The sequence below is a fragment of the Paraburkholderia sp. genome (assembly GCF_024281035.1).
In the GTDB taxonomy this organism is placed as follows: domain Bacteria; phylum Pseudomonadota; class Gammaproteobacteria; order Burkholderiales; family Burkholderiaceae; genus Paraburkholderia.
Window position 1 is genome coordinate 115,343 of record NZ_JAMXLH010000025.1, and the last position, 55,502, is coordinate 170,844.

Annotated in this window: 58 protein-coding genes, 3 pseudogenes and 1 riboswitch (2 of these 62 running past the window's edge); of the genes and pseudogenes, 33 read left to right on the plus strand and 28 right to left on the minus strand. The window is 61.2% G+C overall.

The genetic code is table 11. The features are described from left to right. Window positions 1–420 carry the final stretch of a response regulator gene (locus Q0L30_RS08145; RefSeq protein ID WP_296653623.1) on the plus strand. 594 nt of this gene lie to the left of the window's left edge, so only the last 420 of its 1,014 coding nucleotides appear in the window; its start codon lies off the left edge, out of view; its stop codon occupies window positions 418–420. A 34-nt stretch (window positions 421–454) separates the two neighbouring features. Here Q0L30_RS08145 and cqsA read toward each other — a convergent pair whose 3' ends face one another. From cqsA to Q0L30_RS08175, 6 genes are all read right to left on the minus strand, one after another. Further along, window positions 455–1,747, minus strand: coding sequence for an alpha-hydroxyketone-type quorum-sensing autoinducer synthase (gene cqsA, locus Q0L30_RS08150; RefSeq protein ID WP_296653625.1), 1,293 nt, complete (start codon window positions 1,745–1,747; stop codon window positions 455–457). Between the two features lie 762 nt (window positions 1,748–2,509). Then, entirely contained in the window at window positions 2,510–2,983 is a 474-nt protein-coding gene (locus Q0L30_RS08155; protein ID WP_296653628.1) for a DoxX family protein, read from the minus strand. A 1-nt stretch (window position 2,984) separates the two neighbouring features. Beyond that, entirely contained in the window at window positions 2,985–3,803 is an 819-nt protein-coding gene (locus Q0L30_RS08160) for a DNA-binding domain-containing protein (RefSeq protein WP_296653630.1), read from the minus strand. After that, complete coding sequence (locus tag Q0L30_RS08165) at window positions 3,800–4,642, minus strand: DUF692 domain-containing protein (protein ID WP_296653633.1); 843 nt, start codon at window positions 4,640–4,642, stop codon at window positions 3,800–3,802. The genes Q0L30_RS08160 and Q0L30_RS08165 overlap by 4 nt, the downstream gene beginning before the upstream one ends. 22 nt (window positions 4,643–4,664) lie before the next feature. Next, window positions 4,665–4,937, minus strand: a complete 273-nt coding sequence (locus tag Q0L30_RS08170) for a DUF2282 domain-containing protein (RefSeq protein WP_296653635.1) — start codon at window positions 4,935–4,937, stop codon at window positions 4,665–4,667. Beyond that, the gene (locus tag Q0L30_RS08175; protein ID WP_296653639.1) at window positions 4,934–5,212 is read right to left on the minus strand and encodes a hypothetical protein; all 279 of its coding nucleotides are present in this window, start codon (window positions 5,210–5,212) and stop codon (window positions 4,934–4,936) included. The genes Q0L30_RS08170 and Q0L30_RS08175 overlap by 4 nt, the downstream gene beginning before the upstream one ends. Before the next feature lie 49 nt (window positions 5,213–5,261). Here Q0L30_RS08175 and Q0L30_RS08180 point away from each other — a divergent pair, with 49 nt between their 5' ends. From Q0L30_RS08180 to Q0L30_RS08195, 4 genes are all read left to right on the plus strand, one after another. After that, window positions 5,262–5,564 carry an antibiotic biosynthesis monooxygenase gene (locus Q0L30_RS08180; protein WP_296653642.1) on the plus strand — a complete coding sequence of 101 codons (303 nt, stop codon included), beginning with the start codon at window positions 5,262–5,264 and terminating at the stop codon, window positions 5,562–5,564. A 62-nt stretch (window positions 5,565–5,626) separates the two neighbouring features. Continuing rightward, entirely contained in the window at window positions 5,627–6,199 is a 573-nt protein-coding gene (locus Q0L30_RS08185; protein WP_296653644.1) for a sigma-70 family RNA polymerase sigma factor, read from the plus strand. Further along, a complete protein-coding gene (locus tag Q0L30_RS08190; RefSeq protein WP_296653648.1) occupies window positions 6,196–6,837 on the plus strand; it encodes a DUF1109 domain-containing protein in 642 nt (213 codons plus the stop codon). Before Q0L30_RS08185 ends, Q0L30_RS08190 begins: the two co-directional genes overlap by 4 nt. Before the next feature lie 247 nt (window positions 6,838–7,084). After that, on the plus strand, window positions 7,085–7,435 hold the full coding sequence (locus tag Q0L30_RS08195; protein ID WP_296653650.1) for a response regulator: 351 nt from the start codon (window positions 7,085–7,087) through the stop codon (window positions 7,433–7,435). A 77-nt stretch (window positions 7,436–7,512) separates the two neighbouring features. Here Q0L30_RS08195 and Q0L30_RS08200 read toward each other — a convergent pair whose 3' ends face one another. Continuing rightward, window positions 7,513–8,364: an alpha/beta hydrolase family protein gene (locus tag Q0L30_RS08200; RefSeq protein WP_296653653.1), complete on the minus strand. Its 852-nt coding sequence runs from the start codon at window positions 8,362–8,364 to the stop codon at window positions 7,513–7,515. Between the two features lie 261 nt (window positions 8,365–8,625). Between Q0L30_RS08200 and Q0L30_RS08205 the strand changes: the two genes are divergently transcribed. Further along, a complete protein-coding gene (locus tag Q0L30_RS08205; RefSeq protein ID WP_296653656.1) occupies window positions 8,626–9,543 on the plus strand; it encodes a DUF72 domain-containing protein in 918 nt (305 codons plus the stop codon). A 306-nt stretch (window positions 9,544–9,849) separates the two neighbouring features. Next, the gene (locus Q0L30_RS08210) at window positions 9,850–10,899 is read left to right on the plus strand and encodes an NAD(P)/FAD-dependent oxidoreductase (protein ID WP_296653659.1); all 1,050 of its coding nucleotides are present in this window, start codon (window positions 9,850–9,852) and stop codon (window positions 10,897–10,899) included. Between the two features lie 65 nt (window positions 10,900–10,964). Here Q0L30_RS08210 and Q0L30_RS08215 read toward each other — a convergent pair whose 3' ends face one another. Next, entirely contained in the window at window positions 10,965–11,162 is a 198-nt protein-coding gene (locus tag Q0L30_RS08215; RefSeq protein WP_296653663.1) for a hypothetical protein, read from the minus strand. A gap of 390 nt (window positions 11,163–11,552) precedes the next feature. On the opposite strand from Q0L30_RS08215, the gene Q0L30_RS08220 reads away from it, so the two are divergent. Further along, window positions 11,553–12,710, plus strand: coding sequence for a DUF2827 domain-containing protein (locus Q0L30_RS08220; protein WP_296653665.1), 1,158 nt, complete (start codon window positions 11,553–11,555; stop codon window positions 12,708–12,710). Window positions 12,711–12,800: 90 nt separating this feature from the next. Here Q0L30_RS08220 and Q0L30_RS08225 read toward each other — a convergent pair whose 3' ends face one another. Continuing rightward, window positions 12,801–13,601, minus strand: a complete 801-nt coding sequence (locus Q0L30_RS08225; protein ID WP_296653668.1) for a hypothetical protein — start codon at window positions 13,599–13,601, stop codon at window positions 12,801–12,803. 487 nt (window positions 13,602–14,088) lie between these two features. Then, window positions 14,089–14,287: riboswitch (cobalamin riboswitch) on the plus strand. Window positions 14,288–14,665: 378 nt separating this feature from the next. On the opposite strand from Q0L30_RS08225, the gene Q0L30_RS08230 reads away from it, so the two are divergent. The 3 genes and pseudogenes from Q0L30_RS08230 to Q0L30_RS08240 all read left to right on the plus strand — a co-directional run. Then, complete coding sequence (locus Q0L30_RS08230; protein WP_296653671.1) at window positions 14,666–16,606, plus strand: TonB-dependent receptor; 1,941 nt, start codon at window positions 14,666–14,668, stop codon at window positions 16,604–16,606. A 440-nt stretch (window positions 16,607–17,046) separates the two neighbouring features. Beyond that, the gene (locus tag Q0L30_RS08235; RefSeq protein ID WP_296653674.1) at window positions 17,047–17,832 is read left to right on the plus strand and encodes a hypothetical protein; all 786 of its coding nucleotides are present in this window, start codon (window positions 17,047–17,049) and stop codon (window positions 17,830–17,832) included. Between the two features lie 62 nt (window positions 17,833–17,894). Next, window positions 17,895–18,038: pseudogene (locus Q0L30_RS08240) on the plus strand (SDR family oxidoreductase); the annotation flags it as partial. A gap of 83 nt (window positions 18,039–18,121) precedes the next feature. Here the strand turns inward: Q0L30_RS08240 and Q0L30_RS08245 are convergent. From Q0L30_RS08245 to Q0L30_RS08255, 3 genes and pseudogenes are all read right to left on the minus strand, one after another. After that, a complete protein-coding gene (locus Q0L30_RS08245; protein WP_367277791.1) occupies window positions 18,122–18,709 on the minus strand; it encodes a cupin domain-containing protein in 588 nt (195 codons plus the stop codon). A 60-nt stretch (window positions 18,710–18,769) separates the two neighbouring features. Next, window positions 18,770–19,082, minus strand: a pseudogene (locus Q0L30_RS08250) (alpha/beta fold hydrolase); the annotation flags it as partial. 280 nt (window positions 19,083–19,362) lie between these two features. After that, a complete protein-coding gene (locus Q0L30_RS08255) occupies window positions 19,363–19,653 on the minus strand; it encodes a cupin domain-containing protein (protein ID WP_296653678.1) in 291 nt (96 codons plus the stop codon). Between the two features lie 416 nt (window positions 19,654–20,069). Here Q0L30_RS08255 and Q0L30_RS08260 point away from each other — a divergent pair, with 416 nt between their 5' ends. The 6 genes from Q0L30_RS08260 to Q0L30_RS08285 all read left to right on the plus strand — a co-directional run bounded on the left by Q0L30_RS08260 (window position 20,070) and on the right by Q0L30_RS08285 (window position 23,722). After that, complete coding sequence (locus Q0L30_RS08260; RefSeq protein ID WP_296653681.1) at window positions 20,070–20,444, plus strand: hypothetical protein; 375 nt, start codon at window positions 20,070–20,072, stop codon at window positions 20,442–20,444. Window positions 20,445–20,448: 4 nt separating this feature from the next. Further along, window positions 20,449–20,778 (plus strand): hypothetical protein, encoded by a 330-nt coding sequence (locus Q0L30_RS08265; RefSeq protein ID WP_296653684.1) that lies wholly within the window; start codon window positions 20,449–20,451, stop codon window positions 20,776–20,778. Window positions 20,779–20,801: 23 nt separating this feature from the next. Beyond that, window positions 20,802–21,293, plus strand: coding sequence for a lytic transglycosylase domain-containing protein (locus Q0L30_RS08270; RefSeq protein WP_296653688.1), 492 nt, complete (start codon window positions 20,802–20,804; stop codon window positions 21,291–21,293). Window positions 21,294–21,393: 100 nt separating this feature from the next. Then, window positions 21,394–21,609 (plus strand): DUF3820 family protein, encoded by a 216-nt coding sequence (locus tag Q0L30_RS08275; protein ID WP_296653690.1) that lies wholly within the window; start codon window positions 21,394–21,396, stop codon window positions 21,607–21,609. Between the two features lie 170 nt (window positions 21,610–21,779). Further along, the gene (locus tag Q0L30_RS08280; protein ID WP_296653693.1) at window positions 21,780–22,244 is read left to right on the plus strand and encodes a DUF305 domain-containing protein; all 465 of its coding nucleotides are present in this window, start codon (window positions 21,780–21,782) and stop codon (window positions 22,242–22,244) included. Continuing rightward, window positions 22,244–23,722, plus strand: a complete 1,479-nt coding sequence (locus Q0L30_RS08285) for a YncE family protein (RefSeq protein ID WP_296653697.1) — start codon at window positions 22,244–22,246, stop codon at window positions 23,720–23,722. Before Q0L30_RS08280 ends, Q0L30_RS08285 begins: the two co-directional genes overlap by 1 nt. A 42-nt stretch (window positions 23,723–23,764) precedes the next feature. On the opposite strand, the gene Q0L30_RS08290 is transcribed toward Q0L30_RS08285, so the two are convergent. Both Q0L30_RS08290 and Q0L30_RS08295 read right to left on the minus strand, forming a co-directional pair. After that, complete coding sequence (locus Q0L30_RS08290) at window positions 23,765–24,913, minus strand: porin (protein ID WP_296653700.1); 1,149 nt, start codon at window positions 24,911–24,913, stop codon at window positions 23,765–23,767. Window positions 24,914–25,198: 285 nt separating this feature from the next. Beyond that, window positions 25,199–25,648, minus strand: coding sequence for a hypothetical protein (locus Q0L30_RS08295; RefSeq protein WP_296653703.1), 450 nt, complete (start codon window positions 25,646–25,648; stop codon window positions 25,199–25,201). Between the two features lie 189 nt (window positions 25,649–25,837). Here Q0L30_RS08295 and Q0L30_RS08300 point away from each other — a divergent pair, with 189 nt between their 5' ends. Together Q0L30_RS08300 and Q0L30_RS08310 are read left to right on the plus strand one after the other, a co-directional pair. Beyond that, entirely contained in the window at window positions 25,838–26,020 is a 183-nt protein-coding gene (locus Q0L30_RS08300) for a hypothetical protein (protein WP_296653706.1), read from the plus strand. Window positions 26,021–26,411: 391 nt separating this feature from the next. Next, window positions 26,412–27,395: a hypothetical protein gene (locus tag Q0L30_RS08310; RefSeq protein ID WP_296653709.1), complete on the plus strand. Its 984-nt coding sequence runs from the start codon at window positions 26,412–26,414 to the stop codon at window positions 27,393–27,395. A 145-nt stretch (window positions 27,396–27,540) separates the two neighbouring features. On the opposite strand, the gene Q0L30_RS08315 is transcribed toward Q0L30_RS08310, so the two are convergent. After that, window positions 27,541–27,801, minus strand: a complete 261-nt coding sequence (locus tag Q0L30_RS08315; RefSeq protein ID WP_296653712.1) for a hypothetical protein — start codon at window positions 27,799–27,801, stop codon at window positions 27,541–27,543. A 220-nt stretch (window positions 27,802–28,021) separates the two neighbouring features. On the opposite strand from Q0L30_RS08315, the gene Q0L30_RS08320 reads away from it, so the two are divergent. From Q0L30_RS08320 to Q0L30_RS08330, 3 genes are all read left to right on the plus strand, one after another. After that, window positions 28,022–28,372 carry a hypothetical protein gene (locus Q0L30_RS08320; RefSeq protein WP_296653715.1) on the plus strand — a complete coding sequence of 117 codons (351 nt, stop codon included), beginning with the start codon at window positions 28,022–28,024 and terminating at the stop codon, window positions 28,370–28,372. An 81-nt stretch (window positions 28,373–28,453) separates the two neighbouring features. Next, entirely contained in the window at window positions 28,454–28,891 is a 438-nt protein-coding gene (locus tag Q0L30_RS08325; RefSeq protein WP_296653718.1) for a DUF411 domain-containing protein, read from the plus strand. A 101-nt stretch (window positions 28,892–28,992) separates the two neighbouring features. After that, window positions 28,993–29,508 carry a hypothetical protein gene (locus Q0L30_RS08330; protein ID WP_296653720.1) on the plus strand — a complete coding sequence of 172 codons (516 nt, stop codon included), beginning with the start codon at window positions 28,993–28,995 and terminating at the stop codon, window positions 29,506–29,508. 106 nt (window positions 29,509–29,614) lie between these two features. Here the strand turns inward: Q0L30_RS08330 and Q0L30_RS08335 are convergent, their stop codons facing one another. Further along, complete coding sequence (locus Q0L30_RS08335) at window positions 29,615–31,405, minus strand: acyl-CoA dehydrogenase (RefSeq protein ID WP_296653723.1); 1,791 nt, start codon at window positions 31,403–31,405, stop codon at window positions 29,615–29,617. A 189-nt stretch (window positions 31,406–31,594) separates the two neighbouring features. Continuing rightward, window positions 31,595–32,599: an AraC family transcriptional regulator gene (locus Q0L30_RS08340; protein WP_296653725.1), complete on the minus strand. Its 1,005-nt coding sequence runs from the start codon at window positions 32,597–32,599 to the stop codon at window positions 31,595–31,597. A 304-nt stretch (window positions 32,600–32,903) separates the two neighbouring features. Here Q0L30_RS08340 and yedF point away from each other — a divergent pair. Beyond that, window positions 32,904–33,083, plus strand: a pseudogene (gene yedF / locus Q0L30_RS08345) (sulfurtransferase-like selenium metabolism protein YedF); the annotation flags it as partial. A 72-nt stretch (window positions 33,084–33,155) separates the two neighbouring features. Here yedF and Q0L30_RS08350 read toward each other — a convergent pair. The 6 genes from Q0L30_RS08350 to Q0L30_RS08375 form a co-directional block, all read right to left on the minus strand. Further along, entirely contained in the window at window positions 33,156–35,048 is a 1,893-nt protein-coding gene (locus Q0L30_RS08350; protein WP_296653726.1) for an SAM-dependent methyltransferase, read from the minus strand. 135 nt (window positions 35,049–35,183) lie between these two features. Next, a complete protein-coding gene (locus Q0L30_RS08355) occupies window positions 35,184–38,237 on the minus strand; it encodes an efflux RND transporter permease subunit (protein WP_296653729.1) in 3,054 nt (1,017 codons plus the stop codon). Between the two features lie 11 nt (window positions 38,238–38,248). Further along, window positions 38,249–39,400 carry an efflux RND transporter periplasmic adaptor subunit gene (locus Q0L30_RS08360; RefSeq protein WP_296653732.1) on the minus strand — a complete coding sequence of 384 codons (1,152 nt, stop codon included), beginning with the start codon at window positions 39,398–39,400 and terminating at the stop codon, window positions 38,249–38,251. Window positions 39,401–39,443: 43 nt separating this feature from the next. Beyond that, window positions 39,444–41,021, minus strand: a complete 1,578-nt coding sequence (locus tag Q0L30_RS08365; protein WP_296653734.1) for an efflux transporter outer membrane subunit — start codon at window positions 41,019–41,021, stop codon at window positions 39,444–39,446. A gap of 308 nt (window positions 41,022–41,329) precedes the next feature. Beyond that, window positions 41,330–41,863, minus strand: coding sequence for a hypothetical protein (locus tag Q0L30_RS08370; protein ID WP_296653736.1), 534 nt, complete (start codon window positions 41,861–41,863; stop codon window positions 41,330–41,332). A 285-nt stretch (window positions 41,864–42,148) separates the two neighbouring features. Beyond that, window positions 42,149–42,334: a hypothetical protein gene (locus Q0L30_RS08375; RefSeq protein ID WP_296653737.1), complete on the minus strand. Its 186-nt coding sequence runs from the start codon at window positions 42,332–42,334 to the stop codon at window positions 42,149–42,151. Between Q0L30_RS08375 and Q0L30_RS08380 the strand changes: the two genes are divergently transcribed. After that, window positions 42,333–42,902 (plus strand): cysteine dioxygenase family protein, encoded by a 570-nt coding sequence (locus Q0L30_RS08380; protein WP_296653741.1) that lies wholly within the window; start codon window positions 42,333–42,335, stop codon window positions 42,900–42,902. The two genes, Q0L30_RS08375 and Q0L30_RS08380, sit on opposite strands and share 2 nt — an antisense overlap. 132 nt (window positions 42,903–43,034) lie before the next feature. Here Q0L30_RS08380 and Q0L30_RS08385 read toward each other — a convergent pair whose 3' ends face one another. Beyond that, window positions 43,035–43,487 (minus strand): universal stress protein, encoded by a 453-nt coding sequence (locus tag Q0L30_RS08385; RefSeq protein ID WP_296653743.1) that lies wholly within the window; start codon window positions 43,485–43,487, stop codon window positions 43,035–43,037. Between the two features lie 181 nt (window positions 43,488–43,668). Continuing rightward, entirely contained in the window at window positions 43,669–43,854 is a 186-nt protein-coding gene (locus tag Q0L30_RS08390; protein WP_296653746.1) for a hypothetical protein, read from the minus strand. Between the two features lie 556 nt (window positions 43,855–44,410). Between Q0L30_RS08390 and Q0L30_RS08395 the strand changes: the two genes are divergently transcribed. Beyond that, window positions 44,411–45,580: a GGDEF domain-containing protein gene (locus Q0L30_RS08395; RefSeq protein WP_296653747.1), complete on the plus strand. Its 1,170-nt coding sequence runs from the start codon at window positions 44,411–44,413 to the stop codon at window positions 45,578–45,580. A gap of 55 nt (window positions 45,581–45,635) precedes the next feature. Here the strand turns inward: Q0L30_RS08395 and Q0L30_RS08400 are convergent, their stop codons facing one another. Continuing rightward, on the minus strand, window positions 45,636–46,667 hold the full coding sequence (locus tag Q0L30_RS08400; RefSeq protein WP_296653750.1) for an AraC family transcriptional regulator: 1,032 nt from the start codon (window positions 46,665–46,667) through the stop codon (window positions 45,636–45,638). A gap of 179 nt (window positions 46,668–46,846) precedes the next feature. Between Q0L30_RS08400 and fabF the strand changes: the two genes are divergently transcribed. From fabF to Q0L30_RS08430, 6 genes are all read left to right on the plus strand, one after another. Continuing rightward, complete coding sequence (fabF, locus tag Q0L30_RS08405; RefSeq protein ID WP_296653753.1) at window positions 46,847–48,115, plus strand: beta-ketoacyl-ACP synthase II; 1,269 nt, start codon at window positions 46,847–46,849, stop codon at window positions 48,113–48,115. Between the two features lie 84 nt (window positions 48,116–48,199). Beyond that, entirely contained in the window at window positions 48,200–50,017 is a 1,818-nt protein-coding gene (locus tag Q0L30_RS08410) for a tetratricopeptide repeat protein (RefSeq protein ID WP_296653754.1), read from the plus strand. 80 nt (window positions 50,018–50,097) lie between these two features. Beyond that, window positions 50,098–50,769, plus strand: a complete 672-nt coding sequence (locus tag Q0L30_RS08415; protein WP_296653757.1) for a 2OG-Fe(II) oxygenase family protein — start codon at window positions 50,098–50,100, stop codon at window positions 50,767–50,769. Between the two features lie 176 nt (window positions 50,770–50,945). Continuing rightward, window positions 50,946–51,335, plus strand: a complete 390-nt coding sequence (locus Q0L30_RS08420; protein ID WP_296653760.1) for a VOC family protein — start codon at window positions 50,946–50,948, stop codon at window positions 51,333–51,335. Window positions 51,336–51,390: 55 nt separating this feature from the next. Further along, complete coding sequence (locus Q0L30_RS08425; protein WP_296653763.1) at window positions 51,391–51,534, plus strand: hypothetical protein; 144 nt, start codon at window positions 51,391–51,393, stop codon at window positions 51,532–51,534. Further along, window positions 51,531–52,505: an alpha/beta fold hydrolase gene (locus tag Q0L30_RS08430; RefSeq protein WP_296653765.1), complete on the plus strand. Its 975-nt coding sequence runs from the start codon at window positions 51,531–51,533 to the stop codon at window positions 52,503–52,505. The genes Q0L30_RS08425 and Q0L30_RS08430 overlap by 4 nt, the downstream gene beginning before the upstream one ends. A 175-nt stretch (window positions 52,506–52,680) precedes the next feature. Here the strand turns inward: Q0L30_RS08430 and Q0L30_RS08435 are convergent, their stop codons facing one another. Together Q0L30_RS08435 and Q0L30_RS08440 are read right to left on the minus strand one after the other, a co-directional pair. Then, window positions 52,681–53,373 (minus strand): CBS domain-containing protein, encoded by a 693-nt coding sequence (locus tag Q0L30_RS08435; RefSeq protein ID WP_296653770.1) that lies wholly within the window; start codon window positions 53,371–53,373, stop codon window positions 52,681–52,683. A gap of 122 nt (window positions 53,374–53,495) precedes the next feature. Then, window positions 53,496–53,999: a hypothetical protein gene (locus Q0L30_RS08440; protein WP_296653772.1), complete on the minus strand. Its 504-nt coding sequence runs from the start codon at window positions 53,997–53,999 to the stop codon at window positions 53,496–53,498. A gap of 175 nt (window positions 54,000–54,174) precedes the next feature. Here Q0L30_RS08440 and Q0L30_RS08445 point away from each other — a divergent pair, with 175 nt between their 5' ends. Both Q0L30_RS08445 and Q0L30_RS08450 read left to right on the plus strand, forming a co-directional pair. After that, window positions 54,175–54,930, plus strand: a complete 756-nt coding sequence (locus Q0L30_RS08445) for a helix-turn-helix transcriptional regulator (RefSeq protein WP_296653775.1) — start codon at window positions 54,175–54,177, stop codon at window positions 54,928–54,930. Window positions 54,931–55,204: 274 nt separating this feature from the next. Beyond that, window positions 55,205–55,502, plus strand: partial view of an ATP-binding cassette domain-containing protein gene (locus tag Q0L30_RS08450; RefSeq protein ID WP_296653777.1) — the 5' end (the start) only. Its footprint extends 611 nt past the window's final position; only the first 298 of its 909 coding nucleotides appear in the window; its start codon is at window positions 55,205–55,207; its stop codon lies off the right edge, out of view.

Consider the following 55,502-nt stretch of genomic DNA (forward strand, 5'->3'; position numbering starts at 1 on the left):
GCACTCGCGGCGCATGTCAGCGGCCTCTTTCAAAGCCTCGGCATCGTCGAGCACTATCTTTCGTATCAGCCCCACGGGCTCTTGATGTTCGACGAAACGGGCACGGCGTACCTGCTGGTGATCCACACGGACGAGACGCTGCGCGGCGTGCGCGAGATCGCCGTCGAGCAAGGCGCGCCGTCGAGCTTCTTCGCGGAGCTCGACAGCCACCGCAAGCTGCCGTATTTCTGGCAAACCGAGGGCCACTACCCGTCTCAATGCGACGAGTGGCAGCCCTTCATGCACCCGGCTTCGGTTTTCCAGGGCGAGCGCCGCTATATCTACACGGTCATCAAGCAGCCGGCCGGGCTGGCGCTCGATGCGATCCTCCCCTACGAAACGTATCTGCGCGAGCTGGACGGCGAAGTCCCCACGGCGTGAGACGCGCATCGCGCGGCCTCACGCCGCGCCTTCATCAAGCCGTCGCCCGCTCTGCCACGGGTTGCGCCTGACGCACCCGGGCGCGGGCCGCGCCGCGCCCAGCCGCGCGCCGCGTGGACGGCCAGTTCCACATGTCCACTTCATCGCGCATCTCGTCGCACGCATCGACGAAGCGCTCCAGTTCCTGATCGGTCAGCGCCGCGTTCACCGAGATCCGCACAAGCGAGCGGTTCTGCGCCGTCGCCGGTGCGCAAAACACCGAGCCGAAGATGCCGCGTGCTTCGAGCGCGTCGCGCAGCACGATGGTCTGCTGCTCAGGGCCCGCTTCCAGCGCGATGATCTGCGCCTCGCTGCCGTTGAGGTTGTAGCCGAGTTCGGTGAGCCGCACGCGCAGGTAGCGTGCGTTCGCGGCAAGCCGCATGCGGCGCCAGTCTTCCCGTTCGATCACGTCGAGTGTGGCCGCGAGCCCGGCCACTTCGTGCGGCAACAGCGTCGAGCTAAAAATCGCGGGCAACGCTTCGAATTTGAAGTACTCCTGAAAGCGACGCGAACAACTAATGAAACCCGCGCGGCCTGCAAACGCCTTCGCGAGGCTCGCTGTACGGAAATGGACGCGATCGGTGAGGCCCAGCTCGACAACGAGCCCGGCGCCGTGCGGTCCGTGCGTGCCGAGCGAATGCGATTCGTCGACCACGAACACGCAATCGTGTTCCGCGCAAACATCGGCAATGGCGGCGAGCGGCGCCACGCTGCCATTCGTGCTGTACACCGAATCGACAATCACGACGCCCGGGCCATTGCGCTCGATGCGTTGTTCGAGGTGATCGACGTCGTTATGCAGGAAACTGATTGCGCGCGCACCCGCACTGCGAATTCCCTCCCAAAGCGACATGTGCGCCATCATGTCGACGTAGACCGGCGTCTGTGCGTCGGCAATCGACTGGATCAGCCCCGTGTTGGCCGCGAATCCCGACTGGCACAGCACGCCCGCTTCCGCACCCATATAAGCGGCGAACCGGTCTTCCAGTTGAAGCTGCGGACACGCGTCGCCGTGCAGGAAAATGCCGGACATCAGCAGACCATTGCCCTCGGCGCGGATATTCGCGCATACCGCGTCGAGAATCTCGGGATGACGCGCGATTGAAAGATAGTCGTTGCTCGACAGATGTAATGCATCGTTTCCCGGCTCGCGCCCCATCATGATGTGCCCGCCTGCCCAGTGCGCCTGCACCCGCTCCCGGTAATAGCGGTCGACACGCGCTGCGAGAATGGCCGGCAATGCCGCGTCGTTGTTTTGGGCGCTGCGCCAGTTGTTGCGAAGTTTCATTTGATGCTCCTCGTGGTTAAAGGCCGCCGTCCGGGTAATTCGCCCCGTTAGCTATACCTGGGAATGGCCGGCCGGAAAAATGCCCGTGCGACTGCGACATGCGCGATCGGCATGATGCTGACGTCATGATCACGGGCAGATAAAAACGGATGAAGCGATGACCGACGAACACGGTCATCAGAATGCACAGCAGACGGGGGCAATGTGTGCGGGAGCAACGCGCAGGTGTGCGCAAGACCGCACAGCCGATTCATAAGGCCTTCCCGGCCACGCGCAAACGGCGCTGATCTGGTTTGCGGCCGTTGGCCACCATCAATGGACGCCCCGATACCCGCACGACTTCCGCCTCGCGTGATCGCCAGTATTGATGAAGGAAAGGGCGCCCGGTCGATACGACGGGCGCGCGGAAATGGCTGCGCCGGTTATCCGCGAGGTGAGACGTTCCGCGTAGAACGCTGTCCGACGCGCGAGACGCAAGTGGGATGATTATCGGGCAAAAAATCGCGCCAGTACGGGCCTGGCGGCGTTAACTATGCTTCCTGCATCTGGAAATAACGTGATGCGGCGCACACACCATGAGTTCGGGCACCGAACGATACACTGCGCATAATATGAAGTGCCGAACGACCGGGTTTGAAGCGACGTGCGCGAAACGCGTCCTTCCTGAAACAGACAAAAATTAATGTTTGCTTTCCAGGAGATTAATTAGCATTGCATGTCGATATTTGTTCCAGCCACGGCTCCCTGCAATTCAACGCGTCCCTATTTGATACCGAGCACCCGATCCAACGACAGCCTGCCACCACCGCGCGCGATCATATAGAGCAGCAAACCGGCCCACGAGAGATGCGTTGGCCATGCATCCGGATAGACGAACACTTCGATTACGGTGGTCATGCCGAGCAACGCTAGCGCCGCACCGCGTGTAAAAAGTCCGAGCACGAGCAACAGCGGAAAGAAGTGCTCCGAGTACGCTGCCATATGTGCGGCCAGTTCCGGCGCGATGAGCGGAATCCTGTATTCGTTTCGAAAGAGTTCGTAGGTGCCCTGCGTGATCGTCAGCAAGCCGCTCACTTTCGTGCGGCCCGACATGAAAAAGATCGCTGCGATCGAAAAGCGGCAAATCAACGCCAGTAGCGAGTGACCGATGATGCGGCTGGCCAGATCGGCGGCAGCATTCCAGCCTGCACGCAGATGCGAGAGCGGCGAAGCCGCAGCGACGCGGGTCGTGTCCATTTCAGTCTCCGTGTATTTCGTGAAACCCGATGTCCGGGCCGGTAACGGCTGCACTTATCGCGCCGTCGGCAAACAACGTGGCTGTGAAGCTGACAAGATCGAGATCCGGCTCGGCTGCGAGTGCGCGTTCCATTGCATCGCCGAACGTGACGCCAGCGGCGCAGGCATCGAGCAGCGCGCAGGCTCCCTTGCCCACCTGGCGCCATGTCACGCGGCCGCCTGAGCGCAGCAGCAATGCACCCTCGCCGCGCCAGTCGAGTGGATCGGGAAAAGCCGCTGCTTCCCGGGTCGCGCGCCAGATCGTGTAGACCGGTTGCGCGTCGAACCATGCCCAGCGCGCACTCGCGTTTGGAGGCAGGACGGTCCGCAATAATTCGTCAGGAGAAAGACGCGTGATTTCCGCGGCGCGCCGCGATGCGTTTTCGGACGCAACTTCGGACCCGAAATCGGGCGCGACATGCGACTCGATCCACAGGCGGTCGAGACGCGCCACGCCGGCCAGATAAGTCAGTTTTCTCGCGGGCTCGAACGCTTCGAGAAACGCCGGAAAGGTCGCGCCGTATAGCAAGAGTCGCGCGTCGTCGGGCGGCGTGGCACGCGCATAGACAAGCGCCGCTGCGCGAAACCAGTCCACGCCGACGAGTCGCTGCACGGACGGAAAATTCGCCTGCAAGGCATCCACGCAGCCCTTGAACACGGTATTGCGATACACGGCAAAACCCGGTTGAGCGGCCACCGCCGCCACACGCGGATCGTTTTCCGCCGCGTCGTACAGCGCGCGAATGAAACGATCCTGGAACGCAGCGAGCGAGGTATTCATACCGTCACCTCCGCATCATCCAGGATCGCCTGGGCGCACGCGCGCTCGGCAAGCAGTTCGACGAATCCAGGGATATGATCGTCGCGCTCGATCAGCGTGGGCCGCGCACCGAAACGCGCAATCACATGCCGGTAGAGCGCCCATACGGCGTCATCGACGGGTGCGTCATGCGAGTCGATCAGGAGTGGCGGCTGTGTCTGCGTATCGACGCTATGTCCCGCAAGGTGGATTTCGATGACGGATTCGCCCGGGAATGCATCGAGCCATTCCTTCGCATCGAAACCCATGTTGCGCGCGCTCACATAAACGTTGTTCACGTCGAGCAGCAACGCGCAGCCTGTGCGCCGCACCAGTTCGGCGAAAAAGGCCTGCTCGCTCCACTCATGACCTTCGACGCGCAGATAGTGCGACGGATTTTCAATGGCAATGCGCTGCCCCAGCGTGTCCTGCACGCACGCGATGTTCGCGGCGATGCGCGAGAGCGCCGCACCGTTACGCGGGAACGGCAGCAGATCCGGATGGTAGTGGCCGCCCCACGCCGACCACGCCAGATGCTCGGACACCCACGCGGGCTGCACACGCCGCGCAAGCTCACGCAAGCGATGCAGATTCGCCGCGTCCGGCGCGCGGTCGGCGGCAAGCGACATCGACACGCTATGCAGCGACAACGGGTGCCGCTCGCGCACCGCCTCGAGCCACGCAAGACGGGGGCCGCCCGCAACCATGTAGTTCTCCGGGTGGACCTCGAACCACAAGCCACGCGCATCGCAGTTGAGCGCATCGTCGTAGTGCTGCGGCTTGAGGCCGAGTCCGGCGCCGCTTTCGATTGGCGTATTCATGATTGTCGGGCGGCGGTGCGCGTCAGGATTGAAGCGGCGTAAGCGAACCGTGGCCCTTCGGCGTCTGGATCGTCGTGCAGGTTCCCGTCGGCACGTTCTTCCAGTGAATGCCGTCGTAGTCCATCTTTTGCGAGCCGGCGCAGGTCGTTCCCGCCCCCGCCTTGCAGTCGTTGTGGCCGGCCATCGCAACGCCGTAACACTTTTCCACGCTGCCTCCCTGAGCCTGAGCAGCGCTCGCGCCGCTTGCAAGCGTGGCAAGAATTATTGCTGCGGCGGACAATTTAAGAGTACTCATGATATAGCCTCGATTGATTTAAAAAGAACAGTATTCAGATCGTTATCGCCTTCTTTAACGATGCGCGAGCGATCTGCCTGTAAATACGAGGCGGCCCACCCAGCGGTTACAGCGCGATGCGCTTTTTCGACGCAATATTTTTTTGCCGTCGGCTGTAACCGAAAACGCCTGCCGGACGAATAGACGTACGGACGCGCACCACGCCGCACACCGCGCAATTGCCGAAAGCCATCGGAAAGAAAACCGCGCAACCCGTGCTTGACGAACGACGCCAAGGGCCGCGACTATAAACAGGGATCTTTTCCCAGCCACCGGAGCATCGTCATGACCCGCTACGCGTTATACGTCGAGCTGAAAGCCCGTCCCGGCAAAGAGGACGCGCTGGCCGCCTTCCTCGCCGGCGCAAAGCCGCTGGTCGATGCCGAACCCGCCACGCGCGCATGGTTCGGCGCGCGCTTCGACGTCCAGACGTTCGCAATCTTCGACGCCTTCGACGACGAATCCGGCCGCGACGCCCATCTGAGCGGCAAGGTCGCCGCCGCCCTGATGGCGCACGCCGCAGAGCTGCTCGCCGAAGCGCCGCAGATCCGCCGCGCCGATGTCCTCGCAGACAAGCTGCCTGGCTGATGCGCGCAGCGTTGCGCACGCGCGCGCATAGTCTTTCGTCTGCGCTGTAACCGGAGTTCGCGATGAATCGAACTACGGGTAGCGAGCCTGCGCGCGGCACAGAGGAACGGCTGCGGGCGCTGTTCGTGCGCGGCCTCGACGGCGATACAGCCGCTTATCAGGCATTTCTCGCCGAGCTGAGCGCGCATCTGCGCGGCTTCCTGCGCAAGCGTCTTTTCGCGCTGCAGGACGATGTGGAGGATCTGGTGCAAGAAATCCTGCTGGCCGTACACAACGGAAGAGCCACGTATCGGCCCGACCAGCCGCTTACGGCGTGGGTGCACGCCATTGCGCGCTACAAGCTGACCGACTTTTTTCGCGCGCGCGCCCGGCGTGAGGCGCTGCAAATACCGCTCGACGAGGAGCTGGAGATTTTCGCCACTTCCGATACCGAAGCCGCCGATGCCAGCCGCGATCTGAGCAAGTTGCTCGAGCAATTACCGGACCGGCAGCGTCTGCCGATCCTGCACGTGAAGCTTCAGGGGCTTTCGGTGACGGAAACGGCGAAATTGACCGGTCTTTCCGAGTCGGCCGTGAAAGTAGGCGTACACCGCGGCCTCAAAGCGCTCGCGATGATGTTTCAAAACGCGTCATGAAAACAGAGGATCTCATTTCGTTACTCGCCACGGGTGCTGCGCCGGTCGACCGCCACGTGGTCGCCCGCCGCTTCTGCCGGGCGCTGCTCGCGGGCGGCGCCGGCTCGACGCTGCTGCTGTCGCTTGTCTTTGGCGTGCGCCCCGATCTTGCGACAGTGGCCGCCACACCCGTGTTCTGGTTCAAGCTCGCGCTGCCGTTCTTCATCGCGCTCGGCGCACTTTTCGCCACCACGCGGCTGGCGCGGCCCGCCGGCGCGCCTGGCATTGCCTGGGCTGCCGTGGCGTGGCCCGTGGTCGCGGTGTGGATCGGCGCGGGTGCGCTCCTCTGGTTCGCCGCACCGGACGCGCGCCTGCCGCTCGTCATGGGACAGACGTGGCGCGCGTGTCCGCTCAATATCACGCTGCTTTCGGTCCCCTCTTTCATCGCCGTTTTCTGGGCGCTGCGCGGCCTCGCCCCCACGCGCCTGCGCACCGCCGGTTTCGCGGGCGGGCTGCTTGCGAGCGCCACGGCGACGCTCGCTTACTGCCTGCATTGCCCCGAAATGAGTGCGCCATTCTGGGCTGTCTGGTACCTGCTTGGGATGGCAATTCCAGCGGCGCTCGGCGCGTGGCTCGGCCCGAAGCTGCTGCGCTGGTAACCGCGCTGGTAACCGCACTGTTATCCGCTCTAGCCCGCGCACAACGGCATCCGCGCCGTATCTTCGATCGAACCCCGAGCGCATCGCATTCCGACCCGGGCCGACCCGGGCCGACCCGGACCGGGAACGGCACTTGCGAATGTTCTGATGAACGCCGGGTCCCGCCCGCATTAACGCGAGCAAGCACCGGCAGCAGAGATGCGAAAACAAGGACGCTGTCTGGTCCGCGTCACTCGGGTAAAGGACTATGGCTACCGTATTGCTCGTCGATGACGACGTCAACGCGCTCGATGCGCTAAAGGAATTGATCGGTCAGGAAGGCTACAGGGTCATGACGGCCGCGGACGGCACGCACGCACTGCGCAGCGCGCTCGCCGAGCCGCCCGACATCGTGATATCGGACTGCATGATGCCCGATATGGACGGCCTGACCCTGATGCGCGAATTGCGCCGCAACCGCGAATTGGCCAATGTGCCGCTCGTGCTGATGTCGGCGGTGGTCACGCCGCCTCCGGGCGCCGATGTGGTCGGCTTCCTGCGCAAACCGTTTGCCGGTTCGCAATTGATCGACATGCTGCGTCGCGTGCAGTTGCCGTAAGCGTTCAAAGGGATTTGCGATTTAATTCGCAATAGCAGTTAATGCGCGATGTTGCGGGTGCACGCAACGCGCAACCGTCAAGCCTGCGCGGACTGCCGATGCCAGCCGTTGTGCCGGAACGAGGTGGCGAAGAACATCACCTGATAGCGAATGGCATTGGACCAGTAGGACCACGTGTGTCCGCCAGGACGCTCGGCGTAGTCGTGCGGAACGCCCAGTTCGACGAGCCGCTGGTGCAGCGCGCGATTCGATGTGACGAAGCCGTCGCTCACGCCGCAATCGATGGTCAGGTCGATATGGTCGCGCTCGAACTCGCGCGCGCTCGCAACGATCGCATTGCTGTTCCAGAACTCGGCGTGCCGTGCGGGATTGCCGAATACGCGGTCGATGCCGGGTTCGTCTTCGCACTTGCGCGGATCGACCGCGCCGCTAATGCTGCCTGCCGCACCGAATGTCCCCGGCCGGTCGAGCGCGATACGCAGCGCACCGAAGCCGCCCATGCTCAGGCCCGTGATCGCGCGGCCCTGTCTGGCGGCGATGGTGCGAAAGCGTGCGTCGATCCAGTTCACCACTTCGGTGCCGACGTAAGTTTCGTACTGGCTGCGCGGGTCGAACGGACTGTCGATATACCAGCTTTCATGGCCGCCGTCGGGCATCACGAGAATCACGTGATACCGGTCCGCGAGCCGGCCAATCGGCGCGTTCGAAGTCCAGTCGGTATAGTCGCCGCCCGAGCCGTGCAATACGTAGATCACCGGATAACGTTGCGTGTGGTCGCCGCGCGCGTAGTCGTCGGGCAACACGATCGTCGCGTCGAACGCACGCCGCATGGCGACGCTCGGGATGGACACGACACCGGTCTGGAATGCCCAGACGGGCGTGGTAAAGAACAGCGTCAAAAGGAGCCAGAATGCGCGGGCCTGATTCATGAGTGTTCGCTCTTGTCTTATCCGCCTCTGCACCCGAGCGCATTCGAGCGCCGGGCGGCCATACGCCTTGGAGGACTCTAACAACGGGTACTTTCAGCCAAATTTCAGGCAAGCCTACGGTTTGTCAGGAAGGCAGGAATCGCGAGGCCCGGCTCGCCGCTGTCACACAGAATCGCGTGCACAATAACGATTCCCGCGACGAATCCCGCGACGGCGAACACTGCGCGCCGCCATGCCGCCCCGTTCGCCAGGAGACGCGTCATGTCCATTCTGGTAGGCACCGCATCCTGGACCGATCCCACGCTCATCAAGAGCAAGCGGTTTTACCCGTCCGGCTGCACCAGCGCGGAGGCGCGCTTGCGCTTCTACGCGAGCCAGTTTCCGATCGTCGAGGCGGATTCGAGTTACTACGCGATGCCGAGCGGCTCGAACGCCGCGCTCTGGGTCGAGCGCACACCGCCGCACTTCGTCTTCAACATCAAGGCATTCCGCCTTTTCACCGGCCATCAGACACCGCGCGACAAATTCCCGGGCGACATCCAGGCCGCGTTGCCACAGAACGGCAAAGCGAATCTCTACTACAAGGACATGCCCGACGCGATTCGCGACGAGCTGTGGCGACGCTTTCGCGAAGCCATCGCGCCTTTGAACGACGCGGGCAAACTGGGTGCGGTGCATTTCCAGTTTGCACCGTGGGTCACGTCGGGACCGGACGGCCTCGCACACGTCGCGCATTGCGCGGAGCAGATACCGCCCGGCTATCGCATGGCTGTCGAATTTCGAAACCGTTCGTGGTTCGACGACGCGCACGCCGCTTCGACGCTCGCGTTCGAGCGCGAGCGCGCGCTCGTTCATGTCGTGGCCGACGAACCACAGGGGCCTGCGAACACGATTCCATTGGTGTGGGAGGTCACGAACGACACGCTTGCGCTGGTTCGCCTGCATGGGCGCAATCAGGCAACATGGAATATCAAAGGTGCGACGGCATCGAGCGAACGCTTCAATTACGACTACAACGATGACGAGCTGGCCGACCTCGCTGAAGAAATTCGCAAGATCGCCGCCTATGTCGCGCAAACGCATGTGCTTTTCAACAATAATTACGAAGATCAGGGACAGCGCAATGCGCGCACACTCATGGCAATGTTGGGGAATCCGCTTGTCGCGCGAGGTGAATAGCGCAACGCGTCGCGCAATTAACTTGCATTCGCATGGATTAGAGTTTTCCCTCTTCTCCTTTCAAGGATAGCCGCGTTGTTCCCGGTTTCTGGCGAGAAGTCATGCGGCTCGTGTGGTTACTTCGTCAATCGCCTTTATTCGCTTTCCCCATCGAGAAACCATGTTCGCAGCCTGGTATTCCTCGTTGTATTCGCGCGTTCTTGCCCCCACCTCCAGTATTGGATTCATTGCCAGCGCGTATGTGCAACTGTATCGTAGAACTGTGCATCGCCAATCGATGCATTCTGTCTTGCACCAGGAGCACCTATGACCTATCCGACAAACACCGCACCGATCATCACCGATGTACTGATCATCGGCGCTGGACCTGTCGGCCTGTTCGCAGCATTCGAGGCGGGCGTGATCGGCCTCTCGTGTCAAATCGTGGATGGCATCGAGCGGGCGGGCGGCCAATGCATCGAGCTTTATCCCGACAAACCGATTTACGATATTCCGGCGATTCCGATGTGCACCGCACGCGAACTCGTCGACCGCCTTGTTGAGCAATGCAAACCATTTTCTCCGCCCATGCATCTCGGCCATCGCATAGAAACGGTCGAGCGCCGCGACGACGGAAAATGGCGTGCCCGCACCGATAAAGGCCTCACGTTCGAAGCAGCGGCAATCCTGATCTCCGCAGGCAATGGTTCGTTTGTCCCGCAGCGGTTGCAACTGCCGGAAGCCGCGCTGCTCGAAGGGCACGCGCTGCACTATAGCGTCCCGAGGCTCGCCGATTTCGCCGGGAAGAAAGTCGTGGTCGCGGGCGGAGGCGACTCCGCACTCGACTGGGCACTGGAACTTCGCTCGGTCGCGCAGCATGTCACGCTCGTTCATCGTCGAAACGGTTTTAGCGCAGCGGATTCGAGCGTCGAAAAAGTGCGTCGCGCAATCGAGGCACGTGAAATGGATTTTGTCCTGGGGATGATTGCGGGACTGAACGCGCAGGGCAGCGCGCTCGAATCGATCGAGATTCGTCAGATCGACGGTTCGGTGAATCTCGCCGCCGATCAACTGCTCGTGCTGTACGGCCTCGTTTCCGATCTCGGTCCGATCGCAGGCTGGGGAATCGACATGCTGGGCGGGCGAATCGCGGTCGACACTTCGAACTATGAAAGCTCGGTGCCCGGCCTCTTTGCGGCAGGCGATATTGCCACCTATCCGAACAAACAGAAGCTGATTCTTTCCGGTTTCCACGAAGCATCGCTTGCCCTGCGCAAGGCGTACCACTACGCCTACCCGGACAAGAAACGCGTGCACATCCATTCGAGTTACGACGCGAAACTGGCTGAGCGCGTAGTCGCCAGCCATGAAGCGTGAAAACCGGGGATTGCATCACTGCATGACAGCGCCGCGCCGTTTTCGCACGCGCGGCGCCGATATCCTCATCTCGATCGGCCAAGCCACTTCTTGAACGCGCAATACGCCAGGATGAACTCGCGGCGATATTGATGTCCGTTCGCGTAGTGGCCCTTTGTCAGCACCGCCTGGCGATAGATGATCATCGTTCGCCGCACCCATTCCGTTGCAGCGCTCATGCCGTCTCGTGCCACGAGAAAGGCGATGCGATTGTCTTCATTCATGCGTATTCCCTGAGTTTAACTAGCACGGCCGGCAAGCATGCGAGCCGGGTAGCTGTTTTTTAGTGCACGATAGGGTTTTTGGCAAGGCGCTTCAGGCCGCGTAGTTTATCGGCGGCTCAATGGCGCCAGCACACGTTGCCAAACGCCTGGCGCTTATTCCGCACAGGCAGATTTTGTGCACTGCAAGCCAGCACGCAAAGTCGCGGCATTGCCGAAGACGACATCGCGATGTTCGAGAGCCGCTATGTCGCGCACGCCGTAACGGCCGCATATGGAGATGTGACAGGTCGCGTACGTGGCAGAATGCGCAACATTATCTGCACGACGAACTATATGACGCCATCTGCGCGCGCTATCGCGCCCCGTCCCGACATACTTGATTTGACGCCCATGCCCTTGCCCACGATGAACCGCCCTACCCAGATTAACGGCCTTCGAATCGGCATCACAATCGGCCTGCGCGCGCCCGACGAAAGCCTGTGGATCAACGGCATCAAGCAGAACGCGCTCTTTCTCGCGAAGCTGCTGATGGCATCGCCGCGCGGCTATCAAATCACGCTCGTGAACACCACCGATGTCCCGCTGACCGATGCGTTGCCGTGGGATCGCACGGCGTACGACACCCGTACGTTTGGCGAGGTGAAAGATGCGCTCGACGTGCTCATCGAACTCGGCGGACAGATCAACGCCGAACAGACCGCCTACCTGAAGGCGCGTGGCGCAAAGCTCGTCAGCTATTGCTGCGGCGTCGAATACATCAACGTGATGGAATCCATGCTGTTTGGCCGACGCCTGTGGAATGCGCTCTTCATCAATCACGGTTTCGACGAAGTCTGGGCCATTCCGCAGATCGCGACGTCTTCACTGCCGTACCTGCAGTCGCTGCGGCGCTGCCCGGGGCGCGTCGTGCCGTTCGTCTGGGATCCGATGTTCCTCACGGAACGCGCGCGACGTTTGCACCATCATGGCGAATATCGGCCGAGCGGCGCGCACGCGAAGCGTGTGACGGTGATGGAGCCGAATCACGACGTGGTGAAGTTTTGCGTCTATCCGATGCTGATCATCGACGAGGTTTTCCGTCGCGCGCCCGATGCCATCTCGTTCGCGCATGCGACCAACGCCGAACATCTGGCGAAATCAAGCCCGGAATTCGTGATGTTGATGAACTATCTCGAGATCGTGCGCGCGGGCAAGGCAAGCTTCGTCGGGCGCTTCGACACACCGGATTTCCTCGCCGAACTGACCGATGTCGTCGTTTCGCATCAGTGGGAAAACCCGCTCAACTACTTTTATCTGGAAGTGTGCTGGCAGGGCTACCCGCTCATCCATAACGCGAGCCTGGCGCCGGATCTCGGTTACCACTACCCGGATAATGACGTGCAACAAGGGGCGGATTTGCTGCTGCGCGCGTTGCGCGAGCATGACGCCGACTGGCAGGGGTACACGCAGCGTCAGCGCGACATCCTGCGGCGTTATACGCCCGAAAATCCCGCGCTCGTGGCCGAGTACGACAGCTTGCTCGCACGCTTGATCGGCGCTGCGGGTTAAAAACAGGCTAACTACGGGTAAAGCTCCTACCAGGTTCCGCGCCGGGTGTGTAGTTCACGCCCGGCGCGAACAATCCTTTGCACCATCCGCTCAACGTTCTCGCACGGCCACCGGCACACGACGCGCGGCGCGCTGCGGGATCAGCAGAATGCAACCCAGGATGACGGCAAGCAGGATACCCGATGCATAGAACCGGCTGAACTGCATGCCGCCTTGCGTGAGGGGCTTGTCGAGCAGATCGCCGAGCGTCGCGCCCAGCGGACGCGTAAGCACGAACGCCGCCCAGAACAGCGCTGTACGCGACACGCGCGGCCACAGCCAGAGCAGCCCGACGACGACAAGTCCGGCACCGAAAATAACCGCGCTGACTTCGTAGCCGAGACCGAGGCCGCCGCGGTCGTCTCCGGCAACCCAGTCGCCGAGCGCGGTGCCGAGCGTCTGCGAAAACAGAATCGTGGCCCAGTAAAACCACTCCACGCGCGCAGTCACGACACTTTCAACCGAAACGGTGCCCTCCACGCGGTACCAGATCGCGAGGCTTGCGACCAGCAATGCGAGGATGATCGAGACGCCGCCGGGATAACCCAAACCAAGCGAGCGATCGCAGAAATCGGCCAGCGTCGTGCCGAGTGTCGTCGTGGCGACGATGGTTGCCCAGTAGAGAAACGGGTAAAATTTGCGCGCACGGATCTGTGCTGAAACCAGCACGACGAATGCGACGAAGAAAATAAGCGTGCCGATCAGATAGCCAAGATTAAGCGACATCGTCACCCAATCGCCACCGGTTTCACCGAGCGTGGTGCATGCGATCTTGATGATCCAGAAGCCGAGCGTCACCGCGGGCACTTTACTGACGACGTGTTCGACCAGACTTCGGGTGCTGGTTTGCATTGCAAGACTCCTTGTGTCGCGCATACACGAAACGAAAGAGTCTGTGATTATAGACACGCATAATTAACAACAGCTTAACGACCTCCGGCCCCCTTTTCCGCTGCCTGATCCGGCGGAACGCTTCAGGCTGGCGCACCGGATTTGTGGCGCAGTTCGAAATCGAATTGCAGCATATTAACGACGGGATCGCCAGCGAGTCCGCCGATTGCCTGACGCCCGGTGCGTTCACGCCGAAATATTATTTAACGGAAATAATCCAGGCTGTTCTTCCAGGCCGTTCTAGCGGATTGAAACGGTCCAGATAAATCACGCAGGTCATTAAGCGCGGCGATTACTTTTAAGTCGGGGCAAGTACACGGGGCCACGCGGATTGCATGACCCGCGCGCCGCTTCCTGCCCGACGACCCTGAAGCAGTGCGGCCAAAGTGTCGCGGGCAAACTTACAACAGCTGTCAGCCAAAAACTTGACGGCGGCGAGCGGGAATCTGTACCCTCTCGCGTCGATGGTTCCCGCCATAGGGATCAAATGGGAACGCAGTAGAAGCACCCACGCTTCGAATCTGCGGCTGCCCCCGCAACTGTAAGCGGCGAGTCCGTGCCAGGCGCGACCACTGGGATACCCGGGAAGGTCGGCACCGGACAACGACCCGCAAGCCAGGAGACCTGCCATCAACCGAGGTCCAAGCAGCCGCACCGGGCGGGGTGTCCCGATGCGCCAGCACCGCCCTGTGCGGTCGCTCGTTGCTAGGACAGCCCGGCCTCAGGAACTGTCACATGTCCGTTAATTCTCGACCCGCCTCCTTGCGGGATATGCCGCATTGCCGCGCCGCCAGCCGGCGCCCTCGAAACACGCGAGCCGCTCGCTCATCCGTTCCGTCTGTCTCGTCCGCTTGCGCCTCTGATCGGGCGTATTAGCTCCGCTTTTCGCCCCGCTTTTAGTCGCATTGCGCACTGCCGCGCCATTCCGGTCGTCGATTGGAGCGAACGTGCCTAAGCGCGCGCTGCAAGGCCCGCGCCATCCGCTGCATCCGATTCAGACCCAAAACGTATTTGAAGAGTCACTCATGAAGTTTCGTCATCTCATCGTCACGTCCGCCATCACTGCCTGCGCCTTGCAAAGCGCCCAGGCCGCGGACGACGCAACGCTTGCGCAACAGGCGCAGCCGGGCGCGGAAAGCGCCGTGCCGGATATTCTCGTCGTGGGCGATGCCCAGCACTTGCCGCAATCGTTCGACCAGCGCTACGCGACCACGCAGGTCCTCACGCGTACGGATCTCGATCGTATTTCTCCCGCCGATCCGGGCATCGCACAAGCGCTCGCCACGCTGCCGGGCATCACCGTCTCGCAGAGCGGCGGGCCGGGTTCGGTCGCCGCGGTCAGCATCCGCGGCTCGGCGGGCAATCAGGTTGCCGTATTCATCGACGGTGTTCGCGTCGGCTCCGTGACCACCGGCGTGGCCGAATGGGCGGATCTGCCGACCTCCGCGTTCGATCGCGTCGAGGTCATTTCCGGCCCGGCAGCGGCCTCGTTCGGCGCGGACGCGGTCGGCGGCGTCGTGCAGCTCTTCACGCGCCACGCATCGAACCAGCCGAATCAGACGACCGCATCGTTCGGCGGCGGCTCGAACAAGACATTCGACACGCAGCTGCGCACCTCGGGCACGATCCCGTCGACGGGGCCGATGTCCGCGCTTGGCGGGCTCACCTACTCGCTCGGGCTGCACGACTACAACACGGCGGGCATCGACGCGACCCAGCCGTTTGCGTACGGCCACGAGGACGGACGCAACCCGTATCACGCGCAAAACATCGACGCGCGCCTGGGATATGCACGCGATAACTGGTCGATTTCGACCTTCGCGCTCTATCACCGCTCCGATCTTTCGATCGACAACGCGGGCGGAAACGACCAGCAACGCGATAATCAACTGACGACCGGCGCTGCGTTCCATCTGGACATCACGCCATTCACGCAGTTCGACCAGTCAGTCGGCTTCGCGAACGACCGCCAGTTCCTCTACGCGCGAAACCCGTCGATTCCGAACGACGAAATCGATTCGACGCGATTCTCCACATCGACGTCGATCACCCATCAGGAGACGGGCCACAGGCTGTTCGGCCAGCCGCTGACCGGCGAAACGAAGCTCGCCTACGACTTCACGCGCGAACAGGCATTCCTGCCGGTCGATATCCCGAGCGGTCTTCCCGCGCGCAACGATTCGGCCGTATCGCTTCACCAGTCGACCACGCTCGGCCCGTGGACGCTGTTCCTCGCAGGCCGCCACGAGATCGTGCAGGGTCAGTCGGTCAACACGGGCAACGTCGCGCTCTCCTGGGCGATCACGCCGGTCTACACCGCACGCGTCTCCTACGGCAACGCCTTCCGTCTGCCCACGTTCAACGATCTGTACTACCCGGGCTACTCGAATCCGAACCTTAGGCCCGAGCGCAGCAACTCAGTCGAGGCGGCGCTCGATGCGACGACGTCGTTCGGCACTTTCACGGCGGCCGTCTACGAGACCCGCGTTCACGACCTCATCGCGCTCGTCACGTCCGATTACGTGAATTACACGCCCATCAATATTGGGCAGGCGCGCATTCAGGGCATCGACCTCTCGTACAAGGGCTCGCTCGGCAAGTCGACACCTGTGAGTGTCTCCTTCAGCATTCTGAATCCGCAGGACGTTACGGGCCAGAGCTGGCTCCCCCGTCGCCCGCGGCAGACGGGCAGCCTGAGCATCGATCACATGTGGGACGAACTGCACCTGCACGCGCTCAGCACGGGCGTTTCGGTGCTGTATGGCGGATCGACGTTCGACGACCAGGCCAACACGATTTATCTGCCGTCGTATACGACCGTCGACCTGCGCGCCTCGTACCAGGTCAACCCGCATCTCGCGCTGTCCGCCTCGCTTTCGAATCTGTTCAACCGGCAATACGTGACCGCCTTCGGTTACAACACGCTGGGACGCACGGCGTTCGGCAAGATCACGTATACGTTCTGACGTGAGGGTTCAACGCTGCCCGCTCTCGCGGGCAGCGAACGCGGTATCGGCAACCCGGGCGGTTGCGCGCTCAACCGCTGCCCCGGGGGTTGTTCACATCACCCGGCTCCTTGAGCACCGCCTCGTGCGAATCCACGATCGGCGCGCATCGCCCCGGCATTCGCGTTCGCGGCAAGTGCATCGAAGACCGCGGACGCGTGATCACATCTGGCCGATTGCCGCGTGATTTTCAAGTGAAACGTTTGCGAGCTCCACAGCACATCTCCAGCTGATTGCGTACAGCATTGTTGTTGCAAAGGAATCTAAAGTTCGCCCCGTTTGCGTCGATAAAAAGACACTGCGATTCCCGACCTGTTTTGACGGCCGGTCCAGAAAGTACAGGATTCACCCAAGGGCGCAGGACGCTACGACGAGCCATCCCAACCTGAATTCCCATAAGAATGAACAACAAGCTAAAAACTGGCGCTATCCTCGGCCTGGCTGTATTACTTGGTGCTTGCGGAGCGCTGCCTCGTTCGCAATATAGCGGTGACGCGATGAAGTCGATCAAAACGATCATTGTCGAAACGCCGCCGAAGACTCAATATTTCGCAGAAAGCGTGGGCGCTTCGCCGATCATTGTCCTGCCTGGAGTCGGTATCGCCGCCGCAGCAGCCATTAGCGCTACTGTCGGCGCGTTGACTCCCCGAGACAATCCAACGTTTAACGACCTGGTCACTGCACAGATCGGTGAGTCCGATCTGAACCGCAGATTCTTCGATCAGATCGAATCGGCGTTGCGTGAACAAGGATACGAGGTTCGGGAAGTTGACGGGAGCGCCCCGGATATGCCGAAGACTATTCTTCAGCGTGGCCAGATTCCCAAGCTGGAGGGAGCGGCCTATCGCGGCGCAGATGCCATCATGGCCGTGGCGGTCAAAACCGGATACTACTCCGCAGGCGTTTTCGAGCCGTACGTCAGGAACGTGAACGTGAACATAGCGATTTTCAAGGCGGACACGCTCAAGCCGATTTTCCGGGACCGCTTGCTCCACTACGCCATGCACGACAATGCATACAACTATTCACGCTTTTCAGACGTGACTTCGGATCTTCCCCACGCCATCCACGGGATAGACGAGGCCATGATGAATTTCGTTCCAGAGTTCGATGCCGACATGCAAGCGAGCCGCGGCATTCCATCGCCAACGGCACGAACGAAAGATTTTGGATCGATGCTTCACTGATTCCGGCAGCATGTAGCCTGCGCATGTCACCAACTGGTGCGCCGATCAGATTGACGCGCATCGTGACGGGACTGCATGCGCTCAAGCGCGTCGCAAAACCGGAAGAGCTTGCGCGGGCGGCGCTCTATCTTGCATCCGACGATTCGTCCTTCGTGACGGGCACGGCTTCACTGGTCGATGGCGGGGCGTCGATTACGCGCACATGATGTGTGCGGGCGCAACGTTGTCTGGCATCCATAAGTCGTGCGTGGCAAGCATGTCCACGGCACCCAGCGGTCGCTCGGTGAGGTCATGCACCGATACGCACGTTGCATTTCGCGGCGATCTCCAGCAGCTTCGCAACATCCGGCGGGCCAGGCGGCACTTCCGCGTCGATCATCGTGAACAGCGCCGAGGCCTCGCCGGTGTGCCCGGCCACGGAAAGCATTTCGCAGCCGCCCACACCCATCGTGAAACTATGCACGGCGCCGGCCGGCACATGAACGAGCGTGCCCGGCATCGCGGTGGTGGTCATGCCGTTACAACTGATGTCGACGCTGCCCTTGATGACGTAAAACGACTCGTCCCAGTCGTGGCTGTGAGGAGGCGGGCCGCTCCCTTCCGGGCCTTCCTGAAGGAAGATTTCATAGCCATGCGTCGCCTCGCGCGATGCCAATACGGTGATTTTTTCACCGACGACATTGAGGGCGCGCGCGTATTCGCCTGGCGTCACCACAAACGGTTGCGGGTTCATATCTATGGTTTCCTTCGATGTGCAGGCCGTTGAGCGTGTGACGTACTCACCGCCAATCGCCACGCGCGCAATGATGAGAGGAATGATGGCCGCCCCGGTTTTAGCGCCTCGGCCTGCGTCGATGACTGGCGCCGCACCGGCCAATACAGCGTAAGCACAGGCTTGCGCCGTTGTATGTGGTCTAGCGCACGCAGGTCGCGCGTATCACCGCACCCTGCGCGCGAAAAATTCGCGCGTCAACTGTGCGACCTCATCGGTCGCCTCGTCCAACGCGAAATGACCGGCCGTCGAGCAGATGAACTTCCGCCTCAGGCACGTCGCATTGCCAGGCGTGGCCACCCTGTACGGCAAACGACGGATTATGACGGCCCCATACCACCAGCAGCGGCGGTCGGTGCTCACGCAACCAGGCTTGCCAGCGCGGATAGGCGGCTACGTTGTTGCGATAGTCGTAGAAGAGTTCAGTCTGGATAACGACCTGCCCCGGGCGAGACAGAAACGCGAATTCATCAGACCAGAATTGAAGCTAACCACGCCGATGGGGTTAACCAGGCTGTGGCCTGTGGCATGGGCATCGGCATTGCGACGCTGTGGCAGATCCGCCCGCTGCTCGAAGGCGGCAGCGGCGGATACGTTGATTGGCCGGTATTGACTTTAAGGTGATCCGGCGTATCCAGCTTTGATATTACGTATGATGCCGCGCTCAGAGCTTTCGGCGCGGCTTGCGCGCCGTGTGCTGGATTCGAAGAACCGTGCGGCCGATCTGATGAGCAACGACCCTGGCGGCCGATTGTACTTCAGGCGTTCGCGGCTTGTTCCTTCACCCAGAACACCAGCACTGAAGTTTCTTCTTCGAAGCGCTCGGCATGCTCGGCGCCAGCCGGGATGATGCACCATTCACCGCTGCTCACCGGCCGTTCGGTGCCGTCCAGCGTCAGGTGGAGCGTACCAGCGCTGACCAGCACGTAGTTGGTGCTGGGATGCGTGTGCAGCGGACTGCCATGATTGTTCCGGGTAGCAACGGTGACGTCGCAGCGCTCGCCTTTGATTCTGCCAAGGGCAAGCAGAGCGTCAGGGATATGTGACATTTAAGACTTCCTCGAGAGTGGAACATCGCAAGTTTAGCGGCGCCGACAAGGGTTGTGCCGATAGTTGACACCCCAAAAGGGACGGTCGCGCGGCCTGTAAGCGAACGCAAGCCACTCCACTCATCTTCCTTATTTAGTGCAGTTAAAAATTCATCGGACGAATCGGCGGCGCAAACGAAGCGAAACGACCGTCAAGCTCGCCACCCGCAGTCTTACGAACCTGTATAACGGTGGCTTTTCCGGGCCGGGCAAGAAGTTCTTTTCTCGAAGGCAGCTGTGCGCTGCAGCGACTTTCCGGGAAGCGACGCCGCAAGAGCGAACTCCTTCTTTTTGGCAAACGTTTGCGGTCAAGGTATCAAGTCTCACCTTCCCACGCCGAAAACGCGTACATCGCCACGAAACTTTGGAGGCCCGACGTGACGCGCGTTGTGCTTTTACTAGCCGTAATGTTTGTGACAGGTTGCGCACAACTGCAGCAGCCCAACACGGCTCAAGCCGGGAAACCTGTGGTGTCGAACGTGATCATGAAATTCGACATTCCCGCCGATGCACTTGGCGCACGCGATCCGCAACTGACTGCGGTGCTCGCCAAGGCGGGCGCGCTCGCCGCCTCGCAGAAGCAGCCCACCGTGATCCGCGTGACGGCGCTGGCCCAGGACTTCAAGTACATCAACCTGGCGATCTGGCGGGGAGTGCCGCAGCACGGGCTCAAACCCACGCTCGAAAACCTTACGTCCGGCGCGAACCAGGCGTACAGCGTCTCGATCGAGCCGCAACATGCGGGGAGCTGACACGATGCGCCTGATTGCTTTCGCCGCGCTATCGCTATGCTTGTGTTCAGCCGCGTGGGCCGGCCAGCCCGCCGGCGGCACGCCTGCAACCGCTGCCGCCACAGCCTCTGCGGACAAGGTCTACCCGCCGCTGCCCTCGCTCGCCATGCTGCCGCCCTCCATCGGCGACGACGACGAACTTCCCGCGCCGCACTCGACATGGCACGGCAAGAAGAAGATGCGCCAGCACGATTGCCGCTGCGCGATGCCGACGCCGCGACTCGTCGTCTCCGATACGTCGCGCACCTATCTCCATGACATCGAGCAAAAGCTCGATTCCGCGCTGGCGCAGTAAAGCAGAACCTGGAGCACCGACCCGTGGCCCCGCACAAGACCAACACCTTCCGCCCTTTGCGAGTGGGGGCCCTATGCGCCTGGGCGGCGCTGCTGGCGCTCGGCAGTTCGGCCGCACATGCCGCCCCGCCCGCCGACGATTGCTTCGACAGGGCCGGCGCTTACCAGGGCGTCAATCCGCTCGTGCTGCGCGCGGTGGCGTGGCGTGAATCGAAAGGCGACGCGACCGCCATCAACCGCAACGCCAACGGTTCAATCGACGTGGGGCAATTGCAGATCAATTCGATCCACTTTCCGGAACTCGAGAGTCGGGGCATTCCGCACCGCGCGCTCACGGACCCGTGCGTGAATATCTTCGTGGCCGCCTGGCTGCTCAAGCAGAAGATGGTGCGATACGGCAACACGTGGCGCGCAATCGGCGCATACCACTCGGAATCGCCGCACGAGCGCGACGCCTACGCACGCAGCATCCAGGCGATTCTCGCGAACTGGGGGCTGTTGCGGCCGCAGCAGTGAGGTTCAGGCGCAGATCCCGCGATGTCGTTGCCAGTGCAACGGCCGAGTGAAGCTCCGTTGCCGGACGTGCGGAAACGAAAAGCCGTGCACAATACCGCCCATGCGAGCCCCAGACCTTGAACGCCTTGTCACCGTCGCCATGCCCTTCGGCAAATACAAAGGCCGGCTCATCGCCGACCTGCCCGGGCATTACCTTAATTGGTTTGCCCGCGAAGGATTCCCGCGGGGCGAGCTCGGGCAGCTGCTCGCACTGATGCAAGAGATGGACCATAACGGCCTGAGGGACTTGCTTGAGCCGCTACGCAAGCGAGGATAGCGCGCCAGTCAGGCGCTAGCCCGGCAGCCCATCGCGCCTGGAACCCGCATCTGCACGAAATCTGCGTGAGCGATGGAATAGCTCCGCATCCGATGGGTTCACTCCTGTGAGACACCTGTTTCCACAACGGGAGAACCAACGTGCGCGCCCCCAATCCTCATACGGAGCGGATGCTCCTGAGCGTCGTCATCGTCCTGACGATCTCGGCGCTTTGCGGCTCGCCTGCCTTTGCTGCGCGTTTGCAAACCACGGCCTCCGACGAAGCGCCCTTCCTGGCGGAGAACAATACCGCCATGACGACGATGATGGATGGCATGGCCGTGAAGCCCACGGGCGACGTCGATCGCGATTTCGTCGCCTTGATGGTGCCTCACCATCAAGGCGCCATCGACATGGCACAGGCCGAACTGCGTTACGGGCACAACGAACAGTTACGCCGCATCGCCCAAGAAATCGTCGTCGAGCAGCAACAGGAAATCGTCGCCATGCGCGTCGCACTCGGGCAGGCATTGCCGCCGCCGGCCCCCGCTCCGGACCAGCAAAAACCCGCTCCTAAGCCTGCCGCCCCAGCCCACCCCGGATCCGGCGACAACATGCAAATGAACATGCTCAACCCTATGCGCGAGGACCAGTGATGAAACGCCAGTCGATTTTTACCATCATGCTGTCGGCAACCGCGCTAGCCGCGGCGCAGTTCGCGTGGGCAGGACAGGCTCCGGGATCGCTGTCCGACCCGGACATTCCGGTAAGCCATCACGATCGCGTCTACGCTGCCGAGCAGTTTTCCAATACGGTGTCCGTGATCGACCCGGCCGACAACAAGCTGGTCGGCCTGATTCGTCTCGGCGATCCCTCGCCGGGCAATTTCAGCCCTTTGTACAAGGGCCAATTGCTGGTGCACGGCATGGGTTACTCGCCGGACCATCACACGATTGCGGTCGTCTCGATCGGATCGAACGCAGTTTCATTCATCGACACGCAGACTAACGCCGTCAAGCATGTCACCTACGTCGGCCGCTCGCCTCATGAGGCTTTCTTCACACCCGATGGAAAAGAAGTGTGGGTGACCGTGCGAGGTGAAAACTATGTCGCGGTACTCGACGGCAAGACGTATGAGGAGAAGACGCGCATTACTGTCCCGGCTGGTCCCGGCATGCAGATATTCTCGCCGGACGGGAAGTACGGTTATGTCTGTTCGTCCTTCAATCCGGAGACTGAGGTAGTGTCCGTGGCCGACCACAAGATCGTCGGCACCGTCAAACAGGCCAGCCCCTTCTGTCCCGACCTCGCGGCGACGCCCGACGGCAAGCAGGTCTGGTTCACGCTCAAGGACATCGGCAAGGTCCAGGTATTCGACGCAAGGCCCCCGTTTGCGCTCATCAAAACACTCGACACCGGTCCGATCACGAATCACGTGAATATCGTGCATAACCCAAGGGGCACGTTCGCGTACGTCACCGTTGGCGGCCTGAACGTGGTCAAGGTGTTTCGAACCGACGACTTCTCACAGGTCGCGACGATCCCCGTCGGCAACCTGCCGCATGGACTGTGGCCTTCGGGGGACGGCAGCCGCATCTATGTCGGCCTCGAAAACGCCGATGCGATGGGCGCGATCGACACGCTGACCAACACGGTCATCGCAACTGTGCCCATTGGTCAGGCGCCGCAGGCCGTCACCTATGTGCCGAATGCAGTACCGGAAGGTGACGGTGCGCAAAACCTGCAGACACTCGGCCTGGCTGGCGAGAGCGTTCATCTTGCACTGCTGCCGGTCGGGGCGGGCAAGCGCGCGGATGCCGTAAATGCACCGACGACCGTCGCGTTGTTCGACCAGGGGCTCGTACAGGTTCTGCAGGCCGCTGTCACCGGCCTCCAGCCGAAGCAGCCCTATGTACTCGGTCTTGTCGACAACCCCGATGGCACGGGTGAAGTGCAGGTGCTTGCGAATTTCATGTCTAATCCAGCGGGCTCGGCGGTCGTCAATACCCTCGGCCAGATTCGCCAACTGGTCGCAACGGGAGCGAGCACCGCTGGGGACAAGCGCCGCTACCTCGTAGTCGCCCCTCAAATAGCGGGCAAGCCCGGGGCTCCTGTGCAGGTGCAGGCGCTGTGACTGGATCTGCCGCTGCGAGATGTCGTTTGCAGCGGCAGAAGTTCAGAACATCTTGCGCAAGCCAATCGCGGCGCCCACATTATTGCTTCGTCCGAGCGAATCAACCGCGCCCGTGATTTTGTCGGTCGTACCGGGATAATCGGCAGCAAACGCGCCATTGCCACGCGAAAAATCCACGGTGCCATAAATTTCCGTGTGTTTCGACAGGGAATATTCGGCGAGCACAGTAGCGGAATAGTTAATGCCCGAACCCAGCGTGCCGTCGATCAGTTCGGCGTTACGCGTGTGTCCGTAATAGCCGGCCACGGTAATCAGCAGCGGGCGGGTCGCCTGCCAGTTCGCGCCGATGTAGAGCGTGTCATCGATTCGATTCGGGCTGGTGCCAGCCAGTTTCGGCGCGCCGGACTGTTGCATGTTGCCGTCGGTCGTGCCGGTACGATCTTGCGCATGAAGCCACCCGGCCAAAAGGCGAATGGCGGGCGTGATCTGGTAGGCACCGCTGACATGAAGCAGATTGATCTTTGCGCCGTTGATCGCGCTACCCTGAGCCTGGGTAACCGAAGTCTGTTGAAAGCCAGCGCCCAGTAACGCCGGTCCACGCTCATAGCTCAATTCGACGGCATAGGTGCTGCCAAGGCCTACCGCGCCCGCTTGATTTCCGAATCCATAGATTGCATCAATGCTAAATCCATTGGTGCTCAACTTGTATTTGATACTGTTGTTGATCGTGAGATAGGGGCCGATGCCATTCCACATCCAACTATCCTGCCAATAGTTGCCCACGGTGAACGGATCGAATATATCGCCCATGGTGTCGTAGAGCGGGGCATATTGATTGCCCAGCGTCACCGCGCCGTAACGGTCGCTCGACAGGCCAACGTAGGCTTGACGGCTGAACAGCGTGTCACGTTGGTGAAGCGCTCCACTATTCGCTTGAAAGCCATTTTCCAGTCGAAAGATCGCGGATATCCCGCCGCCGAGATCTTCGGTTCCGCGCAAGCCCCAGCGGCTGTTTGTCTCCGGACCGACGACCATGCTGATCGAGTCCTTGCCATCGGCAGCGGCATTCGTCTGATAGCGCAACGCGGTATCCACGATACCGTACAACGTCACAGAACTCTGGGCATGGGCAGAAGTAGTGGCGACCGCGGTAAGTGCGCCAAGTGCCCCCGAAATAATGATTTTTTTCATTTATATGTACCGTGGGAAGTCTGGGGGCGATATCCCGATAGCGGTATCGAGTTGCCCTCCAGACGAACCTGCGGAGCATAGTTCGTTGCGATCTTTTGAAAAATTGCAGAATCTGGATTGGTCAATTCCAGAAATCGGAAGAATGCACGATTGACACGCCGCGACCGGCAGCTTTGGGAACCGCCAATGCCGGCAGAAACGCCTTCAGGTTTTCGGATCCAGACCTTTCAGTGGTCGAGCACCGCGAAGTTACGCGCGAATTGTTTGAGCACACAACCGGGAAGCTTACACGCGGCCTTCGCCGTCAACTTCTTCAACTGCAGCCAGCCCGGTCCAGGAATGGGGCGGGCCGGCCGGCGCGTGGCCGGTCGTTTGCCCGTGTGCGACTGCGGCGAAATCGGGGGGGCCGCAGCTCGTTTGCGCCTCAGCACTCCACGCGGCACGCATTTGTCGACGCCGGGCGAGTATCACGGAAAACGTGAGCAAACACATCAACGTGTTGCTACCGTTCATCCAGAACATCCTGTCCGGAATGCCATGATTCTGTTCAAGCAACATCAGGGCAAACGTGGCGTTGCTCAGAGTCCAGCATCCCCACGTCAGCAAGCTGTGACTGCGTACGTCAGCATCCTTTTTCAGGAGCATGGCGATGGCCGGCACGTAGGTCAGCAGGCGCGCCGAATTCCAGAACAGGAACATTCCCGTCAACAGCCGTACGTAGACTTCATGAAGCATGACGAGTCCAGTTACCCCCCAACGGGAGGGTTCGATGTTGAGGCATGTTGCGAGCAGTTACCGAGAGTGCGCCCGCGCTCTTTGCTCGCTCGCTTGAGATTCGTAAGTGCTCATCCAGAGCCTCACCCCATTCTGCGGCGACGGCGTTTGATAACCTCAATGCACCCTTGGTTGCGGACAAACCGACCCATGGCGAAGGAAGTCGCGCAGACAGCCCAGCACAGAAATCATGATGTGATCCCCTTCTTTCGACGAAAAGATCCGCTTCGTGGATTTATGGTTGTCAGGGTCACCCTGCAATACAACGCGGCATGGCTCTTCTACGGGATCGTAGATGGTTCGCTGGCGCCCGAACATAACCTGAACAGGTGATCTCGGCGCGTCGTGGTCGCGGTCCGCGGACATTTCACAGGTCTTCGCCGTGGCCGGTAACGAGGCATTCCGAATCAGATTGCGCTTTGCGGCGCTTCCGAAGAAATTACGCTTATCATGTCCACACCCCGATTCAGCTCGCGTGAGCCCAAAAAGTGGACGCCGATATGCCGAAGATAAACGTCGACGGTGAAATACCGGCCCTGGTGCATCCGCTGGGTGCTTCCGGTTGCAAGCTGATCACTACATCCACGCGTTGCACGCGAGGAACAGCCGCCACGGGCTGCAAACAATATGCGCGGGTGGTTGTACGGTCAACTTCACGATCGCGGAACGTCTCTAGCCAGCATTGAACGACTGACGGAGTACACACATGAGTACGAAAGTGCAGTTGACCGACGGCACCATCGAGGTGTCGGCCCTGGGGACCACATTGATTCATGAACACGTGCTGGTTGGCATGCCGGGGTGGAATCTGGATCTCAAGGCGCCGAAGTTCGTGCGCAGCGAAGCGATGGCGCGAGCCGTCGATCGCATCCAGGAGCTTCATGGATACGGTTGCCACTCCATGATCGATCCTTGCCCGATGGATATCGGCAGGGACGCGGAATTCATCGCGGAAGTCGCACAGCGCAGCGGCATCAATATCGTCTGCGCGACAGGGGTCTACAACGAAACGGAAGGCATGCCGTACACCTTCCGGACGATGCCGGACGAGGACATCCTCGAACTGTATGTCAAGGAAATCACCGAAGGCATCGGCGACACAGGCGTCAAGGCGGGGGTGATCAAGATCGCCACGCACGGCGCGCCCACCGAGTACGAGCGGAAAATGATCTCGGTCGCAACCCAGGCTTCATTGATCACGGGTGTGCCGATCATTTCACACACCAAAATAGCGAGCCACGGGCACGATCAGATCGATATCGTCGAATCGCGCGACGGGTATGCCGACAGCATGGTGGTGGGTCACTCCGGCGATCGTGACGATCACGAATACCAGGCGTCGCTTGCGAGGCGCGGCGCATTCGTAGGCCTGGATCGCTTTGGTCTGGATTTTCTGCTTCCGGACGAGGCGCGCATGCGGAATCTGATGCAGCTTGTCGAGGCCGGGTTGCGCAGTCATGTTGTCATTTCGCAGGACTATCTGGTGTGCCTGCTTGGGCGCTTCGGTAACCAGCTCGAACACATCGCACCCAACTGGGCCATTACACATATCTTCAAGTCGGTCATCCCTCGCTTGAAGGAAATGGGGCTGACCGACGACGACCTGGAAACCATTCTGGTTTCGAACCCTCGACGACTCTTCGCGAACGCGGCTGCGCACAAGAACGGCGGTTCGCACGCATGCGGTCATTCGACCTGCGGTTCGTAGACGGGAGACCTGATTCGACTGTGACGGTTAGATCGGGTCTCGACTTTTACCGCGACGACGTGTGAATTCCCGCCTGCCGCGATTTATTGCCAGGCGAAAGAACCCCGAAAGTGATTTCGTCACGCGAGCGCCCCCGTACACCAGGCTAGCGATAGTTGACGAAGTTAATGATGTCGTTGAGAAACCACGGCAGAATCAGCTGCGTATCCGGGTAGCTGGTGCCGACGCTGAGCCTCGGCGGATGTGACGCAGCGTCGCCGGGCGTCACCCTTTCGGGCGCGTGTAAAATGTAGGCATCTGTATCGGCCATACCTGGTCGCACAGTCTGGTTACTCGCGGGCGGCGATGCAGAGGTGCAGCCGGTAGTGAACACGATGAGGGCCGCTGCAAGGCAAATGGGCTTCATGATGGCGCAAACTCCAGCGACGTTACTTCGAGACAGTATGGCCGATGATGGATTCGTCTGGTTCGTGAGCGAACGCCACCGCGCGCATTAAGTGCGGCAAAAAGCGCAGTTGTGTTCAATGTGAACCATCCTCCAGGCCCCACCGCTCACGATTGACGCATATCATGCGTGAACCGCCCGGCGTTCTTTTCGCCGTTCACGCACGCAATACCCCAAAGCCATGAAAGGTCTGCGCCGCTTCATTCTTCTGATCATGTTTCTGCTTCCCGCCCTGAACGGTTGGGCAATGGCGACGATCATGCCGGCCGCCACCACCCACGGCATGGCGAGCGGCGCGTGCGACCACGTCGCTTTTTCCGCCGCAACGGCGCAGCCCGTTAAACGCTGCGTGCAACACAAGAATGCCTGCGGCGTACCGTCCTGCTGTCCGGTTTGCGGCCCGCTGGTTCCAGCCATGGTCGCCGCGCGCTTCGCGGCTGCACCGCGTTCCAGCAGCTGGGTTTCGACACATCCGGCGCTCCTGACCGGCATCACCTTCCCCCCGCCCCATCGTCCCCCGGCGCCAGTCTGAGTCCTCCGCACCCGCCGTCCTGGCGTGTTCGCGCACGCCAGGATCGATAGACGACACAACCATCACGCAGGAGGGGCCATCATGCCCAGATTCCGCCATTCTCTCGTTGCCGCCCTGCTGGCGGTGCTCAGCATGTCCACCCTGGCCGCCATTCCGGCGATCGTTTATAAAAGCCCGACATGTGGCTGCTGCGAAGACTACGTCAGCTACCTCAAGCAAAACGGTTTCGCCGTTACGGCAATCAACACCGACGACATGTCGCGCATTGAGAAGCAGTTTCACGTCGCGCCCGAAATGGCCAGTTGCCATACCGTCAAGATCGGCAACTACGTCGTCGAGGGTCATGTACCCGTTGCGGCCATCAAGCGCCTGCTAACCGAAAAACCCCATATCCTCGGACTGTCCATTCCGGGCATGCCGCAGCACGCGCCCGGCATGGGCACGTACCAGCCGGGCACGCTTGACGTCTATGAGTTGACTGCGGACGGGCGCACAGGCGTGCTGTATGGCCGCTTCTGATCGACGCCGATGAACGACATGGGCGGGCCCCAAACCCGAGCGGCGGCGCGCCCTCGCCTGGCCGCAGCGCAGGCTGCGGCACGTTTGCAAGGAATACAGCAATGAAGATGAAATCCCTTTCCATGGTCATGCTGGCGGCAGCGCTTTTCCAGGCCGGCACGACGTTTGCCCAGATGCCGGCGATGCATGTGGAACATGCCCAACATGCACATCATGCGTTTGCGTTTGGCCGCCCGGCCCAGGAAGCCGACGTGACGAAGACGATCCACGTCGAGGCCAATGATCAGATGCGGCTCCATTTCGATTCCATGGAAATCCGGCGCGGCGACGTGGTGAAGTTCGTCGTCAAGAACGTGGGCCAGGTGCCGCATGAGTTCGCGATCGGCGATGACGCATTCCGGCGCGAACATATGAACGAAATGAAGCAGATGGCGGCAATGCCGGGCATGGCCGGCATGGAGCACTCGGATCCGAACGTCGTCAGCGTGCAGCCTGGCGAAACCAAAACGTTAGTCTGGCGCTTCGATCCGCTCCATACGCGTAACGTCCTGTTCGCGTGTTATGTGCCGGGCCATTACGAGGCCGGCATGTATCAACGAATCGTCATCGCCAATTAACGACAAGCCAACTTCAACGTAACTGCGAGGTAACTGCGAGCTGACTGCAAGCCGCGTAAACGGCACACGCCTCGCAAACGCGAGGCGTGCTTTACATCGTTTCAGTTCAGAACTGATCTTCGCTCATTGCGAGCACGCTCTGGCCACCGCGCCCGCTGAGAATCGACACCGCGATGCTGCCCGCCAGCGGGAGAATGTGCTCCGCGTAGAACTGCGCCACAGCGATCTTCGCACCATGGAACGACGGATCGTCTGCGTGGCAGCGCGTCGATGCAAGCAGCGCGCGCGCCATCTGCCAGCCGCACAGCACGATGCCCGCCAGCTTCAGGTAAGGCACGCTGCCCATGAACACCGCATTCGGATCGCGCTTCGTATTGGCAACGACGAATTCAACCACATTCGCAAGCGCTTGTGCGCCCTGCTTTAGCTGCGCACCCATCGACGCCGCAGCCGCGCCGTCCACCTGAGCGAGCGCTTCGATCGTTTCCGCAATTTCGGCGAGCACCGCACGCGCCACTGCGCCGCCGTCACGCACGGTCTTGCGTCCGACCAGGTCGTTGGCCTGAATGGCCGTGGTGCCCTCGTAAATCGCGAGAATCCGCGCGTCGCGATAAAACTGCGCGGCGCCCGTCTCTTCGATAAAGCCCATGCCGCCGTGCACCTGCACGCCGAGGCTCGCCACGTCGTTGACCATCTCCGTGCTCCAGCCTTTCACGATCGGCACGAGATATTCGTAAATCGCCTGCTGGCGCTCGCGCTCTGCCGCGTCGGGATGCCGGTGTGCGTGGTCGCTGTGCGCGGCAGCCACATACGCCAGCGCGCGCGCACCTTCGGTCAGCGCGCGCATCGTCGCGAGCATGCGACGCACGTCGGGATGATGGATGATCGACACGGCCTGCGCCGCCGATCCGTCTACAGGGCGGCTCTGCACGCGTTCCTTTGCATACGCAACAGCCTTCTGGTAGGCGCTCTCCGCGACGCCGATACCCTGCATGCCCACGCCGAAGCGCGCCGCGTTCATCATGATGAACATGTATTCGAGGCCGCGATTCGCTTCACCGACCAGATAGCCCACTGCGCCGCCTTCGTCGCCGTACTGCAAAACCGCCGTGGGACTCGCCTTGATGCCGAGCTTGTGTTCGATCGAAACGCAGCGCACGTCGTTGCGTGCGCCGAGGCTGCCGTCTTCATTCAAGAGGAATTTCGGCACGATAAAGAGCGAAATGCCTTTCACGCCAGCCGGTGCGTCGGGCGTGCGAGCCAGCACGAGGTGCACGATGTTCTCCGCCATGTCGTGCTCGCCCCACGTAATGAAGATCTTCGTGCCGAAGATCCGGTACGAGCCGTCCGCCTGCGGTTCGGCGCGCGAGCGTACGAGCGCGAGATCGGAGCCTGCCTGCGGCTCCGTAAGGTTCATCGTGCCGGTCCATTCGCCCGAAATCAATTTCGGCACGTAGCGCGCTTTTTGATCGCCGGTGCCCGCCGTGAGCAGCGCCTCGATTGCGCCATCGGTCAGGAGCGGACACAGCGCGAACGAAAGGTTCGCCGCATTCAGCATTTCGATGCACGGCGTCGCGATCAACTTTGGCAGCGCCTGACCGCCATATTCGGACGGATGCTGCAAACCTTGCCAGCCGCCCTCGACAAACTGGCGGAACGCTTCCTTGAATCCCGCCGTCGCCGTCACTTCGCCGTCGTGCCAGCTGCTCGGTGCGCGGTCGCCCGTCACGTTCAGCGGCGCGAGCACTTCGCCGCAGAGCTTCGCGGCTTCGTCGAGCACGGCCTGCGCGGTGTCCAGGTTCGCATCCTCGAAACCGGGCAAAGCGGCGACGGTGTCCATGCCGGCCAGTTCCTTCAGCACGAACAGCATGTCCTTGACGGGGGCGGTATAGCTCATGATGGTCCTTCCAGTGACGCGGTAAATGAGGAAACACACGGCGCCCGCGGGCCGGCAAAGCGGCGGGGCACACTCGGGTTTCGGCAGATCGTAGCGCCAAAGGCACGCGCACGGACTGTCCAAACCGGACCACCTGGTGACAAATCTGGCCACGTCGTGCCGCGCGCGCCCTATGCGGGGACGTCGCCGTCAACCGCGCACGCGGTACGTGCCGGGCGTGCTGCCGGTCCAGTGGCGGAAGGCGCGATGAAAGGCGCTGGGATCGTCAAAGCCGATGTCGCCCGCGATGGCCGCAATCGTGTCCTGCGTTTCGGTGAGACGCAGAATGGCGATGTCGCGGCGCAGGTCGTCCTTGAGCGACTGAAAGGATGTGTCTTCGGCGGCGAGGCGCCGGCAAAGCGTACGGACCGAACAATGCAGGTTTTGCGCCGCTTGTTCGATGGTCGGCAAATCGGGCAGCGTCCCGGCGAGATATTGGCGGACGCGGTGCCCGACACGCTGTTCGCTGAACGATTCGAAAATCCAGTCGCCGGGCGAGCGTGCGAGAAAGTTGCGCAGATTGCGCTTGCTCTGGCGAATCGGCATGTCGAGATACGCCGCGCCGAAACGCATGAGCGTGGATTCGCAACCAAAGCGCACGGGCCCTGAAAAGAAATAACGGTGATCGCGCGCGTGCGGCGGCTGCGGGCACGCGAATTCGACCTGCAACAGCGGAATCTTCTGCCCGATCAGCCATGACGAGACACCGTGTGCGAGCTTGAGCATCAATTCCTGCCCGAGCGGGCCGCTTGGCCCGTAAGCGGGATGCGGACACAGTTCGACCTGCGCCACCGGGCCACTGCGGCGCGATTCGAGCCGGAAATCGTCCAGCACGATATGGAAAAACTGGCCAAAACGGTGCAACGCCGTTTCGAGGTTGCGCGCATCGAGCAGGCTCAAACACAGAAACTTCAGCGTGCCGCTGCGAAACGGCCGGCTGAAAACGCCGGGCATCTCGTCGTCGAGTTCGATGGCCAGCGCCTGATAGAGCGCTGAAAACTGCTCTTCGGTGACGCGTGCGCCGGGTTCGCGCAGCAGTTCCGGCGCCACACCGGCCTGCTTCAGATAGCGGTGACTCACTTCGGCCTTCGCCCCCGCGGACGCGAGAAAGCCATTGACGAGAGAGATGGGAACAGTTGCGCTCGGCGCTTGCATGCGGGGTTTTCGGGTAATGGCGTGGGCCGTCGGTGCACGAATGCGACATTCTAGAACGGCTGCACCGACTCGACACGCATAACGAACAATCCGGCCGCCTTTAAAGCAAGCCGGGCTGTTCACCGCGCGATTGGCACGTTATCCGCTTAGAAATTGAAATTGTCGATATTCTGCGGGTTAAAGGTGGTCGGCGGCCCGAATATCACTTCACCGCTTCGCATCGATAGGGATCTTTTTCACGCGGCGATTCAGACAGCATGCCAGGCAATCATCCCGCTTTGTGTGACGCAGAAGCACGTGCCCTTATCCGGTGGTCGCGACACTCGAAACCATGCCGAATCTGCAGCCCGGCGAGATTCTCGAAGTGCTCAGCGACTGCCCCCAGTCGATCAACAGCATTCCCGCCGATGTGAAGCGCTACGGATACCGCGTGCTGAAGATCGAACAGCATGGGCCGACGATTCTTTACTGGATTCAACGATAAGCGACCGCGCAACGGATTAGCCGGGTCGACGGCTACCGTTGCACGCAAGCGCCCTGCTTGTCGGGCGCGCTTTTAGACGCTCGCCAGCATCAGACGTGCCGGTGCCGCACCGATATGCAAACCATCGGTGCGGTTCGCAAGATAAAGATGGTTCAATTCGTCCGGCGTCCAGCTACGGCAATTGCCGAAACCCAGCGACGTCAGCATCCCCGCCAGCGCAGCCGGTTCAAAGAAGCTCTTCCACGGCTCGCCACGTTCGGCGAATTGCGTCGTCAACTGCTCCATCGCGATGCGCATGACCGGCGGCAAGCTGGACAGCGGCAACGCATATTCCAACAGCACAGCACTGCCTGTGGCGCAGTGCGCGATGAAGCGCAACGTCTCGACGACCGCGGCCTCATCGAGGTACATGGTCACGCCGAGCCAACTGAAAATAGCGGGTGCGTCCGCATCGAAACCGGCGCGCGCCAGGCCTTCGGCAAGACTGATGCACTCAAAATCGACCGGCACGAATCGCAGCGACGACGGCACCGCAATGCCTGCCTCATGCAAGCGCGCCTGTTTCCATCGCTGCGTGGCGGGTAGATCGACCTCGAAGATGCAACCCGGCGCATCGTGCCGCCGGTAAGCGCTGGTATCCAGCCCTGCGCCAAGGATGACGTACTGGCGAATGCCGCGCTCGACCGCGTCGGCCCACACGTCGTCGGCGAGACGGCTGCGAACGACCACCGAGCTGCGCATCCCCACCGCTATCGGATGGCGGAACCTGTCGATATCGTCGCGAAGCTTCTGTGCCTCTGCTGCGCCGAGGATGGTCAGCGCGACTGGATCGTCCAGAACCAGCGGCTGGTCGACTAGCTGGTGCGCAGCCCGCTGCATTGCGACCATCATGGCGCTCGGCTTGGGCCCGGCGTCGGCTGATGCCATGTCGTGGCCAACACTGTGCGCTTTGTGCAGATAAGCCAGCAATGCGTCGTCGAAACCGACACCCAATTGCAGATCCGGTTCGCGCGTCAAGGCATCGCGCACACGCGCTTCAAGGACGGCATCGTCGCCGCAGAAGCTGTCACGAAAGAGCTGCTGCCACTGCCTGACGAGCGCCTGCACCGGCGCGGCGCTTGCATCGACGCCCGCCTCCATCTGCGCTCTCAGCTCGATAACAAGCGCTGGCCATGCCCGCATGCCCGTGTGGTCGAGCTGACGACGCCGCACCTCGTCAGCCTGTGCCGGAGTCAGGTATCTCGCGAACAGCGCGCATCGCGCATGCGTGAACGCTTCATCGATCCAGGCCAACATCTCCGCCGTGACACCGACGATATGCTGCGCACGCGGTTCGCCGATCTGCATTTTCATCAGCTTGGTGGCGAGCGCCGGATCGTTGCGCGTGAGACGGATCACCAGCCGGATCCAGCGCCACGCCAGCGCCTGGGCCGCGTCGCTTTCAGCCGGCAGCGCTTGCTGCATGGCGTGGCGAACCTCGTCGATTAGCGCAACCCACGCCGGGTCCATCGGCGCGACCGTATCCGGCCCGGATGCCATCAGCGTGTCGAGTTCGTCGTCGTTAAGGTGCTTCTGATACATGTTCATCAGCTCCAGAGTGTTCAGCCAGTCAATCTCGGGGGTCTCGCCGCCGCTGGCGAGCATGTCGACGATCTGTTGCAAATGGCGGCTCAGGCGCTGCGCGCGCAATGCCTGCACATCGAGCGCCGCGATCTGGCGTTGCAGGATCTCCAGCGGTGCGGCGTCCAGTCGATCATCGAGGCTGGCCTTGATGTCCGGAAGCGAATACCCGAACCGTTTCAGCGCCTCAATGCGATGCAGCCGGATCAAGTCGTCGCGGCCATACAGGCGCGCGCCGCCATCGGCACGCTGCGAGGGTGACAGCAGCCCGATTGCGTCGTAGTGGTGCAATGCCCGAACGGTCAGGTCCGTCTTCTTCGCCAGCTCTCCGATCTTGAGTCGCATTGTTTTTTTCAGTTGTCGAATCAACACACTAAAACCTGACGTAGCGTCAGGTGCAAGCGAAATCGATCATTGCGCGCGACGGGACCTCCCCGGATCCCCAGGCGCGCTCGCACATGTCCGTTGTCATTCAATCGCTCAAGCGGTCTCCGGCTGCGCCCGGTCCCGATGATGGTCCGCGGCGAGGAACATATACATCGCGGGCACGACAAACAGCGTGAACAGCGTGCCGATCGACATCCCCGTGAAGATCACGAGCCCCATTGCGTTGCGGCCGGCCGCGCCCGCACCCGACGCGATCACGAGCGGCACCACGCCCAGCACCATCGCGGCCGTCGTCATCAGGATCGGCCGCAAGCGCACACCAGCCGCTTCTTCGAGCGCCTCGCGCTTGCCGCGCCCCGCGCGTTGCAGCTCGTTCGCGAACTGCACGATCAGAATGCCGTGCTTGCTGATGAGGCCCATCAGCGTGACGAGACCCACTTGCGTATAGATATTGAGCGTCGTGAGTCCCAGGTTAATGAAGATCAGCGCACCGAACAGCGCCATCGGCACCGACACGAGAATCACGACCGGATCGCGGAAGCTCTCGAACTGAGCGGCAAGCGCAAGAAACACAATGATCGTTGCAAACAGCAATGTGATCACGAACCCGCCGGACTCCTGCACGAACTGCCGCGACAAACCCGAATAGTCAGCCGTGTAGCCCGACGGCGCGACTTCCGCGGTGACTTTGCGCAGGAAGTCGAGCACTTCGCCTTGCGAGATGCCCGGCGCGAGCACGCCGGAAATCGTTGCCGAATTAAGCTGCTGGAAGTGATTGATCGATTCGGGCACAACATTCTGCTGCAGATGCGTGACCGTCGATGCCGGAATCACGCTGCCATTGGGCGTGCGCAAGTAATAGTCGAGTACTTGCGACGGATTCAACCGGTCTGTTTGCAGCACCTGCGGAATCACCTTGTACGAGCGGCCTGCAATCGAAAAGTAGTTGACGAAGTTGCCGCCGAGCGCGGCGCCCAGCGTTTGCCCGACATCGCTCTGCGTCAGGCCGAGCGAAGCGACTTTGTCGCGGTCCACGAGCAACACGCTTTCCGGCTTGTCGATCTTCAGATCGCTGTCGACGAAGAAGAACATGCCGCTTTCGCGCGCCTTTTGCAGCACGGCTTGCGACACTTCGTTGAGGTTCTCGAACGGCTCCGTCGTGCTGATGACGAATTGCACGGGCAAACCTCGCGCACCCGGCAGGGGCGGAAACTGAAATGCAGCGACGCGGGCACCCGCAATACCGTTCCACTTCTGCTGCAATTCCTCCTGCAATTGCGTCGCGCCCTTCTTGCGCTTGTCCCACGTCTTGAAGAGCACGCCGCCGATGCCCTGGTTCAACGTCGGCTCGCCCGTGAGCTGGAACATCTGTGCGTATTCCGGCAGTTGCTTCGAGATATCGAAGACCTGGTCCGCGTAGGTCTGCATCTGCTGGATCGTCGCGTTTGGCGGTCCCTGGATCTGGGACAGCACGATGCCCTGATCCTCCTGCGGTGCAAGCTCCGATTTCGACGTCATGAAGAGATACACGGTGCCGACCAGGAGCAGCGCGCCCATGACGATAAACACCGGCCACGTGTCGAGCATCGCGTGCAACATACGCAGGTAGCCGTGATGGACGCGTTCGAACTGCCGGTCGACAAAGCTCGCAAAGCGGCCCGACTCCTGGTCCGTGCGGAAAAAGCGCGAGCACAACATCGGTGAAAGCGTCAGCGCAATCACGCCCGACACGGCGACGGCGCCCGCCAGCGTGAACGCGAACTCGGTAAACAGCGCACCCGTCAGTCCGCCCTGAAAGCCGATCGGCACATACACGGCGATCAACACGACCGTCATGGCGAGAATCGGACCGCCGAGTTCGCGCGCGGCGATCAGTGCGGCTTCGAGAGGCTGCCTGCCCTCTTTCTTCATATGCCGGTCGACGTTCTCGACCACGATAATTGCGTCGTCAACGACAAGACCGATTGCAAGCACGAGCGCAAGCAGTGTCAGCAGATTGACCGAATAGCCGAGCACCTGCATCACGAAGAAAGTGCCAATCAAGGAGAGCGGCATCGCAATCACGGGCACGATCACCGCGCGGAAACTGCCGAGGAACAGGAAGATCACAACTGTCACGATCAGCAGCGCTTCGACGAGGGTCTTCACCACTTCTGCGATGGCGGTGTTGATGAAGTCGGTGGCGTCGTAGACGATGTCGCCCGTCATGCCCGTCGGGAACTGCTTCTGCAGATCCGGGAAAACCGTTCTCACGCGCTTCGCGACGTCTAGTACGTTTGCATCCGGCGCTACCTTGATGCCGATGAACACCGATCGTTTGCCGCTGAACGCGACGTTGAAGTCGTAATTGTCCGCGCCGAGCACGACGTTCGCGACGTCTTCGAGGCGCACGATTGCGCCGTTCTTCTGCGCGACGACGAGTTTCCGGAAGTCATCGACGGAATGCAGATCGGTGCCCGCATTCAGATCGACGCTGATCATCTGGCCTTTGGTCGTGCCGAGCGTCGCCAGATAATTGTTGTTGCCAAGCGCCGTGAAGACGTCGGCGGCGGTCACGTTGTGCGCGGCCAACTTGCTCGAATCGAGCCATGCGCGCAGCGCGAATTGACGGCCGCCGAGAATTTCCGCCGTCTGCACGCCCTGGATCGAATCGAGCTTCGGCTTCACGACGCGCAGCAGATAATCCGTGACGTTGTTGCTCGGCAGCACGTCACTGTAAAAGCCCATGTACATCGTGTCGGTGGTTTGTCCCACTTGCACGGTCAGCACCGGCTGTTGCGCCTGCGGCGGCAACTGGTTGCGCACCGATGCGATCTGCGTGTTGATCTCGGTCAGCGCGCGATTGGAGTCGTAGTTCAGGCGCAGCGTCGCGACGATTGTCGAGACGCCCGTGCTGCTCGTCGACGACATGTAGTCGATGCCCTGTGCCTGTGCAATCGCGGCTTCGAGCGGCTGCGTAATGAAGCCGGCCATCGTGTCGGCGCTCGCGCCATAGTACGCGGTGGTGATTGTCACCACACCGTTTTCGGTTTGCGGATACTCGTTAACCTTTAGCGCCGCGAGCGAGCGCAAGCCGAGCACGAGTATCAGCAGACTCACCACCGATGCGAGCACCGGGCGTTCGATGAAGATGTCGGTAAATTTCATCGCGCGGCCTTCTATTGTTCCTGAGGCGTCGGATTCGGGTTATTCGCAGGCTGAACGCGGTTGTCGATCACCAGCGGCGTGCCATTTTTCAGCTTCAGCTGACCGCTCGTCACGACCTGCGTGCCTTCGCTGATGCCCTTGAGAATCGCGACCTGGTCGCCACGCGTCGGGCCAGGCGTGACGAACACCTGTTGCGCGACGGGCATGATCTTGCCTTGCGCATTCTTTTGCTCCCCGGGCTTCACGATGAACACGGTCGCGCCATATGGGTTATAGGTGATCGCCGTTTGCGGCAAGGTCAGATAGCGCTGCACCGTGCCCGCATCGACCTTCACGTTCGCATACATGCCGGGCAGCAGCTTGCGCTCGCGATTGTCGACGGTCGCCTCGATCTGAACGTTGCGCGTCGCGCTGTCCACGCGCGGATTGATCGAGCGGATCTTGCCGTCGAAGGAGCGGTTGCCGAACGCATCCGTATCGACAGCAATGGTCTGGCCGACGTGCAATTGCCCGAGTTGCCTTTGCGGCAGAAAGAAGTCGGCGTAAATCGGATCGATGGCTTGCAGCGTCACGATGGCATCGCCCGGATTGATGTACTGGCCGGGATTAACTGTCGTAATGCCGACGCGGCCCGCGAACGGCGCGCGAATCGTCTTCTTTTCGACGAGCGCGGCCTGTTGATCGACCTGTGCTCTTTTGCTTTTGAGGTCGGCGGCGTCGGCGTCGAGCTGCGCCTTGGCTATCGCCTGAATGCCGAACTGTGCCTTGTCGCGCGTGTAGACCGTTTGCGCAAGTTCCGCGGCGGCTTGCAGCGACGCGAGTTGCGCGCGGTCCGAATCGTCATTCAGGCGCACGAGCACCTGGCCCGCCTTCACGTCCTGGCCCGAGATGAACACGATCTCGCGCACGAGCCCGGCCACTTCCGTGGTCACGTCGACGCCGCGCACCGCGCGCAGGCTGCCCACGGCGGCAAGCTGCGGCTGCCATGTCTGATAGCCGGCGACAGCAGCCGTGACGGTGGCGGGCGGCGCAGTGTTGCTCGCCATGAACTTCTTGATCATGTGCGCCCTGAACAGATTGAAGCCGAACAGCGCGGCCAGCAGTAAGCCCACGCAGAACAGCATGATGATCATCCGCTTTGCCATCGGTTTTTTCGTCGTCATCGTCATGTCCTTGCAGGGCAAACGGCTCTGCGTGGGGCAGGATTCACTTCGGCGTAGCCGATGTGGGCTGTGCTGCTGCGCTCGTCGCCGTGTCGTTCCACCAGCCGCCGCCGAGCGCCTGGAACAGCGCCGCCGTATCCGCATAGCGCGCGGCTTGTGCCTGCGTGAGATTCACGACGGTCTGCTGGTATTGACGCTGTGCATCGAGCAGCGCCAGATAACTGACGCCGCCGACGCGAAACTGGCCGCGCGTCAGATCGAGCGAACCGCTGGCCGCGCGCCATGCCTGCGTTTGCGCGTTCAGACCGGTTGCATCGTGTTCCAGCGCGCGCAACGTATCGGCGACGTTCTGGAACGCCAGCAGCACGGTTTGCCGGTATTGAGCATTAGCCTGATCGAATGCCGCTTCTGCTGCGCGCTTTTGCGCACTTAACTGGCCACCGTGAAAAATCGGCTGCGTGAGGCCTGCGCCGATGCTCCAGATCATGTCAGCGGACTTGAAAAGGCCCGCGGGCGTCAACGCCTCAGGTCCATAACTCGCGGAGAGTGTGAGCTGCGGATACATGTTTGCGGTCGCAACGCCGACCTGGGCGCTCGCCTGATGCAGCGTGGCGTCGGCAGCGAGAATATCGGGTCGCTGCCGCACGAGCGACGACGGCACGCTGACCGGCAAGGTCTGCGGCAGCGTGAACATCGACATCCTGAACTCGGGCACGTTCGTGTCGCTCGGCGGCTTGCCCGCCAGAACCGCAAGCTGGTGACGCGTCTGGTCGAGCGACTGACGCAACGGCGGCAAGGTCGCGCGAGTCTGTGCGACGAGCGTTTCCTGCGAAAGCACGGCTACGCGGCTCACGCCGCCTAGCGCAAGCTGCTGGCGCAATATGCCGAGCTGCGCGTCTTCATCGTCGGCGATGCGTTCGGTCGCTTCGATCTGCTCGCGCAGCGAGGCTTCCTTGATGGCCGCTGTCACGATGTTTGCGGACAACGCGAGATAGGCAGCCTGCAACTGAAAGCCCTGGTAATCGACCTGCGAGCGCAGCGATTCGAGCTCGCGCCTTCCTCCACCGAACACATCGAGGTTGTACGACACGTTCACCGATGCGTTGTAGAGGTTCAGAAGCTCCGTGAGCTGCGGCTGGCCGAAAGTGACGCCGGTAAACTTCTCGCGCGTCGCATTCGCCTTTGCATCGACGGACGGATACAGCGTGGTGCCCATTTGCGCGCGGAGATTCTCGCCGGCCTGCCTGAGCGCCGCTTGCGCCGCGGCGACGTTGGGGCTGTTGGCGAGCGCTTCGCGGATCAGGGCGTCGAGCGGCTCGCAATGAAAGAGCGTCCACCACTGGGCGGGAATGTCCAGACCGGCGACGAACTGTTGCGGGACGCCCGATGCCCCCGGCGACGAGGCCGTCTGATCGGGTAGCGGCGTGGGCGTATAGGTGCTGGTGGCGGGCGGCGCGGGCGTATGGTAATTCGGACCCACCGTGCAGCCGTTGAAGGCGATCAGGACAGTGACCAAAGCAGCGCGCGCGGCCGTCTCACAGGCTGCATGGCGGCGAGACGCACTGCGCGAATGCCAGCGCATGCGGCTGCGACTGAAACCACGGTTGACGTCATCAATCATCTGTCCACCTTGTTTCGCTGCGCGATATACGAACCGAACGAAATAGCAGATGCAGAGTTTGAAATCATGCCACAACATTTTTGCCTGAACGGCGAACGGCATGGGCACGGTGCTTACGACTCGCCGCAGGTTTCGGGCGATTGCAATACCTGCTCCATTTCACCTGCGCGCCATCCAGCCGGGATTTGGCGGCACGCCGGCAAGCGAAGCGAATCAGCAGACTGTTTCAGGGCCCGGTGCAAACATTGGGCACACTAGTGTGGGAGCAGCATGCCGGATTCCTGAAACTTGCCGATGTTTGAAAGGATTTAGAAAGCAGACTGATCTCTCACGATGTGATGGATTGGGTGGGGTCGAAATGCGTGCGCCGCGCAACGCCAGGTTACGTTGTGCGCACGACTGGCGATCACTGACTGGCCGACCAGTTGAAACAGCGTCATCCGGTCAAGCTTGTGTTCAATCCGTCGCCGGTTCCCTACGACGCCCAGCATCACGCGTGTCCGATGGATTTGAACCGGAAGTATCCGTATGGATTTCGCGTCGTAACCCGGTGTCGTGCGGCGCCACTGCGCGATTCCGCCACAGGCGCCACGGTAAATAAATTGAGAATCCTCAAGATCATTTCGGCTCGGTATCAATACACTTATCGACAGGTCGCCGCGGTCTTGAATAAAAACAGCAGCGATCCAGAAGGCCCCACAACCTTCCTCGACAGCGTGGGGCCTTCGCCTTTCCATGTGTGCGTCGATACCGGCTGCAACCGGCTCAGATACCGCAGGCAAGCCGACCGCACACGCCGATTCGATCGCGACAGTCCGCACATTCACACCCGCTGCATTCACGACGTACTCTGCGCCAACGAGCGCAGGCCTGAATCGCGGCCCGCTGCCCGGGCGCTATCGGAACCGCGATCAATATTCGCCGATCGCGGGGATCACCTTCGAAAGAGTTGCCGCGAGCGCGGCAAGAAGAATCGGAAGCGTCGGCTCGATAACCTGGTGAAGCCGAACCGGCGAGCGTCCGCTTGCTGAAACGGCGAACGGTTGAATCGGGTTGTGGAGTCAACCAGTCGCGTCGGGTGGCAGTCGGCCAGATGCTGTCTTTCGCCTCGTCGACTTGCTGGACATTCAAACGGCGAGCGTGCCCAACAGGCAGCCGCCATCCAGCCATTCGTTGTGTGCGGCCGCCGACACTTCTTCTCCAGAATAGCTTGTCGCCTTCTGTACTTCGCATAACGTCATGTGGATATTGACCCGAAAACTGCCAGCCGTCGCGGGTTGTCGCCGCGCCGGCCAGAGGCACAGTTCACCCATGACCTCGCCCGCTCTCGAAAGCTTTATCGCCCAGTCCTCCGCGCGAAGCCGTCTACAGTCAGACCCGGCCGACTGCGTACTCGCCCTTGCACCGCTGATGCTCGATCTGATCGACCATGCGGGTACCTTTCTGGAGCCTCATCATTTTCGGAGTAGCGACTCGGGCTATACGCGGAACCTCATCTATGAGGCCCCGGACAAGAGTCTGTCACTGTACGCGCTCGTCTGGCTTCCGGGTCAATGGACGCCGGTACACGACCATGGAAGTTGGGGCGTGGTCGGCGTTGTCGAAGGCGCTTTGGAAGAACGTAGTTATGTGAGACTGTCATCAGATCGCGGAGCTGACGAAGAGATCGACCTGGTGCGTGGGGGCGTCGTCTTGCTGCGGCGCGGTTCCGTGACCAGTTTTGTACCCAATCCCGACCACATTCACATGACCGGTGTTCCTGCTGAGCGGTCGCGTGCAGTCAGCCTGCACCTGTATGGCAGAGCGATGAATGACTTCAACACATACGACATCGAAGCTCGCACCCGTCGCCGCATCACCGTTCCGCACAACGAAAGTTGATTTCTGCGCTTGTGCAGATAGTTCAGGCAGAGAATCGCGCAGGACCCCGGTGCATCTGGTTTGGTACCCCTCATGCACGCGCGTCCAGATGATGACGGCGGATTCAACCGGTCGATCTTATGCCGACGGCGCTCAGTTCTCATGCCGCGATTTTTTCATCATCGCCGGATCGCGCACGATGGTGACCGCGCACGGCGCGTAGGCGAGAACCTGGCGGGCGACCGAGCCGATCAGCCAGCGATCGAACGGCGTATGTCCGCGATGCCCCACCACGAGATGGTCGATCGCATGCCGCTCCGCGTACAGCACGATTTCCTTCGCTGGCGGGCCGACCACGAGATCGAACGTCACGGCCTCGATCGAAGCGGCGAGCGTTGCCTTGATTTCGTCGAGGATCTCGTTGGCATGGCGCACTTCCAGATCGATCAGACTTTTTCGTTCAACTTCGATCGCACCCCAGTCCGGCGTGCGTGCGACGACAAGCACATGCAAGCGCGCGTCGAAACGCTTCGCGAGATCGACCGCGAAAGCAACGGCATATTGCGCGGACGCCGAACCGTCATAACCTACCAGCACGTTCTGCATGATCTGCTCCTGCGCGGCTCAGACCGGGCCGTGACTTTGTCTGATGAAATACATCGAGCCATTTACGTGAACCGCGAGCGCCCCCCGACTTCATGGCATCGTCGCAAATGCGTGCGCGCTCCACTCGCGAACCTGAGGTGTGGGTTGTCATACGTACAACGTCGGCACCTGCGGTGTTGAATCAGTTGTCGTCGCATCTGGACGGGAGATGCTCGTGAGGCTCGGGCTCGGCCGCAGCGGCGTCGGGAAGGTCGACTGGGGCCGGATTTTGCGGGCGCTTCGGATCGGGCTGGAGCGTCGTGCCGGTGGATGTCTGTGCGGGGTCGAGCGTGGTGCCGGTCGGCTCAGCGGATGGCCTGGAGATCATGATGTGCTCCTGCGCTGATGAATGCAGCTTCTTTCATGATAGTCCGCCTGGCCGATTTGAGTGATGCGCGCAGTCACGCCCGCCAGCTGTTCCTGGGCACGTTAGCCCACGTTAGCCCGCATTAACCACTGCACAGCGCCGCGTAGCTTTTGTTGCCGCTGGCAGTTCATGCAAGCGGGCACAAAACGGGTTGAAAAATGCGTGCAACCGGAACATGAAGATTGGAGGGGCTGCGACGCGGCTTCCTCCATAGCGGAAGCCGCGCGTGAGCGCTTTCGGTTTCCGCGGCCGACCACTTCATGTCGATTCATGCCCCGCGCATGAGGGGCGCAGTGCGGCTCGTCAGTCGTTCGACATGGATGCCCGGATCGCCGACAATCGCGGATATGCCGCCGCATGATGGCAAATAAACCGGTGATGTTTCTAACACGCCGCGCGGCAACAGCAGGCCGAGGGTTCACGACAACCGTTTGGCTCGACGCCTGTCTGTCGACTTCTTCGGGGCAAACTCACTCATATGCTAGATCCCGCAGTGGCCATCGCCACGTCCGCACTCATGAGCACGGTACTGCTGGTGCTGCTGGGTTCCCTGCTTCGATCGGGGATTGCCGGTGTCCTCGAATGGTTTGCCGCCAATCTCGGGATGGTCATCGCATTGCTGCTCATTCTGATGCGAGGCAGGATTCCAGACACCCTGTCCGTCCTTGCCGCGAACATGTTGATGGCGTTGTCCGCCGTCACGTACTACGCCGGCTGCGCCCGTTTTTTAGGGCGCCCCGCCCGCTGGCCTGCGCTGATCGCCTCGCTTCTGCCGCTTGGCGTGGCGCTTGTCTACTGGCGTTACGCCGTCGACAGCATTCCCGCTCGCGTACTCGCCACAACGCTGTTCAGTGCCGCGGTTTGCGTCGCACTCGCGCATCTGGTTTTCAGACACCGTCCACGCGGGCGCTCCGCCTATCCCTACTGGGTCACCGCTGTAATGGCATGCCTCTTTGCGCTATGCCAGCTCGCAAGAGGGATCTATTTCATGACACTGGACGGCGTGTCGAGCCCTCTGATGTTCGCCTCCACAGGCAGCGTGGTGCTGCTGGTTGCGAGCGCAGCAATCATGCCGACGCTATCGATGTCCGCGATGATGATGGTGCACGACGTCCTTCTCGCCGATGCACGCGAAGCAGCGAATCGGGACTTCCTCACTGGGGCGCTCTCACGCCAGGGCTTTGAAGCCGTCGCGCGGGCACGACTGGCCGAAGCGGGCAGGCAGCATTCGCCCGTCTCGCTCCTGATCGTCGACCTCGACCATTTCAAGTCGATCAACGATACGCTCGGTCACGCAGGCGGCGATACCGTGCTGCGCGATTTTGTCCGAGTGACGCAAACGCAACTGAGGCGTAGCGACGTGCTCGGGCGCATCGGCGGTGAGGAATTTGCAGTGCTACTGCCAGCAACAGAACCGGACGACGCGCTGCGCCTCGCGGACCGGCTGCGTAACGCAGTCACCGCACGGCCCGCAATAACGGCTGCAGGGCCGTGCACATACAGCATCAGCGGCGGCCTGGCCGGTTGGCAACCGGGCGAAACCCTGGACCACCTGAGCACGAGGGCGGACCATGCGCTTTACGAGGCAAAGCGTTCGGGACGTAACACGGTGTGCGTTCATCAGGCGACGAGTCGCGCAAGCGCCCTGCCGTCGCAAGATAGTGTTGAATGGGCATCGGTTTCGTAAGCACGCTCGGGCATGGCGCGGATATCCGGGATCAGCGTGACATGACTTTATCTCGTCAATCGTCCTCACGAGTGCCCTTCCGATAATCAGACGGACTGCTGCCGGTCCAATGTTTAAAAGCGCGGCAGAAACCGGTGGCGTCAGAAAAACCAAGATCAAACGCCAGCACGGCCACGCTCGTATTCGAGTTTGTCAGCCGATGCACCGCGACATCCCTTCTCAGTCCGTCTTTCACCAGCTGAAAACTCGTTCCTTCGTCTGCAAATCTACGGTTGAGCGTGCGTACAGAGGTGTGCAATGCCTGCGCAAGATCCCGTATCGTTACCGGCTGCGTAATGTTCTGCTCAAGATACTCGCGCGCTTTAGCCACAATGGAACCGTGATAAAACGCGGTGAATGTCCAGTCTCCAGGAGCACGTTTCAGGAAGGCCCATAGCTCGTGCTTCTCGCGTTTAAACAGTTCCGCGCAATCCTGGTACAGGAAATAAATACTCGTCACCCCTGAATCGAATTGCACTGGGCCGGGGTACAAGAACGCATAGTCCTCTACGTGCCTCGGTCGTGCGAAGCTGAACTCGACCCGGTGCAGGATGATCTCCCTGCCAAGCAGCCACGATGCTATGCCGTGAGCCAGCTTCATCATTAACTCATGTCCGAGTGGCGTAACCTGCGTGCCAGGCGTCCTTTCCACTAATGCGAGTCGCACCAGATCATTCTTCGTTGAAATCTGCAGTCGGTAATCATCCAGCAGCAAATTCCAGAAGCGAACAAAACGATTGAACGCTACCAACACGGTGGGTGCGTCCAGCAAGCTGAGCATCAGGTACTTTAAAGTGCCGCCCCGGATTGGCCTGGACCACACTCCCAGCATCTCATCATCGAGCGTTGCCGCGACCGTCCTGTACAACGCGACGTATTGCTCGCGTGTCATTCGTGCATCAGGCTGATTTAAAAGGGACTGGGGGATGGCGGCGCTTGCGAGCGCCTGTGCCGCCCCGTCTTCCCCGTGATGGGTGCGAATGAAGCGCAGCATCCCGTGCAAGAAGTGAGAAGAAACTGTGAGAGGGCGTTGCCAGGACAGATTCATGGTTCGCTCATTATGGCGCAGTTTGCATATCGATTGGCGCAATGCGTCAATTTCTCGCTCCTCTCACGCCTATACTGGCGGGTAATTTCTGCGGCGTTTGGAATTTGTAATGTTTGCCGCATGGCGCGTTGTGACAATCATTGGTCGCATATCTTCACCAATCAAAAGTGGGGCATGGTTTGAATACGAGACGCATTGTCGTGACTGGCATGGGCATGGTGTCGCCGTTGGGATGTGACGTTGAATCCGTCTGGAGCCGTCTCCTGAATGGCGATTCAGGCCTGGTTGGCTTGCCTGACGACGTCACGGAAGGGATTGCATCAAAAGTCGGCGGCGTCGTGCCGATGTTGACGTCAGATTGTCCATGGGGATTCGATCCTGACCTCGCAGTTGAACCCAAGGACCAGAAAAAAATGGATCGGTTCACTGTGTTTGCGCTGGCCGCAGCGCAGCAGGCTTTGAATCAATCCGGCTGGCAGCCTGAAACTGAAAGCGCTCGTGAAAGGACAGCAACCATTGTGGCGTCCGGCGTTGGCGGTTTCGGTGCGATTGTGGATGCCGTGAGAACAACCGATAACCGCGGGCCACGGCGGCTTTCTCCTTTCACCGTCCCCAGTTTCCTGGCCAATATGGCCGCGGGCCATATCTCCATCCGGCACGGCTTTCGTGGCCCGTTAAGCGCACCGGTTACTGCATGTGCTGCGAGCGCACAGGCCATTGGCGATGCAGCGCGCCTGATTCGCGCTGGCGAAGCCGATATTGCCGTATGTGGCGGCGCCGAGGCCTGCATCGATCGCGTCAGCCTGGGGGCGTTTGCCGCCGCAAGAACCATGTCTACCGGCTTTAATGACCATCCCGCACAGGCTTCGCGCCCGTTCGATACTGGACGAGATGGTTTCGTCATGGGAGAAGGCGCCGGCATGCTCGTCATAGAAGAACTGGAGCACGCATTACGACGCGGCGCCACGCCGATTGCGGAAGTGCTCGGCTATGGCACGAGCGCCGACGCATACCATATGACGTCTCCGCCCAGTGACGGCGCCGGCGGACGACGCGCGATGGAACTGGCAATCCGGCAGGCCAACATTGAACCCAGGCTGATCGGGCATTTAAACGCCCATGCGACGTCCACGCCGGTCGGCGACATCAGTGAACTGGCCGCCATCAAAGCTGTATTCGGAACCGATCGAGGTCCCGCCGTATCGGCCACCAAGTCCTCGACCGGACATTTGCTTGGTGCGGCCGGCGGCGTGGAAGCTATTTTCACCGTGCTTGCGCTGCGCGACCAGCTTGCGCCTCCTACACTCAACTTGACACAGCCTGATTCGGCAGTGGAAAGCATCGATATTGTTAGCGGATCGGCCCGCAAGCTATCGACGGAATATGCAATCTCCAATGGCTTTGGTTTTGGGGGTGTCAATGCCAGCCTGCTATTCCGTCGACTTTGATCCTGGTTGCGCGCCGAGGGAAAAACTCGAAGCCTGCCTAGCACCGAACTTGCTTACCTGTATTCGATCGAATAAGTACGCGCGATGTCGCAGCGCAGCGAGAAGCGAGGCGATGCGCCGCGCAACGCCGTACCGGTAACGCTTCAGACCTGGCTGGAAATGAATGCGTGCAAGCTTCTGTCCGGCATCGCGATGGCCGCGCTATCCATCACATGCACCGCTGCCGAAGTAACCGGTGCGTGTGCGCCGTCGTTCTCCGAAGTCGACGTCACGCATGGACTAAACGTGCGGAACCGCTGCGCTGTCCCGGCGCCCGCGCTCGCGCGCGTCACTGAGCGCCTGAACCGCGCTGTGAACAGCGACGGGCTCTCCGCAGCGCAACGCGTTGCGCTGGCGACAGCGGCCAACGTGATGCTACATGCGGTCTTCTCGCAAACAGACCACAGCGAACCGGCAAGCGACGCCGCATTCGCCAACTTCGAAACGATGCTCGAAAGCCTCGCATCGCAAATCAGGACGCGCCCCGATATCGACCCCGCCGCCGAAGCGTCGAAATGGAGCGCACGTTATGAAGATCTGCTGCGCAGGTTGTCGATCACACACAGCGCGGATCCCACCGAACTGCAATTCGACGAAGCTGCGCGACGCCTCGATCTGGACAACGCATCCGCGCTTCTTATACGGCTCATTGCTGAAGTGCCCACTACCGCCGAGCTATCCGCGGCGCGCAACTACGACGCGGCGAACATCGAACTGCTTCGTTTCATGCCATGGAACGCGCTGCCGTACCTGGAGAAGGCGCACGCACTGCAACCCGACGATATGGACATCGCCACCGCATACGCCGACACGCTGCTCGAGCAGCACGAACCCGGGCGCGCGGAGCCCGTGTATCAGGCGCTGCTGATCCAGTATCGGATGCTTGCGCAACAAAAGCCCCCCACCTTTCAGCCATCCATCGCGCGTACGCTCGGCAAGCTTGGCAGCCTGTATCTCATGCGGCAGCAGCAGAAGGAAGCCGAAGCCGCATGGCTGCACGCGCTCGAAATCTACTGGGCGCTCGCGCGTGTGAATCCTTCGGCCTACAGTCCCGCAGTGGCCAGGACCATTGACAGCCTCGCAACGTTGTACCGCGACACGCAACGTCTTCAGGATGCGGCAGACGCGTGGCGCGAAGTCCTCGCCCTCGACCGCGCACTGGCGCGACAGGACCCGGTCATGTACCGGCCCGCAGTCGCGACGACACTCAATGACCTCGGCATCCTCTACAGTGCGACACAGCGCACGCATGACGCGGAACTCGCCTATCTGGAGGCCATCGGAATCCAGCGCGCGCTCGCACACGATAATCCTGGCGCCTGGCGTCCGGCGCTTGCGCGTACGTTGAATAACCTCGGAAACTTTTACAGTGCAAACGAGCGCCTGGCGCAAGCAGAGCACGCCTACCGGGAAGCGCTGAAGATCCGCCAGCAGCTCGCCCGCGAAAGCCCCGCAATTTACCGGGCCGACCTGGCGCGTACGCTGGGCAATCTGGGCGTGCTGTACCGACTCGAACGGCAGCCGGCAAAGGCACTGCAGGCGGATCAGCAGGCTCTGCAGATCGTTCGCGCACTGTCTCGCGATACGCCTGCCGCATACCAGCCTGACGAGGCGCGGATACTGAACAATCTGGGTGTGCTCTACAGCCGCACGGGCAAGCCGCGCGAAGCGGAAGACGCGTGGCGCCGCGCGCTGGATCTGTACCGCAAACTCGCACAAGACGATCCGTCGACCTGGCGGCAGGATGAAGTACGCACCTTGCGGAATCTGGGCACGCTGCTAAGCCACATGCAACGTTCGGCTGAAGCCGAAGAATTGAAACGTGAGGCCGACGATCTGAGCGATTCGACGCGGGCTCAGTAAATCGCGAGGCAAGCGACCGGAACACACCACGGCTGTGTGAGCTGAAGGCGTACGTGCTGGCCGCCCGGAGAACTATAGTGATGGATGAGCGTCCCGACTCGCGCGTTGCGCAATCAGCAATGGAAGCCCCCGCCCCGGATATCATCCGACTTTTCCCGACTTTCGTATGGTGCCGCCGCCTCGAGCAAGAGTGCTACGAGCCGCTTGATCGCGAGCTAATGGCGTATGTCGACACCTTGATCCGCAGCGGCGTCGGCACCCGTACCGGCGCCACATGGCAGTCCGGTCACCAGCAACATAAAAGGCCCGAATTTGCTTTGCTGATCACGCATATCGAACAGGCTGCACGCGACGTCCTCACGTTTCTTAAAGTCGCTGCTGCCCCGTTTCACATTACCGGATGCTGGATCAACGTACTGGATCCAGGCGGGGCGCACGCGATGCACAGTCATCCCAACAATTTCCTGAGCGGCGTGTATTACGTGCGCTCGCAAGCTGGTGCGGACACGATCAATTTCCATGATCCGCGCCCACAGACGAGCGTTATTCGTCCGCCCGTTACAGAGTTGACGGCTTACAACACGGATCAGGTGGTCTTGCCGGTCAGCGAAGGCACCTTGCTGATGTTTCCAGCCTGGCTATCGCATTCGGTGTCGGCGAACACGAGCGCGCAAGCACGCGTGAGCGTCAGCTTCAACGTCATGTTCGCCGACTATGACGCCACCATGAGCCCACCGCTCTGGGGAATCTGAAACGCGGTGCCACGAACCGCAAGGCGTCGCCCGGAAGGTCAGCGCCGTGCGACTTCTTGCGATTGATAGCAAACTTCTGGCGTGCGACCTGCCGCGACTGCGGGTGGAGGAGGCTTGCAGGAGGGATAAAAAGGCCGGTAGAGTCCGTCTGAGATCGTCAGTGGGCCATTTTTATTATGCTTTTGCGCATTCATCACGCCGCTATCATTTGCTCGAATTACGAGGTTTCTCGCCGGTTCTATACGGAGGTGCTGGGCTTGCAGATCGTCGCCGAGCACTACCGGGAGCATCGACGGTCGTACAAACTCGACCTCCTGCTTCCCGATGGATCGCAGATCGAGTTGTTTTCATTTACCGATGCTCCACCGCGACCGTCGTATCCGGAAGCCTGTGGGTTGCGGCACCTTGCATTTGGCGTCGACAACGTCGATGCCTGCAAAACGTTTCTTGAATCGAAAGGTATCTCAGTCGAGGCCGTGCGTATCGACGAGTACACAAACAGGCGTTTCGTCTTCTTCGCCGATCCCGATGGCCTTCCGCTCGAGCTATACGAGGTGTCTGAGTAGACAGGTCGCTAACACGGCTGCAACGACTTTAACGGCTTCCACCAGGGAGGGTGACATGGCATCGATGGAGTCCGGCTACTTAGTGACAGGAATGGGCGAACCCGCCGCCGATCCGGACACGCTGTACATTGACCGCGCTTCCCGCGCGAATGCGGCGCAACGTATTGCGCAATTGCTGGCAACAGCGGAGGCAGCGTGAGCGGCCCACGCGAGGTAAAGCTCGAAACGCTGCAGGTCGGCGCCATCCGCATGCGCGTCGCGCTGCAGGGCGATGGGCCGCTCGTGGTGTTTTGCCACGGATTTCCGGAGTCGTGGGTATCCTGGCGCGCGCAGATGGCTGCGGTCGCGAAGGCGGGCTACCGCGCTGCGGCGCCGGACATGCGCGGCTACGGCGGGACTGACGCGCCGGCCGACCCTGCACAGTACACGATGCTGCACCACGCAGGCGACATGGTGGAACTGGTCAGGGTGCTCGGCGCCGGTTCGGCGGTAATCGTGGGCCACGACTGGGGTGCACCCGCAGCCTGGCACAGTGCGCTGCTACGTCCCGATGTCTTCCGTGCCGTCGTCGGCCTGAGCGTTCCCTATGTCCCGCCCGCGAAGGCCGACTTGCTGACTGCCCTCGAACGGCAGGGCGTGACGACCTTCTACATGCAGTACTTCCAGCAGGAGGGTGTGGCTGAGGCGGAGCTTCAGGCCGATGTGGCCGCAACCATGCGCCGCTTCATGTTCAGCATGTCAGGCGACGGCCCGGGCAGCATCGTCGCGGGCATCCTCAAGCCGGGCGCAGGCATTCTCGACAACACCGTCGACCCCGAAGTATTGCCGGTATGGCTTCTTCAGGACGACCTCGATTATGTCGTCGGGGAGTTTCAACGCACGGGTTTTCGCGGCGGATTGAATTGGTACCGCGCGATCCGCAAGAGCGCGGAACTACTCGCCCCCTGGCATGGTTGCCCGATTCGTCAGCCATCGCTTTTCATCGGCGGCTCGCGCGACGATGTACTCAGGTCTCCAGGCATGCAGCAGCGCGTCGCTGCGTTGCCGCAAGTGCTGCCGGGGTTGCGCGGTGCTCACGTGCTGGAAGGCGCGGGCCATTGGCTGCAGCGAGAGCGTGCCCAGGAAGTGAGCCGGTTGCTACTCGCCTTCCTGAACGAACTCGATGGGTGACGTGGAAAATCGCGCGGCGCGATGCGCCGCGTAAGGCGGCGGTCCGGGATATGTCCCGCCGATTTAATCGCCGATTAACTCGACGGAGCGAGCGACGTCCGCAGTTTGGAAGCGGGCGTCGCAGCGGTGCGTACCAGGACGACCGATCCGCACATGCGTTGCACCTGAGCGCGCGCTACAGCGTCGGCATCGCACGCGGAGACTTCAAGTGGCTCTCGACGTGCCTGACGCCGGGCACGCCCTCGGCGGCGATGCGGATCGCGCGCTTTTCCTCGCTGGACGCGATAACGCCCCACAGATACGCGACGCCATCCTTGACGAGCACGCCCTGTTTCGGCAATCCCCAGCGCTGTCCGCGCATTTCCCGAACGATCGCGTCGCGAAGGCTCGCATCGTCAGACGTTTGCCCGCCCCGGACCGGTTCGACGCGCGCGAGCGCACGAATCAGGTTGGCGCGGCACACGATCCCGACAAGCTTGCCGTTCCTCAACACCGGCACGCGTTTCAGGTGCCGACGGTCCATGAGCTCCGCGATCTGCTGGAGAGTCATGCCTTCAGAGATCGAAATCACCTTGTTGCACATCACGTCGCCTACCAGACGTCCGTGCTCTTTCACATACCGCGTTGCCTGATCGCGAGAGGACGACGCAAGCACTTCGAGCCACCACGGGCGCTTGCTGCGCGCGGTGCCGTTCTCGACGCGATGCAGCAGGTCGCGATGACTGACAATGCCCACAACCTGTCCGTTCTCGTCGACAACCGGCATGCCGCCGATATGGTTGTCGACGAACAGTCGTGCAGCTTCGTGGATCGTCATGTCGGGTGTGGCGGTAATGACGGACGTCGTCATGATGTCGAATGCGCGCATGCTCATTCCTTCACGGTGCAGCGACGGGTCTCCATGTGTTGCGCCCGACGCAGGGTTTCGGCAGTCGCCCTGGCGGCAGACTGCCCTGCGAGGAGGACAACTTCGCCCTCACCCTCAGCGCATCACATGGATCCATAGTCAGGAACGAACCATCGGAGCGTTCGAACTGGTTGGTCATGCACGGCAAGTTGCACGGGCAAGCTTCGGATCACGTTCTTCACCTGTACGACAAATGCGTCACCTTTCGCCGCCGCAAGCGAGACGGTATTCAGGCCGCATTGTGCCGCCGTGTCCTCGGGCGAGTGAACGATGCTGATCCACCCGTCCGTCGTAGCGGGGTTCGCGTCGGCTTCAATGCACGTCCGATAGTTCGAGGCGACAAACCTCCCCGCGTCGCCCGAGGCCGCCACCGCCGCCCACGCCCTTTCGTAACTCGCGCCAGCGCGTCCCGCAGCGCCCCGCTCCGTTGTCTGTGTTTGCAGAGCATGGAGACTGGCCAAAGCAACGCCTACAATTACGACGAGTCCGGCGAGATGCACGGGATGACGCTTCGCTGCCTGACGACCGGCTTTCAGTACAGAATTCATGATGTGATCCCCTTCCTTCGACGAAAAGGTCTGGTCCATGGATTTGTGGCTGTAATGGTCACCCTGCACGACAATGCGGCCAGGATCTTATGCGGGATCGTAGGTTATTCGCTGGCGCCAGAACATAACCTGAATAGGTGATCGCGTGAGCCCTGCCCAGCCCGTGCCGACGGCAACTGTCCCGTCCACTTCGGACATAAAACCTGACGAATCGATGTTCGCACTCTGGGATGAACTCGCGGACTTCGCGGCCGGTGACGGCGATGCCGCCGTTGGTCATCTGCTGTCGCGGCTCTGCGCGATCTTCGGCGCGCAGAACGCACTTTGGTCGGTGGTCGTTCGCCTGCCGGGTCCTGATTCGGGAGATCCGTTGAATGGCTGGCGCCCGCGCATCATCAGGCTTCTCAACCCGCTCGCGCAGGTTGCAGAATCCGTTCAGGAGCAATTCGACGCGTTGTGGTCGAAGACCCTGGACATTTCACAGATCCTCGCCATGGCCGGCAATGAGGCATTCCGGATCAGGCTGCTCTTTGAGGCGCTTCCGGCCGAGTGGTTCGACGGCCCGCATTACCGGCGACATTATTTGGCCGTCGGCCACGCGGACAGCATGTCAATGCGTTGCGCGCTCAACGAAGATGTCCGCGTGCACATCTTTATCTTCCGTAGCGCAGAGGCGCCGCGATTCGTATCCACCGACAAGGAGCCTTTCGGCCTCGCCTTGCGCGGGCTACGCTGGTTCTACCGGCAACAGGTTCTCAGCCACGGACTGCTGATCGCCACGGCGCCGCTCACGGCGACGGAACGCAAGGTGCTGCTGGAGCTTCTGGACGGGAAACACGAAAAGGTCATCGCGGCACTCCTGCGCCAGAGTCCGAATACGACGCACATCCACATCAAATCGATTTATGCCAAGTTCGGAGTGCATAACAGGGCCGAACTGACGTCGCTTTGGCTCGGGCACTTACCCTGATGGTATCGGTGATGGTTATACGAATCGCGGCGGAACTCACGCATCATCAAGCTTCCCAGGCATCATTGCGGTGAACCGGCAACTACTGAGTAGTTCCCTTCCGCTTCTTTTCATGTCGAGTTCAGCCGTTCCGTGAGCTTCCTGCCACAACGACCTGGGCCTCATCGGCGATGACCACCGGATCGAATTGGCCTGTGATTCGCCAACGACACAAAGTCTAAATATATTTTCTATAGATTCAGCACCCCGTCTTTTCGGACTACACATTTTATAAATGAGCCAACAATTCCTGCGCGGAACGGAGCGCGGCATCGTGGCAGTCGACGCCGTTGGTGTCAGCCGCATTTATCGGACCCGTCGTCACGAGGGTCCGCTGTGGCGGCAACTGCTACGGCCGACCTTCGACACGCATGCGGCACTCACCGAGGTGAATTTCCAGATTCGCGCCGGCGAGTGCCTGGGGTTGGTCGGCCCGAACGGGGCCGGCAAATCCACCATGATCAAGCTGCTGACCGGCATCCTGAAGCCTTCTTCCGGCAGGATTTCAGTGCTTGGGCATGAGCCGTCCAGTC

Bases quoted from the DNA above. Each gene is read 5' to 3' on its own strand.
- Q0L30_RS08325 (WP_296653718.1), top strand. From the start codon at position 28,454: ATGCCCAGATTCCGCCATTCTCTCGTTGCCGCCCTGCTGGCGGTGCTC.
- Q0L30_RS08220 (WP_296653665.1), top strand. From the start codon at position 11,553: ATGCCCTTGCCCACGATGAACCGCCCTACCCAGATTAACGGCCTTCGA.
- Q0L30_RS08365 (WP_296653734.1), bottom strand. From the start codon at position 41,021: ATGATTGATGACGTCAACCGTGGTTTCAGTCGCAGCCGCATGCGCTGG.
- Q0L30_RS08340 (WP_296653725.1), bottom strand. From the start codon at position 32,599: ATGCAAGCGCCGAGCGCAACTGTTCCCATCTCTCTCGTCAATGGCTTT.
- Q0L30_RS08435 (WP_296653770.1), bottom strand. From the start codon at position 53,373: ATGCGCGCATTCGACATCATGACGACGTCCGTCATTACCGCCACACCC.
- Q0L30_RS08195 (WP_296653650.1), top strand. From the start codon at position 7,085: ATGGCTACCGTATTGCTCGTCGATGACGACGTCAACGCGCTCGATGCG.
- Q0L30_RS08190 (WP_296653648.1), top strand. From the start codon at position 6,196: ATGAAAACAGAGGATCTCATTTCGTTACTCGCCACGGGTGCTGCGCCG.
- Q0L30_RS08330 (WP_296653720.1), top strand. From the start codon at position 28,993: ATGAAGATGAAATCCCTTTCCATGGTCATGCTGGCGGCAGCGCTTTTC.
- Q0L30_RS08185 (WP_296653644.1), top strand. From the start codon at position 5,627: ATGAATCGAACTACGGGTAGCGAGCCTGCGCGCGGCACAGAGGAACGG.
- Q0L30_RS08170 (WP_296653635.1), bottom strand. From the start codon at position 4,937: ATGAGTACTCTTAAATTGTCCGCCGCAGCAATAATTCTTGCCACGCTT.
- Q0L30_RS08265 (WP_296653684.1), top strand. From the start codon at position 20,449: ATGCGCCTGATTGCTTTCGCCGCGCTATCGCTATGCTTGTGTTCAGCC.
- Q0L30_RS08380 (WP_296653741.1), top strand. From the start codon at position 42,333: ATGACCTCGCCCGCTCTCGAAAGCTTTATCGCCCAGTCCTCCGCGCGA.
- Q0L30_RS08300 (WP_296653706.1), top strand. From the start codon at position 25,838: ATGGCGAAGGAAGTCGCGCAGACAGCCCAGCACAGAAATCATGATGTG.
- Q0L30_RS08390 (WP_296653746.1), bottom strand. From the start codon at position 43,854: ATGATCTCCAGGCCATCCGCTGAGCCGACCGGCACCACGCTCGACCCC.
- Q0L30_RS08375 (WP_296653737.1), bottom strand. From the start codon at position 42,334: ATGGGTGAACTGTGCCTCTGGCCGGCGCGGCGACAACCCGCGACGGCT.
- Q0L30_RS08425 (WP_296653763.1), top strand. From the start codon at position 51,391: ATGGCATCGATGGAGTCCGGCTACTTAGTGACAGGAATGGGCGAACCC.
- Q0L30_RS08355 (WP_296653729.1), bottom strand. From the start codon at position 38,237: ATGAAATTTACCGACATCTTCATCGAACGCCCGGTGCTCGCATCGGTG.
- Q0L30_RS08400 (WP_296653750.1), bottom strand. From the start codon at position 46,667: ATGAATCTGTCCTGGCAACGCCCTCTCACAGTTTCTTCTCACTTCTTG.
- Q0L30_RS08230 (WP_296653671.1), top strand. From the start codon at position 14,666: ATGAAGTTTCGTCATCTCATCGTCACGTCCGCCATCACTGCCTGCGCC.
- Q0L30_RS08410 (WP_296653754.1), top strand. From the start codon at position 48,200: ATGTCGCAGCGCAGCGAGAAGCGAGGCGATGCGCCGCGCAACGCCGTA.
- Q0L30_RS08215 (WP_296653663.1), bottom strand. From the start codon at position 11,162: ATGAATGAAGACAATCGCATCGCCTTTCTCGTGGCACGAGACGGCATG.
- Q0L30_RS08415 (WP_296653757.1), top strand. From the start codon at position 50,098: ATGGATGAGCGTCCCGACTCGCGCGTTGCGCAATCAGCAATGGAAGCC.
- Q0L30_RS08290 (WP_296653700.1), bottom strand. From the start codon at position 24,913: ATGAAAAAAATCATTATTTCGGGGGCACTTGGCGCACTTACCGCGGTC.
- Q0L30_RS08255 (WP_296653678.1), bottom strand. From the start codon at position 19,653: ATGTCACATATCCCTGACGCTCTGCTTGCCCTTGGCAGAATCAAAGGC.
- Q0L30_RS08235 (WP_296653674.1), top strand. From the start codon at position 17,047: ATGAACAACAAGCTAAAAACTGGCGCTATCCTCGGCCTGGCTGTATTA.
- Q0L30_RS08360 (WP_296653732.1), bottom strand. From the start codon at position 39,400: ATGACGACGAAAAAACCGATGGCAAAGCGGATGATCATCATGCTGTTC.
- Q0L30_RS08420 (WP_296653760.1), top strand. From the start codon at position 50,946: ATGCTTTTGCGCATTCATCACGCCGCTATCATTTGCTCGAATTACGAG.
- Q0L30_RS08200 (WP_296653653.1), bottom strand. From the start codon at position 8,364: ATGAATCAGGCCCGCGCATTCTGGCTCCTTTTGACGCTGTTCTTTACC.
- Q0L30_RS08210 (WP_296653659.1), top strand. From the start codon at position 9,850: ATGACCTATCCGACAAACACCGCACCGATCATCACCGATGTACTGATC.
- Q0L30_RS08205 (WP_296653656.1), top strand. From the start codon at position 8,626: ATGTCCATTCTGGTAGGCACCGCATCCTGGACCGATCCCACGCTCATC.
- Q0L30_RS08385 (WP_296653743.1), bottom strand. From the start codon at position 43,487: ATGCAGAACGTGCTGGTAGGTTATGACGGTTCGGCGTCCGCGCAATAT.
- Q0L30_RS08335 (WP_296653723.1), bottom strand. From the start codon at position 31,405: ATGAGCTATACCGCCCCCGTCAAGGACATGCTGTTCGTGCTGAAGGAA.
- Q0L30_RS08155 (WP_296653628.1), bottom strand. From the start codon at position 2,983: ATGGACACGACCCGCGTCGCTGCGGCTTCGCCGCTCTCGCATCTGCGT.
- Q0L30_RS08315 (WP_296653712.1), bottom strand. From the start codon at position 27,801: ATGAAGCCCATTTGCCTTGCAGCGGCCCTCATCGTGTTCACTACCGGC.
- Q0L30_RS08445 (WP_296653775.1), top strand. From the start codon at position 54,175: ATGTTCGCACTCTGGGATGAACTCGCGGACTTCGCGGCCGGTGACGGC.
- Q0L30_RS08280 (WP_296653693.1), top strand. From the start codon at position 21,780: ATGCTCCTGAGCGTCGTCATCGTCCTGACGATCTCGGCGCTTTGCGGC.
- Q0L30_RS08165 (WP_296653633.1), bottom strand. From the start codon at position 4,642: ATGAATACGCCAATCGAAAGCGGCGCCGGACTCGGCCTCAAGCCGCAG.
- Q0L30_RS08350 (WP_296653726.1), bottom strand. From the start codon at position 35,048: ATGCGACTCAAGATCGGAGAGCTGGCGAAGAAGACGGACCTGACCGTT.
- cqsA (WP_296653625.1), bottom strand. From the start codon at position 1,747: ATGAAACTTCGCAACAACTGGCGCAGCGCCCAAAACAACGACGCGGCA.
- Q0L30_RS08320 (WP_296653715.1), top strand. From the start codon at position 28,022: ATGAAAGGTCTGCGCCGCTTCATTCTTCTGATCATGTTTCTGCTTCCC.
- Q0L30_RS08285 (WP_296653697.1), top strand. From the start codon at position 22,244: ATGAAACGCCAGTCGATTTTTACCATCATGCTGTCGGCAACCGCGCTA.
- Q0L30_RS08395 (WP_296653747.1), top strand. From the start codon at position 44,411: ATGAGCACGGTACTGCTGGTGCTGCTGGGTTCCCTGCTTCGATCGGGG.
- Q0L30_RS08275 (WP_296653690.1), top strand. From the start codon at position 21,394: ATGCGAGCCCCAGACCTTGAACGCCTTGTCACCGTCGCCATGCCCTTC.
- Q0L30_RS08225 (WP_296653668.1), bottom strand. From the start codon at position 13,601: ATGCAAACCAGCACCCGAAGTCTGGTCGAACACGTCGTCAGTAAAGTG.
- Q0L30_RS08180 (WP_296653642.1), top strand. From the start codon at position 5,262: ATGACCCGCTACGCGTTATACGTCGAGCTGAAAGCCCGTCCCGGCAAA.
- Q0L30_RS08160 (WP_296653630.1), bottom strand. From the start codon at position 3,803: ATGAATACCTCGCTCGCTGCGTTCCAGGATCGTTTCATTCGCGCGCTG.
- Q0L30_RS08440 (WP_296653772.1), bottom strand. From the start codon at position 53,999: ATGGACCAGACCTTTTCGTCGAAGGAAGGGGATCACATCATGAATTCT.
- Q0L30_RS08295 (WP_296653703.1), bottom strand. From the start codon at position 25,648: ATGCTTCATGAAGTCTACGTACGGCTGTTGACGGGAATGTTCCTGTTC.